The sequence below is a fragment of the Planotetraspora phitsanulokensis genome, assembly GCF_016863295.1.
GTDB lineage: Bacteria > Actinomycetota > Actinomycetes > Streptosporangiales > Streptosporangiaceae > Planotetraspora > Planotetraspora phitsanulokensis.
Genome location: NZ_BOOP01000028.1, coordinates 57,672 through 115,342 on the forward strand (window position 1 = coordinate 57,672; position 57,671 = coordinate 115,342).

47 protein-coding genes and 1 other RNA gene (1 of these 48 only partly in view) are annotated in these 57,671 nt (G+C 70.4%); 14 read left to right on the forward strand and 34 right to left on the reverse strand.

Going from position 1 to position 57,671, the window contains the following annotated elements; all coding sequences use genetic code 11:
- From pgfA to Pph01_RS28330, 6 genes are all read right to left on the reverse strand, one after another.
- A protein-coding gene (pgfA, locus tag Pph01_RS28305; RefSeq protein WP_204076210.1) for a cell envelope lipid trafficking protein PgfA crosses the window boundary here: on the reverse strand, window positions 1-412 show its start. Its footprint begins 608 nt before the window's first position; only the first 412 of its 1,020 coding nucleotides appear in the window; the start codon lies at window positions 410-412; its stop codon lies off the left edge, out of view.
- Window positions 409-2,277 carry a hypothetical protein gene (locus Pph01_RS28310; protein ID WP_204076211.1) on the reverse strand — a complete coding sequence of 623 codons (1,869 nt, stop codon included), beginning with the start codon at window positions 2,275-2,277 and terminating at the stop codon, window positions 409-411. The genes pgfA and Pph01_RS28310 overlap by 4 nt, the downstream gene beginning before the upstream one ends.
- Window positions 2,274-6,479 carry an alpha-(1->3)-arabinofuranosyltransferase gene (locus Pph01_RS28315; RefSeq protein ID WP_204076212.1) on the reverse strand — a complete coding sequence of 1,402 codons (4,206 nt, stop codon included), beginning with the start codon at window positions 6,477-6,479 and terminating at the stop codon, window positions 2,274-2,276. The genes Pph01_RS28310 and Pph01_RS28315 overlap by 4 nt, the downstream gene beginning before the upstream one ends.
- The gene (locus Pph01_RS28320; RefSeq protein WP_239117072.1) at window positions 6,476-7,735 is read right to left on the reverse strand and encodes a glycosyltransferase family 4 protein; all 1,260 of its coding nucleotides are present in this window, start codon (window positions 7,733-7,735) and stop codon (window positions 6,476-6,478) included. The genes Pph01_RS28315 and Pph01_RS28320 overlap by 4 nt, the downstream gene beginning before the upstream one ends.
- Before the next feature lie 522 nt (window positions 7,736-8,257).
- On the reverse strand, window positions 8,258-9,838 hold the full coding sequence (locus Pph01_RS28325; protein ID WP_204076214.1) for an MmpA family trehalose lipid delivery protein: 1,581 nt from the start codon (window positions 9,836-9,838) through the stop codon (window positions 8,258-8,260).
- Window positions 9,839-9,919: 81 nt separating this feature from the next.
- Window positions 9,920-12,127 carry an acyl-CoA dehydrogenase family protein gene (locus Pph01_RS28330; protein ID WP_204076215.1) on the reverse strand — a complete coding sequence of 736 codons (2,208 nt, stop codon included), beginning with the start codon at window positions 12,125-12,127 and terminating at the stop codon, window positions 9,920-9,922.
- 290 nt (window positions 12,128-12,417) lie between these two features.
- Here Pph01_RS28330 and Pph01_RS28335 point away from each other — a divergent pair, with 290 nt between their 5' ends.
- Both Pph01_RS28335 and Pph01_RS28340 read left to right on the forward strand, forming a co-directional pair.
- The gene (locus Pph01_RS28335) at window positions 12,418-13,491 is read left to right on the forward strand and encodes a S1C family serine protease (protein WP_204076216.1); all 1,074 of its coding nucleotides are present in this window, start codon (window positions 12,418-12,420) and stop codon (window positions 13,489-13,491) included.
- A gap of 85 nt (window positions 13,492-13,576) precedes the next feature.
- Window positions 13,577-14,596: an adenosine deaminase gene (locus Pph01_RS28340; protein WP_239117073.1), complete on the forward strand. Its 1,020-nt coding sequence runs from the start codon at window positions 13,577-13,579 to the stop codon at window positions 14,594-14,596.
- A gap of 4 nt (window positions 14,597-14,600) precedes the next feature.
- On the opposite strand, the gene Pph01_RS28345 is transcribed toward Pph01_RS28340, so the two are convergent.
- The 6 genes from Pph01_RS28345 to ftsE form a co-directional block, all read right to left on the reverse strand.
- Complete coding sequence (locus Pph01_RS28345; protein ID WP_239117074.1) at window positions 14,601-15,200, reverse strand: GntR family transcriptional regulator; 600 nt, start codon at window positions 15,198-15,200, stop codon at window positions 14,601-14,603.
- A 174-nt stretch (window positions 15,201-15,374) separates the two neighbouring features.
- Window positions 15,375-15,760, reverse strand: a transfer-messenger RNA (tmRNA) gene (ssrA, locus tag Pph01_RS28350).
- Window positions 15,761-16,061: 301 nt separating this feature from the next.
- Window positions 16,062-17,960 carry a penicillin-binding transpeptidase domain-containing protein gene (locus Pph01_RS28355; RefSeq protein WP_239117075.1) on the reverse strand — a complete coding sequence of 633 codons (1,899 nt, stop codon included), beginning with the start codon at window positions 17,958-17,960 and terminating at the stop codon, window positions 16,062-16,064.
- A gap of 9 nt (window positions 17,961-17,969) precedes the next feature.
- Window positions 17,970-18,452, reverse strand: coding sequence for an SsrA-binding protein SmpB (gene smpB, locus Pph01_RS28360; protein WP_204076217.1), 483 nt, complete (start codon window positions 18,450-18,452; stop codon window positions 17,970-17,972).
- A 69-nt stretch (window positions 18,453-18,521) separates the two neighbouring features.
- Window positions 18,522-19,421, reverse strand: a complete 900-nt coding sequence (ftsX, locus tag Pph01_RS28365) for a permease-like cell division protein FtsX (RefSeq protein WP_204076218.1) — start codon at window positions 19,419-19,421, stop codon at window positions 18,522-18,524.
- A 14-nt stretch (window positions 19,422-19,435) separates the two neighbouring features.
- Window positions 19,436-20,125, reverse strand: a complete 690-nt coding sequence (gene ftsE / locus Pph01_RS28370; RefSeq protein ID WP_203885078.1) for a cell division ATP-binding protein FtsE — start codon at window positions 20,123-20,125, stop codon at window positions 19,436-19,438.
- Between the two features lie 174 nt (window positions 20,126-20,299).
- Between ftsE and Pph01_RS28375 the strand changes: the two genes are divergently transcribed.
- Complete coding sequence (locus Pph01_RS28375) at window positions 20,300-20,488, forward strand: hypothetical protein (protein WP_204076219.1); 189 nt, start codon at window positions 20,300-20,302, stop codon at window positions 20,486-20,488.
- 37 nt (window positions 20,489-20,525) lie between these two features.
- Here Pph01_RS28375 and prfB read toward each other — a convergent pair whose 3' ends face one another.
- The gene (prfB, locus tag Pph01_RS28380; RefSeq protein WP_204076220.1) at window positions 20,526-21,635 is read right to left on the reverse strand and encodes a peptide chain release factor 2; all 1,110 of its coding nucleotides are present in this window, start codon (window positions 21,633-21,635) and stop codon (window positions 20,526-20,528) included.
- Between the two features lie 83 nt (window positions 21,636-21,718).
- Here prfB and Pph01_RS28385 point away from each other — a divergent pair, with 83 nt between their 5' ends.
- Window positions 21,719-22,762 carry a DUF8094 domain-containing protein gene (locus Pph01_RS28385; RefSeq protein WP_204076221.1) on the forward strand — a complete coding sequence of 348 codons (1,044 nt, stop codon included), beginning with the start codon at window positions 21,719-21,721 and terminating at the stop codon, window positions 22,760-22,762.
- 9 nt (window positions 22,763-22,771) lie between these two features.
- Here Pph01_RS28385 and Pph01_RS28390 read toward each other — a convergent pair whose 3' ends face one another.
- The 4 genes from Pph01_RS28390 to Pph01_RS28405 all read right to left on the reverse strand — a co-directional run bounded on the left by Pph01_RS28390 (window position 22,772) and on the right by Pph01_RS28405 (window position 29,424).
- Window positions 22,772-27,712, reverse strand: a complete 4,941-nt coding sequence (locus tag Pph01_RS28390) for an NAD-glutamate dehydrogenase (RefSeq protein WP_373315689.1) — start codon at window positions 27,710-27,712, stop codon at window positions 22,772-22,774.
- Window positions 27,713-27,756: 44 nt separating this feature from the next.
- The gene (locus Pph01_RS28395; protein ID WP_204076223.1) at window positions 27,757-28,578 is read right to left on the reverse strand and encodes a tryptophan 2,3-dioxygenase; all 822 of its coding nucleotides are present in this window, start codon (window positions 28,576-28,578) and stop codon (window positions 27,757-27,759) included.
- Window positions 28,579-28,693: 115 nt separating this feature from the next.
- A complete protein-coding gene (locus Pph01_RS28400; RefSeq protein ID WP_204076224.1) occupies window positions 28,694-28,891 on the reverse strand; it encodes a zf-HC2 domain-containing protein in 198 nt (65 codons plus the stop codon).
- Window positions 28,891-29,424 (reverse strand): sigma-70 family RNA polymerase sigma factor, encoded by a 534-nt coding sequence (locus Pph01_RS28405; RefSeq protein ID WP_204076225.1) that lies wholly within the window; start codon window positions 29,422-29,424, stop codon window positions 28,891-28,893. Before Pph01_RS28405 ends, Pph01_RS28400 begins: the two co-directional genes overlap by 1 nt.
- Window positions 29,425-29,580: 156 nt before the next feature.
- Between Pph01_RS28405 and Pph01_RS28410 the strand changes: the two genes are divergently transcribed.
- From Pph01_RS28410 to Pph01_RS28420, 4 genes are all read left to right on the forward strand, one after another.
- On the forward strand, window positions 29,581-30,168 hold the full coding sequence (locus tag Pph01_RS28410; RefSeq protein ID WP_204076226.1) for a DUF4142 domain-containing protein: 588 nt from the start codon (window positions 29,581-29,583) through the stop codon (window positions 30,166-30,168).
- Between the two features lie 22 nt (window positions 30,169-30,190).
- Window positions 30,191-31,438, forward strand: a complete 1,248-nt coding sequence (locus Pph01_RS28415; RefSeq protein WP_204076227.1) for a DUF1996 domain-containing protein — start codon at window positions 30,191-30,193, stop codon at window positions 31,436-31,438.
- 177 nt (window positions 31,439-31,615) lie between these two features.
- Window positions 31,616-32,485, forward strand: coding sequence for a hypothetical protein (locus Pph01_RS42930; protein WP_239117076.1), 870 nt, complete (start codon window positions 31,616-31,618; stop codon window positions 32,483-32,485).
- A gap of 11 nt (window positions 32,486-32,496) precedes the next feature.
- Window positions 32,497-33,939 (forward strand): NADH-quinone oxidoreductase subunit NuoF family protein, encoded by a 1,443-nt coding sequence (locus Pph01_RS28420; RefSeq protein ID WP_239117077.1) that lies wholly within the window; start codon window positions 32,497-32,499, stop codon window positions 33,937-33,939.
- Here the strand turns inward: Pph01_RS28420 and Pph01_RS28425 are convergent, their stop codons facing one another.
- The 3 genes from Pph01_RS28425 to Pph01_RS28435 form a co-directional block, all read right to left on the reverse strand.
- Window positions 33,940-35,859, reverse strand: a complete 1,920-nt coding sequence (locus Pph01_RS28425; RefSeq protein WP_204076229.1) for an acetoacetate--CoA ligase — start codon at window positions 35,857-35,859, stop codon at window positions 33,940-33,942.
- Between the two features lie 64 nt (window positions 35,860-35,923).
- Complete coding sequence (locus Pph01_RS28430; RefSeq protein WP_204076230.1) at window positions 35,924-36,799, reverse strand: serine hydrolase; 876 nt, start codon at window positions 36,797-36,799, stop codon at window positions 35,924-35,926.
- Window positions 36,796-37,743, reverse strand: a complete 948-nt coding sequence (locus Pph01_RS28435; RefSeq protein ID WP_204076231.1) for a LysR family transcriptional regulator — start codon at window positions 37,741-37,743, stop codon at window positions 36,796-36,798. The genes Pph01_RS28430 and Pph01_RS28435 overlap by 4 nt, the downstream gene beginning before the upstream one ends.
- Before the next feature lie 110 nt (window positions 37,744-37,853).
- Between Pph01_RS28435 and Pph01_RS28440 the strand changes: the two genes are divergently transcribed.
- On the forward strand, window positions 37,854-39,419 hold the full coding sequence (locus Pph01_RS28440; RefSeq protein WP_204076232.1) for a penicillin-binding transpeptidase domain-containing protein: 1,566 nt from the start codon (window positions 37,854-37,856) through the stop codon (window positions 39,417-39,419).
- A gap of 6 nt (window positions 39,420-39,425) precedes the next feature.
- Here Pph01_RS28440 and Pph01_RS28445 read toward each other — a convergent pair whose 3' ends face one another.
- From Pph01_RS28445 to Pph01_RS28495, 11 genes are all read right to left on the reverse strand, one after another.
- Window positions 39,426-40,184 (reverse strand): HAD family hydrolase, encoded by a 759-nt coding sequence (locus tag Pph01_RS28445; protein WP_239117078.1) that lies wholly within the window; start codon window positions 40,182-40,184, stop codon window positions 39,426-39,428.
- A gap of 132 nt (window positions 40,185-40,316) precedes the next feature.
- Window positions 40,317-40,952 carry an HAD family hydrolase gene (locus Pph01_RS28450; RefSeq protein WP_204076234.1) on the reverse strand — a complete coding sequence of 212 codons (636 nt, stop codon included), beginning with the start codon at window positions 40,950-40,952 and terminating at the stop codon, window positions 40,317-40,319.
- A 51-nt stretch (window positions 40,953-41,003) separates the two neighbouring features.
- Window positions 41,004-41,510: a DUF6912 family protein gene (locus Pph01_RS28455; RefSeq protein ID WP_204076235.1), complete on the reverse strand. Its 507-nt coding sequence runs from the start codon at window positions 41,508-41,510 to the stop codon at window positions 41,004-41,006.
- A 23-nt stretch (window positions 41,511-41,533) separates the two neighbouring features.
- Window positions 41,534-42,199 (reverse strand): HAD family hydrolase, encoded by a 666-nt coding sequence (locus Pph01_RS28460; protein WP_239117079.1) that lies wholly within the window; start codon window positions 42,197-42,199, stop codon window positions 41,534-41,536.
- 40 nt (window positions 42,200-42,239) lie between these two features.
- Complete coding sequence (gene nagZ, locus Pph01_RS28465) at window positions 42,240-43,550, reverse strand: beta-N-acetylhexosaminidase (protein WP_204076236.1); 1,311 nt, start codon at window positions 43,548-43,550, stop codon at window positions 42,240-42,242.
- An 87-nt stretch (window positions 43,551-43,637) separates the two neighbouring features.
- Complete coding sequence (gene ptsP / locus Pph01_RS28470) at window positions 43,638-45,371, reverse strand: phosphoenolpyruvate--protein phosphotransferase (RefSeq protein WP_204076237.1); 1,734 nt, start codon at window positions 45,369-45,371, stop codon at window positions 43,638-43,640.
- Between the two features lie 4 nt (window positions 45,372-45,375).
- A complete protein-coding gene (locus tag Pph01_RS28475) occupies window positions 45,376-45,633 on the reverse strand; it encodes an HPr family phosphocarrier protein (RefSeq protein ID WP_204076238.1) in 258 nt (85 codons plus the stop codon).
- A 21-nt stretch (window positions 45,634-45,654) separates the two neighbouring features.
- Entirely contained in the window at window positions 45,655-46,302 is a 648-nt protein-coding gene (locus Pph01_RS28480) for an HAD family hydrolase (protein ID WP_204076239.1), read from the reverse strand.
- Window positions 46,302-46,748: a PTS sugar transporter subunit IIA gene (locus Pph01_RS28485; RefSeq protein WP_204076240.1), complete on the reverse strand. Its 447-nt coding sequence runs from the start codon at window positions 46,746-46,748 to the stop codon at window positions 46,302-46,304. The genes Pph01_RS28480 and Pph01_RS28485 overlap by 1 nt, the downstream gene beginning before the upstream one ends.
- Before the next feature lie 119 nt (window positions 46,749-46,867).
- On the reverse strand, window positions 46,868-47,104 hold the full coding sequence (locus tag Pph01_RS28490) for a PTS sugar transporter subunit IIB (RefSeq protein WP_203956973.1): 237 nt from the start codon (window positions 47,102-47,104) through the stop codon (window positions 46,868-46,870).
- 13 nt (window positions 47,105-47,117) lie between these two features.
- The gene (locus Pph01_RS28495) at window positions 47,118-48,152 is read right to left on the reverse strand and encodes an SIS domain-containing protein (RefSeq protein ID WP_204076241.1); all 1,035 of its coding nucleotides are present in this window, start codon (window positions 48,150-48,152) and stop codon (window positions 47,118-47,120) included.
- A 125-nt stretch (window positions 48,153-48,277) separates the two neighbouring features.
- On the opposite strand from Pph01_RS28495, the gene Pph01_RS28500 reads away from it, so the two are divergent.
- The 3 genes from Pph01_RS28500 (at window position 48,278) to Pph01_RS28510 (ending at window position 51,244) form a co-directional block, all read left to right on the forward strand.
- Window positions 48,278-49,045 carry a GntR family transcriptional regulator gene (locus tag Pph01_RS28500; protein WP_204076242.1) on the forward strand — a complete coding sequence of 256 codons (768 nt, stop codon included), beginning with the start codon at window positions 48,278-48,280 and terminating at the stop codon, window positions 49,043-49,045.
- A 36-nt stretch (window positions 49,046-49,081) separates the two neighbouring features.
- Window positions 49,082-50,416: a PTS transporter subunit EIIC gene (locus Pph01_RS28505; protein WP_204076243.1), complete on the forward strand. Its 1,335-nt coding sequence runs from the start codon at window positions 49,082-49,084 to the stop codon at window positions 50,414-50,416.
- Window positions 50,417-50,731: 315 nt separating this feature from the next.
- The gene (locus Pph01_RS28510; protein ID WP_204076244.1) at window positions 50,732-51,244 is read left to right on the forward strand and encodes an Rv3235 family protein; all 513 of its coding nucleotides are present in this window, start codon (window positions 50,732-50,734) and stop codon (window positions 51,242-51,244) included.
- A gap of 83 nt (window positions 51,245-51,327) precedes the next feature.
- Here the strand turns inward: Pph01_RS28510 and secA are convergent, their stop codons facing one another.
- Window positions 51,328-54,129, reverse strand: coding sequence for a preprotein translocase subunit SecA (secA, locus tag Pph01_RS28515; RefSeq protein WP_204076245.1), 2,802 nt, complete (start codon window positions 54,127-54,129; stop codon window positions 51,328-51,330).
- Between the two features lie 215 nt (window positions 54,130-54,344).
- Between secA and Pph01_RS28520 the strand changes: the two genes are divergently transcribed.
- Complete coding sequence (locus tag Pph01_RS28520) at window positions 54,345-54,608, forward strand: HGxxPAAW family protein (protein WP_204076246.1); 264 nt, start codon at window positions 54,345-54,347, stop codon at window positions 54,606-54,608.
- 67 nt (window positions 54,609-54,675) lie between these two features.
- On the forward strand, window positions 54,676-55,917 hold the full coding sequence (locus Pph01_RS28525; protein ID WP_239117080.1) for a winged helix-turn-helix domain-containing protein: 1,242 nt from the start codon (window positions 54,676-54,678) through the stop codon (window positions 55,915-55,917).
- On the opposite strand, the gene Pph01_RS28530 is transcribed toward Pph01_RS28525, so the two are convergent.
- The gene (locus tag Pph01_RS28530) at window positions 55,910-56,611 is read right to left on the reverse strand and encodes a response regulator (RefSeq protein ID WP_203885051.1); all 702 of its coding nucleotides are present in this window, start codon (window positions 56,609-56,611) and stop codon (window positions 55,910-55,912) included. The two genes, Pph01_RS28525 and Pph01_RS28530, sit on opposite strands and share 8 nt — an antisense overlap.
- 129 nt (window positions 56,612-56,740) lie before the next feature.
- Window positions 56,741-57,400, reverse strand: coding sequence for a ribosome hibernation-promoting factor, HPF/YfiA family (gene hpf / locus Pph01_RS28535; RefSeq protein ID WP_204076247.1), 660 nt, complete (start codon window positions 57,398-57,400; stop codon window positions 56,741-56,743).
- Window positions 57,401-57,671 lie beyond the last annotated feature (271 nt).

Sequence of the window (57,671 nt, forward strand, 5' to 3'; positions counted from 1 at the left end):
CGTACTCTCCGCAGCAGTTCACGATCGCGCCGGTGCGCCGGTCGAAGGCGACCTTGCGTTCGTGGTAGTCGATGCGGTCGCCGTCCCCGGTGTCGAGGGAGCTCGACTCGAGCCAGACCGCGCGGTCGTCGTCGCCCGCCGCGGCGTCCCCGTTCAGCGCGCGCGTGAGCACGACCGGGCCGGTTCGCGACCGCATCGCGGCGGTGTCGAAGTAGGTGGCCGACGCGGTGTACAGGTGACTGGTCGACGAGTGTTCGAGCGGCATCCGGATGACCCTGTCGTGCACGAAGCCGCGCAGCAGCGGGACGAGGGTGAGCAGGAACGCGCCCGCCCCGGCCAGGGTGAGCGCCGCGGCGCGGCGCAGGGACGCGCGACCCGGAACGGAGGCCCGCCGGCCCTGGACGGCGGTCACGACGCCGGCACCGCTTCGCCGACGGAGACGTCCCCGAAACAGATCTGCGCTCCCATGGGCAGGCCGGACACGAGGACCTTCGGCAGGTTCGCCGGGGCCGTGAAGAGGATCCGGCCCAGCCCCTGTCCGATCGTCACGTCGTATCTCCTGTCGCCGAGATAGAGGACGGCGGGGGCGCTCGCGGCCGAGGAGTAGCCGATCCGGACCACGTCCCCGGCCTGCGGGACCTTCTGCAGCGGGATCTCCACCCCTGCCCCGGCCACGGGATAGCAGCCGCCGGGCGCGGCGGTCCGCTCCCCCGACCCTTCGGCCGCACGCAGACGGCCCTGGTCGTCGACGACCAGGACGTTCGTGGACGGCGCCGGATGGCGCATGCGCTCGCGTTGTGCGGGCGTCGCCAGCGGGGCCAGGACGCGGGAGGTCATGGCGTACTCGCCGTAGGCCGCGTCGATCACGTCCCCGGGGGCCCGGCGGTCCAGGATGACGGCGTCCTGCGGGGCCGTACGCAGCGCGGCGGCGGCGGTCGTGAGATAGGCGTGCGCCCTGTCGTTGCCCAGATAGCTGGACAGGACGCTGACCGAGGCGAGTGAGCCCACGAGGAAGCCGCCGAGCAGGAGCCCGCCCGCGCCGGTCACCAGGTCTCTGGGCGGACGCGCGCGATAGGGCCGGTCCTCGCCGGTGAACGGCAGGAGGGCCGCTCCCACGGCGAGCGCGAGCACGGGGGCCGCGTCGACGACGTACCGCGTCTCCATGCCGTGGAAGGCCCCGAGGATGTGGACGCGCCCGTAGTACGTCGGCACGACGTCGGCGACCACCAGGTAGCCGAGCAGCAGGCCCCAGGCCCGCAGGGCGCGCCGGCGGTAGCGGGCGGTGACCACCAGCAGGGCGAGGGCGACGACCGCCGCGAGGCCGACGAGCAGGGCGGGCGGGCTGGCGACGGCCCGGTCGGGACCGGAGAACCACTTCCAGGGGCCGCCCAGCGTCGTGCCGAGGAAGGTGTCGAGGAGCAGCTTCTTGATGAAGCCGAGCCCCTCCGGCAGCGTCGGCCATCCGCTCATGTCGGCGGTGTCCCGGCCGGCGACCAGGTAACCGGCCACGTACGCCACGACGACGGCCGCGTACGCCGCCCACAGTCCCGCGTGCCTGCGCAGCACCCCTCGCACGCCGCCGCCGTCCGAGAAGTACGCGAGCGTCAGCGCGAACAACAGCGGCGGCAGCGCCGCCGCCTTCAGGAAGGAGCACAGACCCACGACGAGCCACGCCGTCGCCGCCACCGCGTGCAGGAGGCGGCCGTCGCGCAGGTGGAGGACATGGCTGGTGATCGCCATGGGGATCGCGACCAGCAGCGGCACGAGGTTGAGCGCCGCCGACCACCAGGTGAGCGCGGGCACGGTGAACGGCGCGAACAGGTAGACCGCGAGCGGGACCAGGATCGCCCGTCTGCGCCCGAACAGCACGACCAGCATGCGGAGGACGGCGAGGCCGGAGACCGTGAACAGGACCAGCATGCTGCCCGCCGCCAGGCCCCAGCTGTACGGCGCGATCCGGGTGACGAACCAGGCCAGGGCGAATCCCACCGGCATGAACTGCCCGTAGTGGACGCGGGTCAGGTAGTCCCACGAGAGGGGGCCGTCCACCGCCCGCGCGGCGAACTCGAAGTCGTCCTCCTTGAAGTACGCCAGGCTCACGACCTCGGCCCGCCACCACAGCTGGAGCACGAGCAGGACGACCGCGGCCAGCATGACGCCGTTGCGCCGGACGAACGCGCCCCAGGCCGACAGCAGCGCCACCGTCTCCGCGGGAAGCGTGATGCGGATCCGCGGCGGCTCGGGCCGCGGAGTGACATCCGAGATCACCTTGGTCACGGCACTCCAGAAAGGTGGGTGTCCCTGCGGGCCTCAGACGCCGCCAGCGGCGCCTGCCCAACCGGATCAGGGATCCGCGGCGCCCGCGTCCCCGCCGGGTCGTCGGGCACGTTGGCGAACAGGCGGGCGAGGAGCGGCAGGCAGAGCAGTTGCGGCACGAGGTCGCTCAGCGGCTCACCCCAGGCGGTGTTCTCCGCGAGCAGCAGCGCCGTGCCCACCGCCAGGCTCAGCCCGGCCAGAGCCAGCGAGGCCAGCGCGGCGGGGGCGGACGAGAGCGCGCGCGAAACGGCCACGACGACGGTCCCCCGCCGGGCGTGCTCGCCCGCCGAGACCCGCCGGAACAACACGGTCGCGGCGAAAAGCGCGCTCAGCACCGCGAGGCCCGTCAGGCCGCCGATCCAGAACCCGTAGAGCGGCACGAACGGCCACAGCCACTTGACCCGCATCCCCCGGGGGCCGACAGGCGGATGGGCGGCACGGCGCCGAACGGGGACCGCGGCGGCGGCCACGACGAGCAGCACCAGCACCGCACCGACCGCCAGGCCCACGCGGTACACGCCGTCCGGCCGGTAGCTCATGGTCACGGTCCCGGTCGTGCCCGCGGGCAGGATCCACGCCTGCCGCCACCCGTCGAGCCGCGCCGGAGCGAGTTCGCGCCCGGCCACGGAGGCGTGCCATCCGTTGTTGTAGTTCTCGTTGACGACCAGATAGCTGGCCGCGGTCGCGTCGACCTCGACGCGGCGCTCCCAGCCCGTCCACTCCTTGACGTCCACCGGCCGGGTCACCGTCGGCGCCGCCGCCACGGCACCGGGCCGGCGGATGACGGCCGTCCGGATCCGGTACGGGTCCTGCGGCGACGCGGACAGCCGCGTCTGCCCCGGCAGGACGTTGAAGTTCTCGCAGGCCTCGTACGTGAGCGGCCTTCCGGCGAGGACGTCGGCGAGCGTCCCGCCGACGATCCTGGTGTGCACCGGAGCACCGTCGACCGACAGCGTGGGACCATAGCCGCACGGCAGCCGCAGCGGGTAGCCGCCGAGCGCCCCCAGGGGCTTCACGCCGGGGATCGTGACGTCGTTCACCTCGATCGGCCGCGAGCTGGACGCGGTGAACACGATCGAGAGCTTCCCGGTCTTCATCGGCGGGAACTCGATCCAGCCGTCGCGGCCGACCCAGCCCTCACGCGTGCCGCCGTCGCCCCGCAGGGTCAGGCGCACCGGAGGCGGCCCGATGGAGGAGTCGGGGAACACCACCTTGATCCGGGAGAGGGTGACCGGACGGGCCATGGTGACGTCGAGCGTGGGCGAGCGGTCGAGCGGGTCGGCGTACCAGACCGTCGCCGGATCGCCGTCGAAGGCGGATCGCGCGATGGTCGCCGGGTCGTCGGTGTACGTCGAGGACGAGGTGACGGTGAGCGGCTCGCCGGGGAGCGTGGTGACCCGCTCGATCTCCGAACGGGAGGTGAGCACGGCCTGCCCGGTGAGGGTCCGCTCGCCCGAGCCCTGGGACTCGTAGGCCCGGTTGAAGCCGTAGGCGTCCTCGCCCTGGATCTCGAGCCCGTTCGAGCAGGCCCAGACGTACGACCCGCGCATGCAGGCAGGCACGTCCCCGTTCCTGCTGAAGGAGACGACCGCCTCGCCGCGGGGGTCGCCGGGAGCCTGCGGGACGACGATGGTCCTGCCGGGGGTCACCCCGGGGATCGTGAGCTCGGCGATCCCGACCCGGCTGCCCAGCTTCGTCTTGGGCTCGTAGGCCAGCTTCGTGATCCGGATGCGCACCCGCGTGGTCGGCCCGGGCGGCACGGCGAGGCGTTGCGGCTCGGCGGTCGTCCTGACGGACTGGAGCAGGCTTCCCGTGTCGGTCTCGACGGCGACCTGCGAGGGCGGCGGCCCGATGTACCCCTGGTCCAGCGCGAGCGTCACCGACGGGAGATCGGTGGGCTTGGTGAGCGTCACCTCGAGCCACTCGCCCAGTGAGCCCTTCCATCCGGCGGACCGCCAGCCGGTCCGCCTGTCTCCGTCGACGGCCGCGAAGGGCTGGCGCCCGGGATCGCGGGAGCCGGGCATGGCGGTCGCGTCGGCCTCCGACGACGACGCCCGCACAGCGGCGATCTCCAGCAACTGGGCCGTCGACTGGAAGGGCTCCCAGGAGGGGTCGGTGAGGTCAGGACCCGACGCGGTCTCCCCGGGCGTGAGGGTGGCGCCGGCGACCTGTCTCAGGTCGCTCAGCTCGACGTCGGTCTTCCTCAGCGTGTCGGTGAGGACCGTGTCGTACGCGGGGATCGCCGAGGCGCCGGGATCGTCGCCGAGGACGACGGGCCGGTCGTCGGGCAGCAGGCCCTGCTCCGCCAGGTCGAGGACCGCCTCGGGGGCTCCTCCCACGCGCAGGGCGCCCGCCACCGGCACGGTGCCGATCAGTGGGGCCGCCTTCTCCACCCGGTAGATCTCCAGGGCGGTGTAGGGCTGGTCGAGCCAGCTCGAGGCGATGGTGCCGAGCCGCTCTCCGACTGCCGGGCCGAACCGTTTGACCAGCGTGATCCCGGGTGAGTCCTCGATGGCCTGATGGACGCGCGCGGGCCAGGCCGTGCCGATGGTGCGGCGCTCGAGGTCGTTGCGCACCACCAGGTAGCCGACCCCGATCCGGCGCAGCGTCTCGGTGAGCCCGGCCGAGCCCTGTCCCGAGGCGAAGCGGTCGTCGATGGCCGCCAGCAGCCTGCTGGATCCCGCCGACCCCCAGGGGACGATGGTGTGCGTCGCCCATCGGGCCGTGAGTAGCGGCTGGAGGGGCTCGTCCAGCGGGCGTCCCCACTGGTACTCGCCGCGTTTGGAGCCGGGAACGGCCAGGACCATCTGGTCGCCGGCGTTCTCGTCGAGCCACGTGGTCGCCTGCTTCCAGTAGCCCGGGATCTCCGTGAACGACCCGGACGGCGCGAGCCCCTCCGCGACGATCGGCACGCAGGTCACCGCGACCATCGCCGCGCCGGCGGCCGTCAGCGGCAGCCGGGCGCGCGGCCTGACCAGGCAGAGCAGCCCGGCTAGCCCGAGTACGACGGGCAGCCGGATCAGCGCGTCGAACTTGTGGAGGTTGCGGAACGCCGCGAGCGGCCCGTCGAGCGCCTGCACGACGGCGTCGTTCAGCGGGCCCGCGACGGCGCTCGCGTGACCGGCCGCCACGATCGCCACGCCCACGAGAAGCGTGATGAGCAGAAAGGACCGTTCCGGCAGGCTCCGCATGGCCAGACCGGCCAGCCCGAGCCCCGCGAGCAGGACGGTGACCACGATCAGCCACGGGCTGAAGGCCTGCTGGTAGGCCCCCGCCATCCACGGCTGGCCGTCCACCGACAGGAACGCCAGCCAGCTCGAGGTGCCGCGCAGGACGTTGGTCAGCGACGTCACGCCGGTCGTCGCGGTGGCGTTCTCGATGAACGGGAGGAAGGAGAAGACGTAGCGGCCCATGACGAGCAGCGGGACCGCCCACCAGAACGACACCGCCGCGATCAGGACGCACCACCACGCCATCAGCCGGCGGCGCAGCGGCCCGCGAGCCCGGGTCAGCAGATAGAGGGCGGGCGCGACGAGGACGGCGAGCTCCGCCGTGGCGTTGACGCCGCCGCAGAAGAGGAACGCGACAGCCGACAGCGCGGCGGCCCTGCGCGGTCCCGTCGTCCCCTCCGCGCCCCGGACCAGCGGAAGCATGATCCACGGCATCAGGGCGCTGGGCAGGAACTCGGAGGAGTTGATCCCGATCAGCGCCTGTGCGTGCGGCGCCAGCGCGTACGCGAGACCGGCGAGGATGCGTGTGTTGGGCGTGCCGATCCGCAGCGCCCGGGCGAGTTGTACCACTCCGAGGAAGGCGGCGCAGAGCACGAACGACATCCACAGCCGCTGAACGTTCCACGCGGGCATGTCGAGCTTGAGCCACAGCGCGTAGAAGGGCCCCATCGGGAACAGGTAGCCGTAGGCCTGGTTCTGCAGGTGACCGAAGTAGTCGTCGTCCCACAGGTGCAGCGCCCGGCTGAGGAAGCGCAGCGGATCGACCGCCATGTCGAGCTTGGTCTCGGCGATGATCTTCTCGGTGGCGGTGTTGAACGCGATCGCGCCGAGGAGCAGGCATCCGGCGAGCAGCCGCAGCCGATGCCGGAACCGTTCGGCGTACGAATCCGCCTTCTCGGGCGCCAGCTGGCCGATCCAGTTGGCAACCGTCACTGGGCCGCTCCGCGGGAGGGGGGAACAGAGCCTCGTACGTCCAGCTCTGTGGCAATTAGTGCAGTCATGCTAGCGCCGGTCTTCCCCCACGTGAACTCACGCGCCCACATCCGGCATGCGGCCCCCATGCGCGCCCGCGTACGGGGGTCCTCGAGCTCCTTCAGCGCGAGCCTGACGACGTCGGCGAGGGTCTCCCCGTCGCGGACCAGCCAGCCGGTGACGCCGTGCCGCACCGAGTCGCGAAGGCCCGCGACGTCGTAGGCCACTGTGGGCACGCCGAGCGCCGCCGCCTCGATGACGGTCAGCCCCCAGCCCTCGAACTCGGACGCGGTGACGTTGAGACGGGCGCCGCTGAGCACGGCGTTCTTGTCCGCCTCGGAGAGGAAGCCGCGCAGGTGCACCCGTCCGGCCACGTCGGGCTCGTCGGCGCGGGCCGCGAGCGGGCCGGACTCGGGACCGCGCCCGACGACGTGGACGTGCAGCCCAGGCCAGTCGCCCGCCAGGTCCGCCGCCAGCGCGACCACCCGTTCCACGCGCTTGTGGCCGACCAGCCGGCCGAGGTAGACGACGGCCGGGTCGCCCGGCACCTCGTCACGGGCGACGGGCCGGGCGACCGGGCTGCCGTTCGGGACGATCTCGATCGGCGCGAGCCAGCGCAGCCGTTCACGCAACTCGGCGGCCGACGACTCCGACACGGTGACGGTGCGGCAGCGCCGGTAGATCAGCCGGGCGATCGGCCCCTCGATGAAGCATCCGATCCGGGCGATGCGGCGGGAGAAGAACGCGTAGAACTGGCGGTCGTGCACGTGGTGGATGAGGGAGATGACCCGGGTCCGGCGCGACACCACCACGGGGGCGAAGAACGGGATGCCGTTCATGCAGTCGATCACCAGGTCGAAGCGCCTGCGCCTCGCCAGCAGCCACAGCGGGACGAGCAGGTAGACGAGGTAGCGGTTGCCCATCCTCCGCAACTCGACGCCGTCACGGCGCTCGGAGCGCGGCTGCCCGGGCTCCCGGCTCGTCGCGAAGTGCACCTGCGCGCCCTGGCCGACGAGATGGATGGAGATCTGCCAGGCGTACTCCTCCGCGCCGCCGGCGACCGACTGGCCCGGCTCGCGGAAGTTCAGCAGGGCGACGCGCACGCCGCGGAGCGAGGGCGCGGACTCGGATCGGCCGGCGGTCAGCTGAGGACGGTCGGACTGCGGCGGAGACGAGGCGCGCCCCACGGGCTTCGCGTTCGCCTCCTGTGCGACCACTACCACTCCTTCGGGTGACACCTCGCGGGGCGATCCAGTCGTGGTCGCGGGTTGCAAGGACGCTGAAAAGGACGGAAAACGGCGGCGGCGACCCGGATCCGGGCATGACGGAATGAGGACCCGGCATGACCGGGTCCATCCGCCGGTGACTCATCGGCCGTCCGCACCGCCGCAGGGACGGCGGGCGCGGCCCGTCAGGGTGGGCCGCGGCTCAGTGAGGGAGGGCCCCCGGGGAAGGAGGGCCCGCCGGCTCATCTTTCGCCGTAGTTGTAAAGAGGCTTGTTCGGCGGCGCCGGGGCAGGCGAAGCCACGTTGACAACCGCCACTGAGGCGAGGCCGGCGAGCACAGCCCCGACCACCAAAGCGGCTAGCACCTTCAACACGAATGCTTCTCCCTCCACGTGCGGAATCCGCAGTGGGCCGAGACTAGAACGTGATCCAGGTCATAATCCATAGCATTCGTCAAACCGTGATGAAAAACGTTACTCACGGGTATTGCACATAAAAACGGTGGGAACCGCCTCACAACCGCATCAAGAGCAGGTCGTCGTCCCGCCAGACGGGAATCGCTCCAGGTAGCCGAGATAGAAACGCGTTCTGGTTTTGTCCTTCCACCAGGACAAAACGCACGCCCTCTCCGGCGAACGCCGCGGTCAACGGACCCCGCCCGGCGACCAGGGCCCCGATTCTGCGGTTCAGCGGATCCTCCGAGTCCACCCGGATGCGCCCTCCACCGGGAAGGCCCACCACCAGCGCGTCGTCCCACACCACCCGCCGCGCGAACGACTTGGTCGCCGGGTCGAGCACCACCCGGCCGCCGTTCCAGCCGAACGCCCGGTAGGCCCCCCACGGCAGCGTCACCAGCGCGCCCGGCGCCGGATCGCGGTTGACGATCGCCTGTACGGCCCGCCAGCCGTCCGGGTACTCGGCCGAGCCGAGCCTCCCGAAGGCCCCCAGGGCGAAGGTCGGGAGGGCGAGCACGGGCACGACGACCGCCGCCACGGCGAACCGGCCGAGCACGGCCCGGTCCAGCCAGGCCACCGCGGCGGCGAACCCGACGGCCAGCAGCAGGGCGAACGGCGCGATGTACAGCTGGCCGTCGCGGAACGGCCCGAACCCGGACCACATCCCCATCAACCCCCGGAGGACGCCCGGGGCGAACGCTCCCGTGCACGCGATGACCAGCCCGGCTGCCGCGGCGACCGCGAGGCCGCGGGCGTACGGCTCGCCTTCCTGGGCGCGGTCGCGGCGAGCCTGCCGTACGAACCCGGCGAGGGCGACGGCGGTCAGTGCGAGCCGGACGGCGGCCGTCCCCCAGGAGTCCTGCCCCGGGACTCCGGCCTCGGCGTTCCAGATGCCGCCCAGCGAGAGCAGGCTGCCCAGCGTCCCGAACGGCCCGTCCGCCCTGGGTGCGAACGCCGCGACCCCGGCCGGGTCGGCGACCGCGTCCGAGCGCAGGGCAGGCACCAGCCACGGCAGACTGAGCACCGCCATCGTGGCCGCGCTCCCGGCGAGCCGGCGCACACGGGCCCGCCATCCGTCCGCGGTTCGGAACGCCGCCACCGGCAGCACGGCCACAGCGGTCACGAGCATGGCCTGGAAGCCCCCGACGGCGGCCGGGAGCAGCGCGGCGGCCAGGCGAAGCACCCCGCCCCGCGCCGCCGCCCGCACGGCCCAGGGAAGGCCCGCGAAGCCGAGGAGCAGCGCCCACTGCCCGAGCAGCAGGCGCTGGGCGAGGTAGGCGTTCCAGGCGTAGAACACGGCGGCCGCGAGGCGGGCGGCCGTCCTGTCCGCGGGGACGAGAGCCGCCGCCCCCGCGGCGGCCAGCACGAAGATCCCCAGCAGGACGGCCTTCTGCACGACCTGCCCGGGAAGGATCGCCGACAGGAGCGCGACGACCTGGTCGCTCGGCACCGCCCGGGGGAACCCCCCGCCGTGGGACCCCCATACCGGGTCGGGCACGAACACCATGTCGTAGCGCAGCGTGAAGCCCGGCCCCAGCGCCGGCCCCAGCGCGAGCAGGCCGAGGACGAGCCCCAGTGCGGCCGGTGCGAGACGCACGAAAGGGGAGGACGGCCGCATGCCGTACAGGCTAGGGCTCATCCCCTCAGAACAGGCCATGACGGATGTATCACGGCGGTCACGCGGCCGGAAGAGGGAAGACCCGCCGCGTGACCGCCGAGACTATTTGCCGGGCTCGGGGTCGCGCGGCAGGCCCAGCATGCGCTCGCCGATGATGTTGAGCTGCACCTCGGTCGTTCCGCCGTAGATCGTCATCGCGCGGGTGGCGAGGACGGCACGGTTCCAGTAGCCCGCGTCGCCGAGCTTCCAGTCGGCCGCGATGACCGCTCCGGAGCCGAGCAGGTCGACGGCCGTCTCCGACACGTGCTGCGCGTGGGAGGTGGACAGCAGCTTGCGCACCGACGCGTCGGCGCCGGGCTCCGCGCCCGCGAGCTGCTTGAGCGTCACACGCAGGGACAGCGCGTTGATCGAGTGCCCCTCGCACACCACGGCGGCCAGTTGCCGCCGCTCCACCGCCGTCAGCTCCCGGCCGAGCCTGCCCACCAGCCCGAGGAGGTCGGGCACCGAGGCGCCGGTCCCGCCGGAACCCGCCGACAGCGACACACGCTCGTTCGAGAGCGTGTTGCGCGCCACCTTCCAGCCTTCGTCGACGTTGCCGACCACGAGGTCGTCGGGCACGAAGACGTCGTCGAGGAAGACCTCGTTGAACAGGTTCTCCCCCGTCATCTCGGTCAGCGGCCGGACGGTGACGCCGGGCCCCTTCATGTCGACGAGGAAGTAGGTGATGCCGTCGTGCTTGGGCTTCGAGCCGTCCGACCGGGCGATGCAGATGCCCCATTCGGCCACGTGGGCGACCGACGTCCAGATCTTCTGGCCGTTGAGCTTCCAGCCGCCCTCGACCTTCTCGGCCTTCATCTGCAGCGAGGCGAGGTCGGAACCCGCGCCGGGCTCGGAGAACAGCTGGCACCAGACCGTCTCGCCGCTCAGCGTCTTGGGCAGGAACCGCTCCTGCTGCTCCGGCGTGCCGTAGGAGACGATGGAGGGGACCACCCACGCACCGATGATCATCTGCGGCAGCTTGATCTTGGCCGCGCGGATCTCCTGGTGGATGAGCACCTGCTCCAGCGGCGTCGCGTTACGGCCCCACGGCTTCGGCAGGTGCGGCATGACGAAACCGGCGGCGGCCAGCGCCCGCTTCTGCTCGACGCCCTCCAGGGCCGCGATCTCGGCCAGCTCGGCGCGGATGTCGGCCCGCAGCGCCTCGGCCTCCTCGGGCAGGTCGATCTCCATGTCGCGCGTCACCCCGTCCAGCGCGAGCGAGGCGACGGTCTCGGCCCAGTCCGCGGACGTCCCCAGCAACGCCCGGATCGTGAGCGCCCGCCGGTAGTAGAGGTGCGCCTCGTGCTCGAAGGTGTAGCCGATGCCGCCGAAGATCTGGATGGCGTCCTTGGCGCACTGCACCGCCGCGTCGGGAGCCGTCACCCCGGCGATCGCCGCCGCGTAGGCGAGCTCGTCCCCGGTCGCCCTCGTGGCGTCCCAGACGGTCGCCCTCGCCTGCTCGAGCGCGACGAGCATCCGGGAGAGCTTGTGCTTGACACCCTGGAACTGCCCGATCGGCCGGCCGAACTGGACCCGGACCTTGGCGTAGTCGGCCGCGGCCGCCACGCACCAGGCCGCGACGCCGATCGCGTCGGCGCCGAGGACGATCGCCGCGAGGTTCAGCACGTCGGGGCCTTCGAGCCCGTCGAGGATCCGCTCCTCCGGTACGGCCAGCGCCTCGACCTCCACCTTCGCGACACCGCGGGTGAGGTCGAGAGGTCGTGCCGGAGTGACCGTCGCCTGGGCGGCGTCGATCGCCACCCACTCCTCGCCGAGGTTCGTCGAGACCGGCAGGACGAGCACGTCGGCGAGAGCCGCCCCGAGGACGGGCTCGGCGGCGCCGCTGATCGTCAGCGTGCCCCCCTCGCGCACGCCCGTCAGGGAGCCTCCCAGCGCGACCGCGCCGGTCAGCGAGCCGTCCGCGAGACCGGGGAGCAGTTCGGCGTGCGCCTTGCCGCTGGACGCGAGGATCGCCGCACCCGCCAGGACGGTCGGCACCAGCGGCCCGGGGGCCACCCGCTCGGACAGCGCCTCGATCACGACGGCGGCCTCGAGCAGGCCGTAGCCGGAGCCGCCGTGCTCCTCGGGGATGTGCAGCCCGAGCAGACCCTGGTCGGCGAGGCCCGCCCAGAAGGCCGGCCGCTCCTCGGTGCCCGAGCCGTTCAGGTCGCCGACGGCGCCGCGGACCACCTCGACGGGAATGTTCCGTTCGGCCCATCCCGCCACCGACTCGCGGAGCGCCTCGTGCTCCTCGCTCAGCCCGATCGCCATGTGATTCCTCCACCACTAGACCCTTATAGAACCATATTCTAGAACTAGGTTCGCGGGCTAGATCGAGCGGACGCTCACCCCTGAGCGTTCAGGTCGCGGAGCAGGGCCTCCCCGTGAAGGCGAGCGGATCACGTCACGAAAGGCGGCGATCGCCGGCCCCCGAGTCACGCTTCGGCCACCTTCCACCGATGTTCGCCGAATGCCCTCGCGATGGAACGGGCCAGGTCACCGCCATGTCCACCCGGGCGCGTTGCGTGGATACCCGTCGCCTGCACGGATAGACAGGGACCATGGATTTCTCACGGGGGGCCGCCCGCGTCGCGGCGGCGCTGACGATGGTCGCGATCTCCTCCTGCGGAGGCGGCACGGACAGCCTGGAAACCGCTCCCGCCGCACGGTCGACGGCCACGTCGATTCCGCCGGGCGCCCCCAACGCGGTCGCGCTCGAAAACGCCATCGAGCAGGTGATCAAGAAGGTCCTCCCGTCCATCGTCCAGATCACCACGGCGCAGGGTCTCGGGTCCGGGATCGTGTACGACACGAAGGGCCACATCGTGACGAACGCCCATGTCGTGGGCACGGCCCGCGAGTTCCAGGTCACGCTCGCGAGCGGCGGCCAGCCGAGGAAGGCCACCCTCGTCAACACCTTCCGCGCCGGCGACCTGGCGATGATCAGGGTCGAGGACGCCCACGGGCTGACCCCCGCGTCCTTCGGCCGCTCGGCGCACCTCCAGGTCGGCCAGATCGTGCTCGCCATGGGCAACCCGCTGGGCTTCTCCGGCAGCGTGACCCAGGGCATCGTGTCCGCCCTCGGGCGCACGGTGTCCGGCCGGGGGCCGAACGGCACGCCCGGCGCCACGATCACCAACGCCATCCAGACGTCGGCCCCCATCAACCCGGGCAACAGCGGAGGGGCGCTCGTCGACATGGCGGGTCAGGTGATCGGCATCCCGACGTTGTCGGCGGTCGATCCCGAACAGGGGGCGGCGCCCGGCATCGGGTTCGCCATCCCCAGCGACACCGCCACCGACGTCGCCGGCCAGATCATCAAGTACGGCCGGGTCGTCAACAGCCGCCGCGCCGCTCTGGGCGTCCGCGTGGGCACGGCCGTCGACACCGGCGGGAACCCGATCGGGGCCGTGGTGGGCGCGGTGACGCCGGGCAGCGGGGCGACGAAGGCCGGGATCAAGCCGGGTGACGTCATCGTCAGCATCGACGGCACCCCCACGCCGACCTCCAACGCCCTCTCCCAGGTGCTCGCCACGCTGAAGCCGGGGAACCGGGTCAAGGTCCAACTCCTCCACCCGACCGGTCAGATCACCACCGTCACGGTCGAGCTCAGCGAGCTGCCGTCCAGCGGCTAGGCCGAACGGACAATCCTGACAAAATAGTGCGAGAAACGACGATTTCGCTTGGTGAGGGGCCAGGCGCCCTTGTTACGGTCGTGCCGTGCTCACCCCTGAAATCACCCAGTTCATCGCCGGGCTGCCCAAGGCCGAACTGCACGTCCACCACGTCGGCTCCGCCTCCCCGAGGATCGTCGCCGAGCTGGCCGCACGCCACGAGGGCTCGACACCGGTTCCCGCCGACCCCGCCCTGCTGGAGAGGTTCTTCGACTTCCGCGACTTCGCCCACTTCGTCGAGATCTATCTGGCGATCGTGGACCTCATCCGGGAGCCCGACGACCTCTGGGCTCTGATCTACGGGGTCGGCCGCGACCTGTCCGACCAGCGGGTGCGTTACGCCGAGCTCACCGTCACCCCGTACACGCACCTGCTGCGCGGTTTCGCGGACGCCGAGTTCTGCGAGATCATCGAGGACGCGCGCAGGCGGGTGGAGGCCGACTTCGGCACGGTGTTGCGCTGGTGCTTCGACATTCCCGGGGAGTCCGGCGTCCCCGGCGCCGACCGCACGCTGTCCGTCGCGCTCGACCAGCGGCCCGAAGGGCTGATTTCCTTCGGCCTCGGCGGCCCGGAGATCGGCGTGCCCCGCGGCCAGTTCGTCCCGCACTTCTCCGCCGCCAGGGCCGCCGGCCTGCACTCCGTGCCGCACGCGGGAGAGAGCACCGGCGCGCAGACGGTCTGGCACTCCATCCGCGACCTGGGCGCCGAGCGGATCGGCCACGGTGTGCACAGCGTCGAGGACCCGGCCCTGCTGGAACACCTGGTGACCAACGGCATCACGCTGGAGGTCTGCCCGACCTCCAACATCCGCACCCGGGTCGTGCCCACCCTGGCCGAGCACCCCCTGCCGGAGCTGGTCAAGGCGGGAGTCCCCATCACGATCAACTCCGACGACCCGCCGATGTTCGGCACGACCCTCAACCAGGAGTACGCGGTCGCCGCCGAACTGCTCGACCTCGACCGGGACGGGATCGCCGACCTGGCGCGGTCGGCCGTCCGCGCCTCCTTCCTCGGAGCCGAGGGGAAGTCCGCCCTCCTCGCCGAGATCGACGCGTACGCGGGTTAGGGAGTCAGAACTCGTCGGCGCCGGTCACTTGGACGATCGGGAAGACGTGGCGGGACGCGGCGCACACGGTCTCCAGGACGTGGATGGGCACGTCCTCGGCCGAATACCCCGCACGGACGATCTGCACGACCCATTCGCCGGGGTCGAGTTCCAGGACGGCGGCCTCGGCCTCCGTGGGAGGCCGCGCGGTCAGCTGCTCCTCGGCCCGGCCGAAGCGGTGCCCGAGCGCCTCGATCCCCGCCTGCAGGCTCGGCCGTACGAAGCCGGGCTCACAGAGCGGGGTGCCCCCGAAGACGTCCAGCCGGAAGTAGCTCGTCGCGACGCGTACGGGCACGTCGTCGGCCAGCATCATCTTGCGCCGGGCCAGGATCTCGGTTCCGGGCTGGACGCGCAGGGCGAGGGCGACGTGCTCGGAGGCGGGCTCCGGTCCCACGTACACCATGCGCCGGTCGGCCCGGATCCCCTGCCGCCCCGCCTCGGTCATGAACAGGGAGGCCGAGCCCCGCACCGCGGGCTCGGTGGGAAGCGCGCGTCGCACGAGGACCCGCGGCCGGCCTCCCGCCCTGTCACCTGGAACCGTCCCGCCTCGCACCCGTTCGTCCACAGCCGCCCGGTCTCCTTCCGTCCGCGGACCACCACAGCGACTCTAGCCAGGGGCCGGAACCCGGCCACGCACGAGGGCACGGGACCCCATAAAAAGATCAAGGGCGGCCGATCCGGCGGGACATCACCGAACCGACCGCCCTTCAGGCGATCCGCACGTCTCGAAAAGACGCGCACGTGGAGGTGGCGGGAATCGAACCCGCGTCCTTCAACACCAAGACAAGGCTTCTCCGGGCGCAGCCTGTTACGTTTTTCTCAGCCCCGGCAATCTCACAGGCGAGTCGCCGACGGGCTCAGTCACTGTTTGGTTTCCCGCTCGACCCCGTGACCGGGTCGGTCGGTTGAGCCTCCTAGCGATGTCAGATCCGGGCCGGAGGCGCTCCCGGGCTGACAGAGGTCACTCGCTGCTTAGGCGGCGAGAGCCAGGGAGTCCTGGCCGACCTCAGTGCGCATGTTATTGGCACTTATTGGTTTGCGGTCACAGTGTTAACGAGGTTATGTCCGCAGTCCTCGGCCCGCTTCCCTTGACTTGCAATGCCGAAGTCGAAACCGATCACCCCCTGTTGAGTTGTCAATCCCCCAGCTCCAAGAGCCGGGAAATGAACCCTACATTCTCAACACTCGCGGCGCGAACCGAATTCCAGCCGGTCCGGCATGGGACGGCGAAGCCCCCGGGACGCGGCATAGCACGCGCCCCGGGGGCCGACCGGCAGGGTCGAGCCGGTCCGGACGGAAGGGCTCCCCCCGAGATGGAGCCCTGATCTCATCACGGTGACCGGGACCGCAACCCCCCAAGCGGTGCCCAGTCACTGAGAAAGACGCCACGGACGGCCTCGATGGTTGCCTGTGGGACGGAAATTTTTCAGGTCTGCGTCTGCGCCTGCGTCTGCCTCTGCAGATAGCTGAAGAAGTCCCCCGCGATGCCCGCGGACGTCGTCGCGTCGGCGCTGTGGGAGAGCACGGCGACGGCCACGTCGCCCTGCCAGCCGACGAACCACGACAGGTTGGTGCGCTTCTTCTTCACGACCTGGGTCACCTCAGAGGCCACACCGTGCACGGGACCCCCCCGCGCCGCGGCGCTCTTGGCGGTGCCTTTCGTGACGCCCCAGCGCATCAGAGTGCGCAACGTCCCGACCATGGCGGGGTCGAGCACCTTCGGCGGCATCGGGGCGGCCGGAGGCGCCTCGGCCGAGGCGTCCGGCGTGGAGGGCGAGGTGACGAGCACGGGAGGCCGCCAGGTGCCGGAGTCGACCGCCGCCGCCACCAGCGCCATCGACAGGGGGCTCACCTGAACGCTCGTGCCGGCGATCAGCCTGGCCACGGCCGCGTCGGTCGTCGCCTCAGGAACCGACCCGGTGAAGGTCTTGAGCGGCAGGCCCCAGTCTCCGCCGATGCCGAACTCGGTGGCGCTGTCGGCGAGGGCGCGCCCGTCGACCCGCCTGGCCAGGGAGGCCAGCGCCGTCACGCACCCCTGCGCGAAGTCCCCCGAGAACGTGGGGGTCGCGGGCGACAGCAGTCCGGGCTGGACGAAGCGCGCGCCGCCGACCGTTCGGTCGGCGCTGCAGGGCACCTTCTGCGACGGGGTCAGGCCGTTCTCGAGGAGCGCGTCGGAGGCGATGATCGAGAACGTCGTGCCGGGCGGGTACTTCCCGGCGAGCGCGTCCTTCTCCTGGTTGAGCTGGTTCGTCGAAACCGCGAGGATCTCGCCCGTGGTCGCGTTCACGGCGACGAGGGCGGTCGGCCGGGAGCCGGCCACGGCGCCGTCGCCGGCCTTCTGGACGCGGCTGTCGATCGTCGTCCGGACGGAGTCGTTCTTCCGCCCGGGCCAGGCCTTGAGCTCCTTGACCTGGTCTGACGTCTTGGTGTCCAGGATGACGACGCGGGTCTCCGTCGAGCCCGTCAGCTGGTCCTGGTAGGCCTTCTGGAGGCCGTCGCGGCCCACGGTGTCGCCCGCCCGCTGCGGCCCGCCGAGTTGCTGCTCGGCCTCCGGCGTGATCGCCGCGACCCGGCCCACGATCTGGACGGGCGACTTCGGGGCGACCGGCGGGGTGTCCGGCTGGATCTCGAGGTCCTTGATCACCGCCAGCTTGGCCTGGATGCTGGCGTACTTGGTGCCGCCGAAGGTCGCGAGCGGGACGAAGTCGCGCGGCGGCGAGGAGAGGATCCGGCTCAGCAGCCGGTCCTGGGCGAAGCCGGTGATCTTCGAGAGCTGGTCGCACAGCCGGCCCGGGTCCTTGACCTTCGCGGGATAGACCCCGGCCACGTAGAGCTTGGTCTCCTCCTGCAGCGGGTTGCCCTGGTTGTCGAGGATGGGCTTGCGGCCCTCCGGCACGGTCGCCACGGCGAGCCGCTGCCCCGCGTGCAGATCAGGATGGATGATGCTCGGCGACCAGCGGACCTTCCACACGCCGTCCACCAGGTGCAGCGGCAGGGCGCCGTCGTACTCCCACAGCGGGTTGTTCTCCCCCAGGTCGACCTGGGCGTGGAACTCGGCCCGGGCGTCGTCGCCGTTGCGCTGGATGCCCTTCATCGAGAACCGGATCGAGGCGGCGTCGAGCTGCACCTCGAAGCTCTGCAGGGCGCCGCGCACGGTGGCCGGATCGCCGTCGACCCGCTGGGCGGCGTCGGCGTAGTCACCGGTCTGCCACCCGACCAGGAAGTCCCGGACGGCCTCGTGCGGTGACGGTTCCTCGAAGCAGCCGGTGAGCATCGGCGTCACCAGGCCGATCGCCAGCGCGGCGCGCAGGACTCTCGCGTGCACGGACACGGCCTAGCGGCCCCCCCGGCGGCGGACCGCGTTGGACATGGCGCGGGCCATGTCCCGGTTCGCCTGCTTCTCCATCAGGGTCTGCCGTTTGTCGTAGTCCTTCTTACCCCGGGCGACGCCGATTTCGATCTTGGCCTTCCCGTCCTTGAAGTACATGGCGAGCGGGATCAGGGTCAGGCCCCGCTCCTTGAGCGTGGCGCTGATCTTGCTGATCTCCTTGCCGTGCAGCAGCAGCTTGCGCGTGCGCCGTGCGGCGTGGTTGGTCCACGTGCCCTGGCTGTACTCCGGGATGTACACGTTGATCAGCCACGCCTCGCCGTTCTCCACCGAGGCGTAGCCGTCGGTGAGGTTGGCCTTGCCCGCGCGGAGCGACTTCACCTCGGTGCCGGTCAGCACGAGCCCGGCCTCATAGGTGTCCTCGATGAAGTACTCGTGCCGGGCACGCTTGTTCTGGGCGATCAGTTTTCGCCCGATCTCACGTGGCATACAGGGAGCCTACCGTTGACGCGGGGGGCGGAAACGACGTGCGCGTACGCTCGGGAGACCGCCCACCGGTCACACGCGCAGGTAACGACGGAGCGTGATGAACGAGGCGAGAACACAGATCACCACGCCGACGGCCATGGTGAAGGTGATCACACCCGCGACCGTGTTCCATCCGAGAGGGATGGCCATGTAGGTCTGGATGCCCTCGAACAGCAAGATCTTGGTGACGATCAGCAGGACCGCGGCGAAGACGCCGCCGATGAGGCCCGCGATCACACCCTCCATCACGAACGGCAACTGGATGTAGATGTTCGACGCGCCGACCAGCCGCATGATGCCGGTCTCCCGTCGCCGGTTGTAGGCCGACAGGCGGACCGTGTTGCCGATCAGCAGCGTCGCCGCGAACACCATCAGGATGGCCACACCCAGGGCCATGTTCCTCAGCTTGCCCAGGAATCCGAAGTAGGTGTCCAGGATCTGGCGCTGGTTGACGATGTTGGAGACGCCCTCTTGACCCGTGATGCTCTCGGTGACGGCGCCGGCGTTGTTGGGGTCCTTGAGCTTGACGCGGAAGGACTCCGGCAGGTCGTCGGGCTGCACGACCGACAGCAGCAGGCTGTTGCCCTGCTGCTCCTGAAAGTTCTTGTACGCCTGGGCCTGGTCCTCGAAGTCGACCCGCTCGACCTCGGGCATGCCCGAGATCGTCTGCTTCAGCGCCGCCTTCTGCTCGTCGTTGAGCGGGGGCTTGTTCTTACAGGACGGGAAGACGTCGTCCTTCTTGCACAGGAAGACCGACAGTTCGACCTTGTCGGTCCAGTAGCTGGTCATGGACGAGACCTGAGAGTTGATCATCAGCCCGATGCCGAGCAGTGCCATGCCGACCGCGACCGTCACGATGACGGCGATGGTCATCGTGAGGTTACGGCGAAGGCCGATCCAGACCTCGGAGAAGATGAAGTTGGCCCGCATGCTCGCAGTTACTCCTAATAAGCCTGACCGTAGACGCCACGCGACTGGTCGCGGACGATCTTTCCGTCCTCCAGCTCCACCACGCGCTTGCGCATGGAGTCGACGATGGCGGCATCGTGTGTGGCCATGAGGACGGTGGTGCCGGTCCTGTTGATGCGGTCGAGCACCTTCATGATGCCGATGCTCGTCGCGGGGTCGATGTTTCCGGTGGGCTCGTCGGCCAGCAGGATCATGGGCCGGTTGACGAAGGCCCGAGCCATCGCGACGCGCTGCTGCTCGCCGCCGGAGAGCTCGTCGGGCATACGGTGCGCCTTGCCCTCGAGGCCGACCAGCTCGATGACCTCCGGCACGACCTTGCGGATGAACCGCCGCGGCTTGCCGATGACCTCGAGCGCGAACGCCACGTTCTCGTAGACGTTCTTGTTGGGCAGCAGCCGGAAGTCCTGGAAGACGCATCCGATCCGGCGCCGCAGGTGGGGAACCTTGAAGTTGGACAGGCGGGAGAGGTCCTTGCCGGCGACATGGATCGCCCCGGAGTTGGGCCGCTCCTCCTTGAGGACCAGGCGAAGGAAGGTGGACTTCCCTGATCCGGAGGGACCGACGAGGAACACGAACTCGCCCTTGTCGACGTCCACGCTCACGTGGTCGAGGGCAGGCCGGTTTTGGTTCGCGTAGACCTTGCTGACATTATCGAAATGGATCACGGGCGCATCACGGCAAGCCAGTCTAGGGGGTTGGACATCCAACACGGAGGGAGACCGTAAGTTTCGATCGACGTTCCGGTTGGCCGTACCTCAGTGTAGGGGTAACACTGGCATGGAACGTCCATAACGGAAACAAAACGATTAGGCCTTGGATCATAGGATGGTAAGGGTGCTATGAGCTGCGAACATCTGATCTGCGCGGCCTGCGCGGGCCCTGTGGTGGAGGGCCGGTGCCCCGTCTGCCGCGAAGGACGCGCCAAGCTTCACCACCACGGGTTCATGGGTCTTTCGCCCGTGCTCATCGCACTGGCCGTACTGCTCGCCGTCGCGTTGCTGGCCCTGTCCCACATCAGCGGGTACTAGACCCGCCGACCCGCGTCAGCGGGCCGCCGGGCCCCGCTCAGTGCGCCTCCTGGCGGCGCATCCACCGGATCTCGCCCTCGATGAACTCGTCGAGGTCGCCGTCCAGGACGGCGCTCGGGTTGCCCGCCTCGACCCCGGAGCGCAGGTCCTTGACGATCTGGTACGGGTGCAGCACGTAGTTGCGGATCTGCGTGCCCCACGAGGTGGTGGTCTCGCCGCGAAGCTCGTTCATCGCGGCCGCCTCCTCCTGGCGCTTGCGCTCCAGCAGCTTCGCGGACAGCACGGCCATCGCGGAGGCCCGGTTCTGGAGCTGGGACCGCTCGTTCTGGCAGGACACCACGATGCCGGTCGGGATGTGGGTGATCCGGACGGCGGAGTCGGTCGTGTTCACTCCCTGACCGCCGGGGCCCGACGACCGGTAGACATCGACGCGGAGGTCGTCCTCGTTGATGTCGATGTGGTCGGTCTGCTCCACGACCGGGACCACGTCCACTCCGGCGAAGGAGGTCTGGCGGCGGCCCTGGTTGTCGAACGGGCTGATCCGGACCAGGCGGTGGGTCCCGTGCTCTCCCCTGAGCGTGCCGTACGCGTAGGGCGTCTTGATCACGAAGGTGGCCGACTTGATGCCGGCCTCCTCGGCGTAGGAGGTGTCGTAGACCTCGGTCGAGTACCCGTGGCGCTCCGCCCACCGCAGATACATGCGGAGCAGCATCTGCGCCCAGTCGGCCGCGTCGACGCCGCCGGCCTGGGAGTTGATCGTGACGAGCGCCTCCCGCGAGTCGTACTCGCCCGCCAGGAGGGTCCGGACCTCGAGCGCGCCGACGTCGGACTTGAGCGAGGCCAGTTCCCTCTCGGCCTCGGCCAGCGCGTCCTCGTCGCCCTCCTCGGCCGCCAGCTCGAACAGGACCGGCAGGTCCTCCAGGCGGCGGGCCAGACCCTCGACGCGGTTGATCTCACTCTGCAGGTGGGACAGCCTGCTGGTGACCTTCTGCGCCTGTTCAGGGTCGTTCCACAGGTCAGGAGCGGCAGCCTGCGCCTCCAGATCGACGACCTGCTTGCGCAGGGCGTCGAGGTCGAGCACATCCTGGATGCCCCTGAGTGTGCCGGTAAGCTCGCCGATCTCTTCGGCCGGATCGATGACTGCCACGTCTGTAAAGGGTACGCGAACCGAGGACGTCATCGGGTCTCGCACCTCGGCTAGCATGTGGATCCTTGTCCTAGGAGGCTGGCGTGAACGGGGTCGTCCGGAGTGCGCTCGCCGTGGCGCTGCTCGCCGGCACGGTTGCCGCCTGCACGAGCGCTGCGCCGCCGACGCCGTCGGCGAGCCCCGCCGCGGCCACGTCGAGCGCTCCGGCGCCGAGCCCGAGCCCCGAGCCGCAGGCCGTGACGATCAAGGATGCCGAAAAGGCGTTCGAGGGTTTCATCGCCACCGACGAGGTCCTCAGGGTGGCGGGCGCGGACAGGTGGGCGCTCTCACTCGCCCGTGACGCCCAGCGCCCCATCACGGCGGCCCAGATCCACTCCTCCGGCGCCAAGCCGCCTCGCTACACCTGGTCGCACCCCAAGGTGTTCGTGCCCCGGCAGAGCGCCAGAGCGGGCCTCCAGTGGTTCGCCGCGACGGCCCAGCGCCGCACCTCGAAGGGCGACGTCCGCATGGCCGTGTTCGCCTTCACGCGGCCGGACGCGGCCTCGCGGTGGCAGAACAGCTTCGAGTCCCTGATCTACCCGGGCGACGAGCCGCCGGCGATCGCCACGGACGCCGAGGGCTATGCGACGGCGCTCGACTCCCGTGACGGGAGCATCGCGGTCAGCCCCAACCTGATGGGTCCCCTGCACGCCACGGTCGCCGAGGAGGGGCAGGACGGCTACGCCTCGGGGCTGATCGCTCCGGGCCCGCAGACGACCGGCTTCGCGGCGGCGATCACGGCCGACCAGGACAGGGCCAGGGACAAGGACTGCATGGACTACCGGTCCATCTTCGCCATCGCCGCGAACTATCCGATCTTCGCAATGCGCACCGTCAACGGGGGCGGCCTCGTCTTCTACACGCTGTCGCGCACCTCGACGTGGACGCCCGAGATCAAGTGCAGCGAGGGCCGCCCGGTGCTGATCCCCCCGGCGGCCCGCTGGACTCTGAAGAACCCGTTCATCAGGAAAGAGCGCCGGATCGAGGAGACGCAGCAGTACGTGAGCGCGGTGCCGTCCAAGACGTCCACCGCGCCCGCTCGTGTCATCGCCTACGACAGCGTCGTCACCAGGGCCACCGCGACCTGATCACCGGCCTCACGACTCGGCGTGCGGCAGGTTGCTCGTCGCGACCAGGGTCCGGACGGCCCGCAGCGCCACCGAGAGCGTCGCGAGGTCGAAGGTGTCGCTCTCCCAGATCTCCGACAACGTCTGCCTCGCCCGTTCGACGGCGGCGTTGTTCGCCTCCGACCAGCTGGCCAGCCGTTCCTCGGGCGACAGTCCGGGCTTGCTGTGGATCAGCACGTCACGGGTCAGCGTGGCGTGGGCCGCGTACAGGTCGTCCCGCAGCGCGGACCTGGCCATCGAGTTCCACCTGCTGTCCCGCGGCAGGTGGATGACCCGCTCCCTGAGCCGCGCGAGCTGGAGCCGGTCGGCCAGGTCGAAGTAGACCTCGGCCACCTCGTCCACCGGCCGCCCCGTGAACGAGGAGATCTCCACCAGGTCGAACGTGGAGTACGCGGGCACCATCGAGGCCACCCGCTCGGCCAGGTCGTCCGGCACCCCGCGGGCCGCGAAGGAGTCCCGCCTCTCCTCGTACGCCACCAGGTCGGGGCCGGTGAGGAGCTTCGGAAGGTGCGGAAGCAGGCCGTTGGAGCCCTCGATGAACGCCTTGGCGGTGGACGCGAGGTCGAGCGGAGGCCGGCGGTTGCCGAGCAGCCAGCGGGTGCCGCGCTCGGACAGCTTCCTGGCCTCGAAGAGCATCGCGAGCTGCGTCGCCGTCTCGACCTTGTTGTCCAGCGACTCGACCTGGCGGCGGAAGGCGGCCAGGTCGAACACCTCACGGGTCACCAGGTACGCCCGGACGACGTCGGCCGTCGAGGCGCCGGTCTCCTCCCCGAAGCGGAACACGAAGCTGGTCCCGCCCGCGTTGACCACGTCGTTCACGACGCGGGTGGTGATGATCTCCCGGCGCAGCGGGTGGGAGTCCATGTACGCGCGCAGGCGCTGCCGCAGGGCCGAGGGGAAGTAGGACACGAGCCACGACGCCAGGTACGGATCGTCGGGGATGTCCGAGGCGAGCAGCTCGGCGTCCACCACGTGCTTGGTGTAGGCGAGCAGGACCGCGAACTCCGGCGCGGTCAGCCCCAGGCCGGCCTGCCGGCGCTCGGCCAGCATCTTGTCCGACGGCAGGAACTCCAGCTGGCGGTCGACCAGTCCCGCCCGCTCCAAGCGCCGCAGGTAGCGGGCGTGGATGTGCAACATCGAGGACGCCTGGGCGCGCGAGGCGGCCAGCACCACGTTCTGGGCGTAGTTGTCGTCGAGCACCAGCTCGCCCACCTCGTCGGTCATCTCGAGGAAGAGCTGGTTGCGCTGCTTGTCGGTCATCTCGCCGTCGCGGACGACCTGGTTCAGCAGAATCTTGATGTTGACCTCGTGGTCGGAGGTGTCCACCCCGGCCGAGTTGTCGATGAAGTCGGTGTTGACCAGCCCGCCGCCCAGCGCGAACTCGATCCTCGCCAGCTGGGTGAGGCCGAGGTTCCCGCCCTCTCCCACGACCTTGCAGCGCAGGTCGGCGCCGTTGATCCGGAGGGCGTCGTTGGCCTTGTCCCCCACGTCGGCGTGGGTCTCGGACGTGGCCTTGACGTAGGTGCCGATGCCGCCGTTCCAGAGCAGGTCCACCGGGGCCTTGAGGATGGCGCTGATCAGCTCGTTGGGGGCGAGCGCGGTGACGCCCGCCGGAATGCCGAGCGCGGCCCGCATCTGCGGGGACACGGGAACGGACTTGGCGGTCCGCGGCCACACGCCGCCGCCGCTCGAGATGAGCGCCCGGTCGTAGTCGGCCCAGGAGCTGCGCGGCAACGCGAAGAGCCTGCTCCGCTCGGCGAACCCGCGGGCGGCGTCGGGCGAGGGGTCGACGAACACGTGCCGGTGGTCGAACGCGGCGACCAGCCGGATGTGCTCCGACAACAACATGCCGTTGCCGAACACGTCGCCTGACATGTCGCCGACGCCGACGACGGTGAAGTCGGTCGTCTGGACGTCGACGCCGATCGTGCGGAAGTGGTAGCGCACCGACTCCCACGCGCCCTTGGCGGTGATGCCCATGGCCTTGTGGTCGTAGCCGACCGAACCGCCGGAGGCGAACGCGTCCCCGAGCCAGAAGGCGTACTCCTTGGACACCTCGTTGGCGATGTCGGAGAACGTCGCCGTGCCCTTGTCGGCGGCCACCACCAGGTAGGTGTCGTCGCCGTCGTGCCGTACGACGTCGGGCGGGGGCACGACCTCGCCGGCGACCAGGTTGTCGGTCAGGTCGAGCAGGCCGGAGATGAACTGGCGGTAGCAGGCGATGCCCTCGGCCAGCTGCTCGTCGCGTCCGCCCGCCGGGGGACGCTTGACGACGAACCCGCCCTTGGAGCCCGTGGGCACGATGACGGTGTTCTTCACGGTCTGGGCCTTGACGAGGCCGAGGACCTCCGTGCGGAAGTCCTCCATGCGATCGGACCAGCGCAGGCCGCCGCGGGCGACCTTGCCGAACCGCAGGTGCACGCCCTCGACCCTCGGCGAGTAGACGAAGATCTCGTACTTCGGCCGCGGCAGCGGCAGCACGCTGATCGCCTGCGGGTCGAACTTCAGCGCCATGTACGGCTTGCGCCGGCCGGAGACGAACCGGCTGCCGCCCGCTCCGGCGTCCCTGCCCTCGGCGCCGGCGGTCTGGAAGACGTTGGTCCGCAGGGTGGCGGTGATCATCTCAAGGTAGGCCCTGAGGATGCGGTCCTCGTCGAGCGAGACCACCTCGTCGAGCGAGGCGAGGATCTCCTCCGTGAGCGCCTCGCACACCTCGGTTCTGCCGTCGTCGGGCCGCCTCGGGTCGAGGCGCGCCTCGAAGAGCCTGACCAGCAGGCGCGCCAGCCGGACGTTGCCGAGCAGCACGCGCTCGATGTAGCTCTGGCTGAACGTGGTGCCCGCCTGGCGGAGGTACTTGGCGTAGGCCCGCAGGATCTCGGCCTGTTCCCAGGTCAGGCCGCCGGCCAGCACGAGCGCGTTGAAGCCGTCGTTCTCCACGTCTCCGCGCCACAGCGCGCCGAACGCGTCCTGGAACAACTGCTTGAACTCGTCGCGGTCCACGTCGTCGGCGGGCGCGTACCGCAGGCCGAAGTCGTAGATCCAGGCGTCCTGGGTGTCCTGGTCGTGGTCCCGGTCCACCTCGTACGGGCGCTCGTCGACCACCTCGACGCCCATCCGCTGGAGCAGCGGCAACACGCGGGACAGCGAGATGGGCGCGCCCATCCGGTACAGCTTGAAGCGCCGCTCGCCCTCTGCCGCGCCGTACGGCTCGTAGAGGTTCATGCCGATCTCGGCCGGGTCCTCGGCGAGCTGCTCCAGCCTCCTGAGGTCGGCCACCGCCGTACGCGGCGGGAAGTCGGCCTTGTACCCCTCAGGGAAGGCCGTGCTGTACCGGCGGATCAGCGCGGGCGCCTCCTCCTCCGTGCACAGCTCGTTGATGGCGGCGGCCAGGTCGTCCTCCCAGGAGCGGGTGACGGCCGCGAGACGCGTCTCCAGCTCCTCGACGTCGTCGGGGAGGTCGCCGAGCGGTTTGCCGCGCTCGCCGCGGATCACCACGTGCAGCCGGGCCAGCGCCGACTCGCCGATCATCGCGCTGTAGTCGAGCGTGGTGCCGCCGAGCGCCTTGAGCAGGAGCTGCTGCATGGCCAGGCGGACCTTGGTCGTGTAGCGGTCGCGCGGCAGGAAGATCAGGCAGGAGATGTAGCGGCCGTAGTCGTCGCGGCGCAGGAAGAGCTTGACCTGCTTGCGTTCGCGCAGCCTGAGGACGCCGAGCGCGATGCGCAGCAGCTCGTCGACGGAGGTCTGGAAGAGCTCGGCGCGGGGGTAGGTCTCCAGGATCTCGATGAGGTCCTTGCCGTCGTGGCTGTCCGGGGGAAGCCCCGCCCGGTCGAGGACCTCGCCGAGCTTGCGCCGCAGCACGGGGACCCTGGAGATCGACTCGTTGTACGCCACGTGGGTGAACAGCCCGAGGAACCGGCGCTCACCGATCACCTCGCCGTCCTGGGAGAAGAACTTGACGCCGATGTAGTCGAGGTACTGCGGGCGGTAGACGGTCGCGCGGCTGTTGGCCTTCGTGACGATCAGGACCTGCTTCTCCCTCGCCTTCGCCCGCATCGCGGGCGGCATTGCGGCGAAGCTGTCCGACCCGGCCTTGTCGGCCCGCAGGATGCCGAGCCCGGTGCCGGGGACGGCCCGCAGATTCTCTCCCCCCTCGGTCTCCACCAGGCGGTACTCCCGGGTGCCGAGGAAGGTGAAATGGCCGTCGGCCAGCCATCGGAGCAGCTCCTGGCTGTCCTCGACGCCGGCGGGGTCGAGCGGAGGCGGGGCGGCCGACAGCTCGTCGGCCGTCTGCACGGCCAGCGCCCGCATCTTGGCGAAGTCCTCGACGGCGCTGCGCACGTCGAGCAGGACCCGCTGCAGATCGACTTCCAGCTGCTTGAGCACGGCGGGGTCGGACTGGCGGTCGATCTCGATGTGCATCCACGACTCGCGGAGCGACTGGCCGGTGACCTCCGCCCGCCCGGCGACGTCCTCCTGGCCCGCTCCGGCCGCCAGCGCGCCGGTCACGTCACGGCGCACCTGCATCTGCGGATGGACGATCAGGTGGGTGCCCAGCTCGTGCCTGTCGATCTCGCTCGTCACCGAGTCGAGCAGGAAGGGCATGTCGTCGGTGACGATCTGGACCACGGAGCGGCCGGGATCCCAGCCGTTCTCCTCCAGCGTCGGCGTGTAGGCCCGGACCACCGCCCGGCCCTGCGGCCGGTGCTCGGCCAGGTGCCGATGGGAGACGGCCGGTCCGAACACGTCCACGGGATCACGGTCGGCCAGGTCCTCGACGGGGACATGGAGGTAGTACCGCCGGAGGAAGGCCAGCACCTCCTCCACGTCGCCCGGCGCACCGGGTGCGTGGGCGCACCTCTCGGCTGCGGTACGGAGAAGCTCGTCCAGCGCTTCCTGCGAATTTTGCGCCATATCGAGCGGCATGTCGCTACTCACCCCTTTGTGAGCTTTTAGGTTTACAGCCAGGCCCTTAATTCCCACAGGAGGGGAAAGAACTGCATTCGTGTGCGCCCGCGGAGGTACGGCGCCCCTGACGAGCCGCCCGTACCCGATTTGGTGCCGATCTGGCGCTCGACCATCTGAACGTGACGCATCCGCCAATGGGCGGTGGTCTCGTCGTGCGTCAGCAGATCTTCGGCCAGTTCCCACAGATCGTCGTACGATCCGCGGTCCCTGGCCACGGCCAGCAGGGAGTCCATGATCTCCGCATCGGAGACGGCCAGGCCACGCTGGGAGAGTGCGGTGAGGTAAGCATCCCACAGCGTGGGTTCGGCCAGCCGCCGCCTGAGCCTGGCGAGTTCCGCGTCGTCGGCGTCCCGGAGCCGGGCGAGGTAGGCCTCGTCCTTGACCCCGGAGAGGAACTCGAGCTCGCGGAACTGGACCGACTGGAACCCGCTGGCCGGCGCGAGCACCGAGCGGAACTCCAGGAAGTCCTGCGGGGTCATGGTCTCCAGCACCTGGACCTGCTCGACGAGGACCCGCTCGACGGCGTGAACCCGGCGGAACAGGTGCCTGGCGTGCCAGAGCTCACCGCCGGCCATCGCGTCCCTGATGCGCTCCAACTCGTGCAGGAGCAGCTTGAACCACAGTTCGTAGACCTGATGGATGGTGATGAAGAGCAATTCGTCGCTGGCGCCCGACTGGGGCGCCTGCTGGGCGAGAAGATCTCTCAGTCGGAGATAGTCGCCATAGGAGAGGCGAGCGCCCTCCTCGCCGAAACTACGCGGAGGAAGCGAGGCGTCCGCGGTCCGGGCTCGTTGATCCGGCGTCGCAGCCATGCACCACTCCTTTGGTGGCGCACCATCTCCCGGTCCCCATTGACAGGAAGAGCGGCACCACCGCACCCGATATCACCCGAAAAGGCCCCATACGTCAACTTAACGTACAGGCGACTCAGGGGCGGGTCCGCTCGGGGGACACGGAGTCAGCCTTGACCGCGTCGAGCATACCGGGAACGTCCTGGCTCTCCAGCAATTCCGACCGGCACTGCGCGCAGTCGTCGAGATGGCGCTCGAACGCCTCGACGTCGTCGTCATCGAGCACTCCAAGGGCATAGGCGGCCACATCGAAGTGTTCCGACGACGCGGACATCAGCTGGCCACCCCCCTTTCCTTCAGTGCCGAGCGCAGAGCGCGCAGGGCATAGAAGAGCCTCGATTTCACGGTACCCGGCGGAATGCCCAGAATCTCAGCCGCTTCGCTTACCGTACGGTCCCGTAAGTATGTCTCTTCGATAACTTCTCGGTGCTGAGTGGACAGTCCGCGTAATGCGTCGGCGACCACGATCGCCGACAGTGTGCGGTCGGAGCCGTCCGGCACGGCGATGGTGTCCTCTTCCGGGGCCTCCACCTCTCTGGGGCGGACGCCCCGGCGCCGGCGCCCGTCGATCACGATGCGACGGGCCACGGTCAAGAGCCAGGCCCACAGGAGGCCGGGTTCCCAGGTCAGCTTCGCGGAGTTACGCCACGCGCGAACAAGCGTCTCCTGGACCACGTCCTCGGCCCATTGCAGGTCGTTTCCGGTCGTCTTCCGCACCTGACGCAGTAGCGGACCGCCGAACTCCTGATACAGCTCCCTGATCAGATGATCGTCCCGATCAGGGTCGCCGTAGGAGTCCTGACGCACGAACCGGCTGTCGAGTTGTCGACGCACGGGCACATGTTTGCATCAGTTTTCCTCGCCTGTACTCGACTCCGCCAACTCCAGTCATTTCTGACTATTTCCTGAACCTCCCGCCACACCTCCGCGTACCTCCCACCGAAGGTCACGAAAGGAGGCACGATGCGGTTCCGGTTTGGGGAACTCCTGGTGTTCGGCGTCTTCCTCTTCGCCGCGGCCATCGCCGTGGTCGTGGTCGTCCCTCGAGGTGAGGCGGCCCAGGCGGGTTGGACTCAGACGCAGTGGGGCCCCCTCAGCCCGGCCGACCGCGACCTGCTCGTGCGGGTCCGGTGGGCAGGACTCTGGGAGATCCCCGCCGGCCGATGGGCCCAGGATCGCTCGAACAGCGACAAGGTCAAGGACGTCGGCATGCACCTGGTGACCGACCACACCAAGCTCGACGCCGAGGTGCGCGCCCTGGCCGACAAGCTCGGCGTCCTGTTGCCCAACGAGCCCAACCCCGATCAGCAGGGATGGCTCGACGAGATGTCGGGAGCCAGGGGACCCCAGTTCGACCAGATCTTCGTCGACCGGCTCAGAAACGCCCACGGCAAGGTCTTCGCGGTCGTCGCCGCCGTACGGGCGGGAACCCGAAACGATCTGGTCCGCGAATTCGCCACGACGGCGGTCAACGTCGTCATGAAGCACATGTCCCTACTGGAGAGCACAGGCCTCGTGGATTACTCCACGCTTCCCACTCCTACGGTCTAGTCAGGTTCAGGAGCTACCAAACATGCGAAAACGGCTGATGCTTGCCGGCGCCGCCCTCCTGCTGAGCAGCACGCTCGTGGGGCTCGACGTGCCCGCCGCCTCCGCCCACTGCGACCCCACGGCGCAGGGACACGAGTGCGAGGACGTCGGCCCCTTCCTGGAGGACTTCGTCGACATCCGGAAGGTCCCCCGCGGGAACACCGGCGTCGTCGCCGGTCGCGGGTCGTTCATCTCCCGCTGCGGCCGCAACGAGAACGGCCATCACAACTCCGACAACCACATCGTCGCCCCCGGCGTGTCGAACGGCGCACACCACATCCACGACTACGTCGGCAACCTGACGACCAACGGGTTCTCCACGGACGAGAGCCTCGCCGCGGGCGGCACCACCTGCCGCCTGGGCGACAAGTCCACCTACTTCTGGCCGGTGCTGAGGAGCAGGACCGGAGAGACGGCCATCAAGAGCCGCGCGGAGGCGGAGGCCGCGGCTGCCGCGGCTGAGGCCGCCGAGGCTGAGGAGGCCGCGGCCGACGCGCCTCCCGCCACCGAGGCTCCGGCGGACCCCGCGGCCGTCGAGGGCGCCGAGGCCTCGGCTGACCCCGCGGCGGCCGAGCCCGGCGCTCCGGATGACGCGACGACGTCGCCGGGCACCGAGGCGGATCCGGCCGCCCCCGCCACAGGGGACGCGGCCCCGGCCCCCACCGCGTCGGCGTCGGCCCCAGCCCCGGCGGACCCGGGGCACGGCGCGGAGGGCAACGTCGGGACGATCCTCCTGCCGAAGGTCGTGACGCTGCAGTTCCGAGGCAACCGGTTCAGCCGGGTCGTGGCCATGCCGCGGTTCCTCCGGTTGATCACCGGTGACGCCAAGTCCGCCACCAACGGACCCGCGAACGCCCGCGCCCAGTGGACCTGCTCGGGATTCACCAACCGCACCACCACCAAGTACCCCCTCTGCCCCAGAGGCAGCATGGTGATGCGGGTCCTGGACTTCCCGAGCTGCTGGGACGGCACGAACATCGACAGCGCCAACCACCGGACCCACGTCGTCTTCCCCGCCGCCAACGGCCGGTGCGCCGCGGGGACCAAGGCGATCCCGCAGCTGCGCATGACACTCGGCTACTCGGTGCCGCGCGGCGCGTCGTTCGCCGTCGACGCCTTCCCCGAACAGCTGCACAACCCGATCACCGACCACGCCGACTTCGAGAACGTGATGCCGGCGCGCCTGATGAACACGGTCGTCAACTGCATCAACCGCGGGCGCCGCTGCTGATCGCGCCACCCGGGAACCCAGGACGTGCCGTTCCCCGTCCGATCCCTCGCGGTCCACCCCGCGTGAGGACGGGGAGCGGCACCCTTCCGCGTCCTGAGCCCCGCACCCCCGCGGCGACCTCGTCCCCCACCCCGAGATCGCCGGAACACCGATCACAGTTCTCCGACGGAGGAACCCTTGCCCCACCGACGGGCTCCACGGCACACCCGGCCAGACGAGGGTCTGGATCTCAACAACCCGGGCGTGCGCATAGGCCTGGGCGCCGCGGTCACCGTGGTCATGACCGGTGCGCTCTTCGCCGCCTACAACGGGATCGGCACACCGCTGCTGGACGCGGCCCAGTCCTTCCTCACCTACTACGCGGGTGTCATCTCCCTGGTCGCCCTCACCACGACAGTCGCCCTCGGGCTCGCCGCCAGCGATCGCGTGGTGCTGCCGATCCCCCACCGCGTCCGCGCCCAGCTCGTGCACCGGGCCGCCGCCCTGATCGGCGTCGGCTTCCTGGTCACCCACATCGGCATGAAGATCGCCGCCGGGCTCGTCCCCGCGTACGGCTCGGTCCTGCCCAGCACCTCGCTGTACATCGGGATGGGCGCCCTGGCGTCCGACCTCATGATCGTCATCGTCGCGACGGGCGTGATGCGCGGCCGCTTCGCCCAGGCCGAACGCCCTTGGACGTGGCGGGTCCTGCACGACCTCGCCTACCTGGCGTGGCCGCTGTCCATCCTCCACGGCCTCATGGCCGGGCGGACCCCGGCCGCATGGGTGAGCTGGAGCTACATGATCTGTCTCGTGGCCGCCGGCTCGGCCCTGCTGATCCGGGTCATGGCCGCCTTCCGGCCCGCCCTCGAGACGGGCGTGGCCGACGCCGTCGACATGACGCAGACGCAGCCGATGCCGCGTGCCGTACCCGAGTCGTCCCCGGAGCAGACTCCCCGGACGATGCCGGAGCCGGTTCCCCTGCTCGGCCGCACCGGCACGGACGCGACGCCGATCGGACGGGCGGCGCGCCGGTCACAGGACACCAGACTCCGGAGGATCGTGTGATTCCCTACCGCGTGTCCCAGATCAGACGGCTCGGCCCCGCACGGCTCACGGCCGGGCTCGACCAGCATCGCCGGCTCGATCTCGACGCCCACCGCTCCATCCACGGCGAGCTCGGCACCGAGTCCGTCGACACGCTCATCTCGATGGCGGAGGACGTCGACCTACGGGGGCGCGGCGGCGCGGCCTTCCCGTTCGCGCGCAAGCTGCGCGCGGTCGCCGCCCGCGCCCGCGACTCCGAGACCGTCGTGCTGGTCAACGGCGCCGAGGGCGAGCCCGCCAGCGTGAAGGACAAGATGCTGCTCACCCGGACTCCCCACCTCGTCCTCGAGGGCGCCCTGCTGGCGGCGGGCGCGCTCAACGCACGGCAGGTCGTGGTCGCGGTGGCCGCGGGCGACATGGCGGTGGCCTCCATGACGTCCGCCGTCGCCGAGCGGGGCGCCGAGGACTCCGTCCGCGTCGCCGCCATCCCCGAACGGTTCATCTCGGGCGAGGGCGGCGCCCTCGTCAAGGCCGTGAACGGCCAGGCGGGCATCCCGCCCGGGCGCAAGGCCCGCTCCTCCGACAGCGGCGTGGACGGCCTGCCGACCCTGCTGTCGAACACCGAGACCTTCGCCCAGCTCGCCCTCCTCGGGGAGCTGGGCCCCGAGGTGTACGGCTCGGTGGGAACCGTACAGGAGCCGGGGACGATCCTGCTGACCGTCGGCGGCTCGGCCGTCTTCCCCGCCGTCGTCGAGGTCACGCCGGGTGTTCCCCTGGCCTCCGTACTCGACCTGTGCGAGGCGGCCGTCGGTGACGGCGTGCTGGTCGGGGGGTACCACGGCGCCTGGCTGTCGGCCGCCCAGGCGTACGGGGCCGTCGTGTCCCGCCGCGGCATCTCGCAGGCCGGCGGGTCCCTGGGCGCGGGCATCGTGGTGCCGCTCGGTGGCGAGACCTGCCCTCTCGGGGAGACCCTGCGCGTCGCGAACTACCTGGCCGCGCAGTCGTCGGGCCAGTGCGGGCCCTGCCGGCTCGGCCTGCCCGACCTCGCCCGCGCCGTGGCCGAGGTGTCGGGAGGCTCGACGCACGGCATCGAGCTCGTACGGCGGGCCGCCTCGGCCGTACGAGGGCGTGGGGCGTGTTCCCACCCCGACGGCTCGGCCCGGTTCGTCCTGTCGGCGCTCGAGGCGTTCGCCGACGACGTGGAGGAGCATCGCATCCACGGGACCTGCGGACGGCCGGTGCTCGAGATGTTGCCCCTCCCGGCCGCCGAGACGCGCGAGGCCGAGCTGATGGTCGACTGGTCGCGTTGCCAGGCCCACGGGCTCTGCGCGCACGTGGCTCCCGGGCTGGTCAAGCTCGACCAGCACGGCTTCCCCGCCATCGAGGAGGGCGGCGTCCCCCCATGGCTGCGTGCCGAGGCCCGCAGAGCCGTTGAGATGTGCCCCGCCCTTGCCCTCCGCTTCCCCCCCGCGTGATCAATCACGCCCGACGAAGTGACGCAGGACCTCCGGGTTGGCCATGGCGTCGGGGTTGGCGGCCTGCTCGACGGGCGTGCCGAGAAGGATCTTCCGTACCGGGATCTCCAGCTTCTTGCCGGACAACGTCCGGGGGATGCCGGGGACCTCGTGGATCTCGTCGGGCACGTGCCTGGGGGACAGCTCGCTCCGCAGGGCCGTCCGGAGCCTGCCGACGAGATCGTCGGAGAACGTGCTCCCCTCGGCCAGCGTGACGTACAGCAGAAGCCGGCCCTCCTGGCCGAGCCGGCCGGTGTCGATCACCAGGCTGTCGGCGACCTCGTCGAACCGCTCCACGACGCGGTAGAACTCGCTGGTGCCCATCCGGACGCCGCCCCGGTTGAGGGTCGAGTCGGACCGGCCGTAGATCACGCAGCTTCCGTCGGCGTCGAGCTTGATCCAGTCGCCGTGCCGCCAGACGCCCGGATAGTCGGCGAAGTACGACTCGCGGTACCGGTCGCCTGACGGGTCGTTCCAGAACATGACCGGCATCGAGGGCATGGGCTGCGTCACCACGAGCTCGCCCACCTCGCCGATCACGGACGCACCGGACGGGTCGAACGACTCGACCTTCGCGCCGAGGCACCGGCACGGGATCACGCCCGCCCTGACCGGCAACGACGGCACCCCGCCCACGAAGCCCGTGCAGACGTCCGTGCCGCCGGAGAACGACCCGAGCTGGACGTCGGCCTTGACGTCGGAGTAGACCCAGGCGAACCCCTCCGGGGGCAGCGGAGATCCGGTCGAGCCGATCCCCCGCAGCCGCTCCAGGCCCGTCGGCCGCAACCCCGCCTTCATCGAGGCGACGATGTACGGCGCGCCCGTGCCGAAGTAGGTGACCCCCTCCTCGTCCGCCAGCCGCCACAGGGCGTCGGGCCCGGGATGGGCCGCGCTGCCGTCGTAAAGAACGACGGTGGCGCCCACGAGGAGGCCGCCGATGAGGTAGTTCCACATCATCCAGCCGGTCGTGGTGTACCAGAAGAACACATCCTCGTCGCCCAGGTCCTGGTGGAAGGAGAGCGACTTCAGGTGCTCGAGCACGATCCCGCCGTGCCCGTGCACGATGGGCTTGGGCAGGCCGGTCGTCCCCGACGAGTACAGCACCCACAGCGGGTGCCCGAACGGAACCGGCTCGAACGTGAGCTCGCCGGCCTCGCCGTGGAGGTCGTCCCAGCTCAGGTCACCTTCGGGCGCGGGCGCCTCGGCGTCCAGGTAGGGGATCCACACGGTCGCGGCGAGGGTGGGCAGCTTGGCCGCGATCTCGCGGACGACGCCCGAGCGGTCGAAGGCCTTGCCGCCGTACCGGTACCCGTCGACCGCGATGAGCACCTTGGGCTCGATCTGGGTGAACCGGTCGATGACGCTCGGCGCGCCGAAGTCCGGCGAGCACGAGGACCAGATCGCCCCCAGCGAGGCGGTGGCCAGGAAGGCGATCAGCGCCTCGGGGATGTTGGGGACGTACGCCGCCACCCGGTCGCCGCGCCCCACGCCGAGCCTCTCCAGCCCGCCGCGCACCCTGCCGACCTCGTCGCGCAGTCGCCCGCGCGTGTACGTCCGCCGATTTCCCGCTTCATCGCGAAAAATCACGGCAAGGTGGTCGGCGTCGCCACGCAGGGCGTTTGCGGCGTAATTGACCGAGGCTCCGGCGAACCATTGGACGTCCGGCATCGTTCCACTGATGACGGGCCCGTCACCACGCTCCCCCACGACGCCGAAGTAGTCCCACACCGACGTCCAGAAGTCGGCCGGACGGTCGACCGACCACTTCCACACGTCCTCGTACGTCCCGGACCGGCCGAGCCAGTCCGCGAAGCGAGTCACCCGGGCGTCACGGACGATCTCCGGCGTGGGTTCCCAGAGCAGAGCGCCTTCCTCAACCATGTGTCCATCCTTACGACGCGGACGCCGGATGTCACCGTCACCGCCCACATAGAAACGGGCCCCCTCATGTGTGCGCCCTCAGGTGGTCGATCGCGATCCGGGCCGCGGACCCGATCGCGGCGTCGGCACGGGGCTGGTTCTGGGCCGTGCCGAGCGAGCGGGTGAAGACGGCCGCCGCGTAACGGCCGCCGTCGGGATACTCGACGACGCCGATCTCGCTGCGGATCGTGGGCAGCGTTCCGGTCTTGCCGCTGACGGCCACGTCGTCGAACGGGAACCCGGAGGCCAGCCGGTGCGGCCACACCTGCAGGCCCATCAACCGCCGTACGGCGGCGCACGACTCGGGCCGTGCCGCCTCGTCACGCCACACCATGCCGAGAAGCCGCGTCATCTCACGCGGGGTCCCGCGGTTGGTCCGCCCGGGGACGAGCGCGCCGAGACGGGCGACCACCTCGGGGTCGGCACACGCCTGGGTGAGCTCCGCCGGGGCGTCCACGCCGGCGTCCCTCATCATGCCGGCGAACAGTTCGCGGCAGTCGTGCACCACCTTCGTGCCGGGCAGCCCCAACTCGGCGAGCAGGGCGTTGACCGAGTCGAGCCCGACCCTGGCGAGCAGCACGTCGGCGGCAGTGTTGTCACTCACCGCCATCATCAGGTAGGCGATGTCGCGCAACGACATCGCCACCTCGTCGTTCATGGCGGAAAGCCCGGTGCCGCCCGCCGTCCTGCCGTCCGCGGGCACCCGGACGGGGTCCGACAGATCGACGACGCCGCGCTCGGCCTGCCGGTACAGCGCCAGCAGCAGCGGGAGCTTGAAGACGGACGCGAGGACCACGGACTCGTCGGCGCGGACCGCCACCTCGTTCCCCGAGTCGATGTCGGCCACGTGGATCCAGCCCATGACCCCCGCGGAGCGGAGGACCTGCTCGATCGCGTTCATGCCAGGAATCCCGTCGCCGGCCGCGGAGCCACGCGGAGTGCGGGGACCGAACCCTCGGCGACCAGTCCGGCGTCCTCGCGGAGCACCCGCAGAGCCACCGCCGCGAAATCCTCGACCTGCGGCGCGGGCTCCCCGCGCCACGCGGTGGAAAGACGCCAGGCCAGCGGCGCTCCCGCGAGCGGCCGCCACACGGTGCCCGGCGGCGCCGCCGGTGGCCCGAAGGCGACGGCCGTGCCCGACAGGACGAGTCCCAACGTGAACTCGGCGGTGCCCGCCGCGATGACGTCGGCGGGGACGAACCCGTTCCGTCTGCAGCCGGCCAGCGTCTCGTCGTACAGGCCGGGCTCCGCCTCGCGAGGGGACAGGACGAGCGCACGTCCGGCGAGGTCCGCGAGGTGGACCGTCGCCCAGGCGGCGAGTTCGTCGTCCTCCGCGAGCAGGACGCCCGGATGCTGGGTCAGGATCGCCCCGAACCCGAGCCCGGCCGCCGCGACCGGATGGCGAAGCAGCCCCACATCGAGCTCGCCCTCCAGGAGCGCCGCGACCTGCGCGGCCGTCCCCATCTCCGCCGGCGACAGCCGTACCTCGGGGAGGCGTGCCCGGTAGGCGGCGATCAGCGCGGCGAGCACGGTGCCGCCGAGGTCCGAGGGGAAGCCGATCCGGACGGTCGTCCCGTCCTCGTGAGCCGATCCCGTCATCAGGTTGCGGAGCCGCTCCACCCGGGCGACGAGGTCCTGCGCCTCCGGCACCAGCAGCCGCCCTGCCGGCGTCAGCGTCACCCGGCGGCTGGACCGCTCGAAGAGCTTGACTCCCAACTCGTCCTCCAGCCTCTTGATGCGCTGGCTGAGGGGCGGCTGTGCCAGCCCCAGCCGCGCGGCGGCATTGCCGAAGTGCAGTTCTTCAGCGAGGACCAGGAACTGGCTGAGATGCCGAATGAGGTCCATGACCAGCAATGATACGCAAATACCTATTAATCGGAGAACGATATCGATATTGGACATATTGGCGCGGCATCTGTTCCTCTGTTCGAGCACTCGACCACCTGGGGGAACTCATGCGCCGCACACCACCACCGCACGGAGCACGGAGAAGGCGCCGCTGGCCCATCGTGGTCGCCGTCCTGCTCGTTCCGGTCCTGACCGCCGGCGGGGTGATATGGGCACTGCGGACCAAGGGCTCACCCGAAGAGACGGCGGCCCGCTTCCTGGCGGCGTGGTCGCGGTCGGACTACTCCGCGATGCGCGCGCTCACGGTCGACCCTCCCGCCGACTTCGACAGCAGATACCGCGCGTTCCACGACGACCTGAAGCTCTCCTCGCAGCGGTTCCAGGTCACCCGCGTCTCCAAGGGAACCGTCGGATTCCACGCCACACTGACCGGCCCCGTCGGGTTCTCCTACGACGGCACCCTCCGACTGGTGGAGCGCGACCGGGCCTGGCGCGTCGCCTGGACTCCGGCCGCGATCCATCCGCTGCTCACCGACGGGCGCCGCTTCACGCTGACCACACGGCGCGCCGATCCGGCTCCCGTCACCGCCGCCGACGGGACCAGGATCGACACACCGGATTCGCCCGGTTCGGTCCAGCAGATCGTCGAGGAGCTGCGCAAGCAGTACGCCTCACGCCTCGCGGGCGGGCCGTCGTCGCAGATCGACCTGGTCGACACGGCCGCCGGCACGACAGTGTCGACGGTCGCCCGCCATGCGGAGCGCCCGGGCAAGCCGCTGACCACCACGCTCGACCTGAAGGTCCACGAAGCCGGCGCACACGCGCTCGAAGGCGTCGACAAGCCCGCGTCGCTCGTCGCGCTGCGGCCCTCGACGGGAGAGATCCTCGCCGTGGTCAACAAGCCCGGCGGCTACAACCGGGCACTGCTCGGGGCCTATCCCCCGGGTTCCACCTTCAAGGTCGTCACCGCGTCCGCCCTCGTCGCGGGTGGTGTCACCGCCGGGCAGACCGTGCGGTGCCCCGCCGAACAGACGATCGGCGGCTTCGCGTTCCACAACGCCGAGCACCACGACTACGGCACGCTGCGCTTCGTCGACGCCTTCGCCCACTCGTGCAACACGACGTTCGGCGCCATGGCGGTCGACCGGCTCGGCCCGAGCCGCCTGAGCAAGGTGGCCGCCGACTTCGGCTTCGGCGCGCGTATCAAGATCGGAGTGCCGGCCGTCGACGCCGCCTTCCCCACGCCGAACGGCGCGACCGACCTCGCGTCGGCGGCCATCGGCCAGGGCCGGGTGCTCGCGAGCCCGCTCAACATGGCCGCCGTGGCCGGGGCCATCGCCGACGGCACGTGGCGGCAGCCGCGTCTCGTCCCCGCCTCCCTCGTGCCCGCCGGCGCGTCCGCTCCGCGCAGGCTCGAACCGGGCGTGGTCACGGCGCTGCGACGGCTCATGCCCGCCGTCGTCAGCGAGGGCACCGCGAGCGGCGTCGCCTTCCCCTCGGGTACGGCCGGCAAGACCGGCACCGCGGAGTACGGCTCGGGCGCGGAGCCCCCCACACACTCGTGGTTCATCGGCTATCGGAAGGATCTGGCGTTCGCCGTCATCGTCGAGGGCGCCGGCACCGGCGCGGCCGTCGCCGCACCCGCGGCGGCGCGCTTCCTCGACGCGTTGTGACCCCGCTCAGCCGGCCTTGCGGTCGGCGGGGCTGGTGAGGCGCGCGACGGCGGCCACGACCTCCGACGCGTTCGTCAGGTCGGGGAGCACGATGTCGGCGCCGGCCTCGTGCAACTCGGCCGCCATGGAGCGGCCGGACGCGACGGCGATCACCGCGGCCCCGCCGATCCTGGCCGCCTGCACGTCGCGGGTCGAGTCGCCGATCAGGACGGTGTTCTGCGCGGTGAAGGGCTCGCCGTACTTGGCCTTGGCCCTTCCCTGTGCCACCTGGAGGAGGGTCGCCTTGGGATAGACCTCCTCGCCGTATCCGCCCACCTCGAAGTCGACCCACTTGTTCAGGCCGAACGCCGTCAGCTTGTGGACGGCGTTGCCCTTGATGGTCCCGGTCAGCACGGACTGGACGGCCCCGCCGAGCCGGGAGACGGCGGCGAGCGCGTCCTTGGCGCCGGGCATCATCCGCCCCTCCTTCGCCAGGCGCTTGTGCTTGGCGGCGAAGCTGACGGCGAGCGCGTCGAGGAACTCGGGCAGGTGCCGGTCCTCGACCACGATGCCGTTGATTGCCAGCGTCTCGAAGATGATCTCGGAGTCCGGACGGCCCATGGCCGGGGCGAGCTTGACCAGCGGCCGGCCGGTCACCATCCGGAACGCGTCCGCGTAGGCCTCGCGGGTGACGATGGTCGCGTCGACGAGCGTGAGATCGACGTTCCAGAGGACGAGACGGTTGATAGCGGCCTCCGTGGGGGATTCGGCATGGCTCGTGCCCAAGGGTACGACTATCACCCGGTCATGAGGACCTGTCATACCGAGGTTGTAGCCACCCGGCCCGATCTCACACCCTTGGTCACGCACGAGATCGCCCAGGGGTGCGAAGGAGAACGGGCGGCGGCCCGTCGCAGGTCAGACGACCCTGCCGAGAGCGTCGGCGAGCGAGTCGACGACCGGGAAGCCCAGCGCCTCCAACTCCGACCGCCTGGTCATGCCGCCGGTGTAGAGGATCGCCTGCGCGCCGACGTGCTGGGCCGCGTGCCCGTCGTCGACGCTGTCCCCGATGACCACCACGGTCTCCGGATCGAGCCCGAGAGCCCGCAGGTGGGCGACCATGTGCTCGGCCTTGGTGCCGCCCGATGCGGAGCGCAGCCCGTCGACCCGGGCGAAGTGCTCGCCGATGCCGAACTCGCCGACCTTGGGAACCAGCCGGTCGTGGGCCCACATGGACAGCAGCGACTGCGTCCGGCCGGAGCCCTCCCATTCCCGGAGGCAGGACTGCGCGTCCTTCGCCAGCTCACAGGCCAGCATGAGCCGGTGGTAGTGCTCGTGGAACGCGACGTCGAGCCGCTCCCACTCCCCCTCGTCGAGCGGGCGGCCGAGCATGCGCTCGTAGGCCACCCAGATCGGCCGGGTGTAGACCTCGCGGAAGGACTCCACGTCGAAGGGGGCGAGCCCGTAGGGGAGGAAGACCTCGTTCGTGGCCCCGACCACCGCGTCTATGTCGTGGAACAGCGTGCCGTTCCAGTCCCAAACTATGTGTCTCATATCGCTCTAGAGCTTAAGGGCGACCTGCGACAAGTCCGTGAACGCGCGAGGTCAACTCAGCAAGTCGGGGATTTCCTGCGTGGCGTACCACATCAGTTCGTGGTCCTCCGCGCCGTCCACGAGGAACTGCGCGTCGTCGTCCCCGCGGTCGGCGGCGGACAGGGCGGAGATGGCCGCCTCGACGTCGGCGCCGGCGGACACGTCGTCGACGTGGATCGACGCGAGTTCGGCCATCGGCACCGACTTCAGCAGGCGTACGCGCGCGCGTTCCTCCAGGTCGGTGCCCATGTTCACGGCGCTGTCCGGAATCTCGGCCGCGACGACGACCCGCCGCGGGGCGACCTCGACGCCGTCCGCCCGGTCGGCCGCCAGCATGCGCAGGGACGCGCGGGCGGCCTCGGTCAACGCGACGTACTCGAGTTCCTCGGTGTCGCCCGAGACGTACCACTCGACGAGTGCCGGGGTCACGGCATAGCCGGTCAGCGGGGCCGGTCCCAGCTCTCCAGCGGCGACCACACGGGCCAGCGCGGGGAGCGTGCACGGCAGGTACACGCGCATGTGTTTCTCTACTTCCTCCCGGCTCACGCCCGGAACGGCAGGCTGAAGAGCTTCTCCATCTCGCTGATCGTGGTGCCGGCCTCGCGGTGATGGATGCCGACGATGCCCAGGGCGCGGGCGGCCTCGATGTTGGCCTCGATGTCGTCGATGAACACGCACTGCCGAGGCTCGAGGGAGATCAGCCCGAGCGCGTGGTGGAAGATGCGCGGCTCAGGCTTGCGCATGCCGACCTCGCCGGAGATGACGACGGCGTCGAACAGCGCGTCCCAGTCGTCGCGGGGATAGTCGTTGGCCCACGAGTTCGACAGCAGGCAGGTGGCGAGCCCGGCGGCGCGGGCCAGCCGCACCATCTCGTTCATCTCCTCGACCGGCCGGAACCCGGCGAACATGCGGGTGAGCAGCCCGTCCGCCTCCGGGGGCACGCCGTCCACCGTCAGCAGCCGGGCGGCCAGGACCCGCTCGAACTCGGCCGCGGAGACCTCCCCGCGCTCCAGCGCGTGAATCGGGTTCTCCCCGTCGCCACCCGCGTTGTACGCGTGCATGACGAGCTCGCTCATGACGCCCCGATAGTGCGAGGAGTCGATCCGGTCGGCTTCGAGCCATTGCACGATGGAGTCGCCCAGGCTCGTGGTGAGGACACCGCCCCAGTCGATCAGCACGCCCTTAAGCACGGCACCTCCCGTTGACACGCGTTACAGGATATGCGGGTCACCGCCGGGAGCGAACCTTTCAGCGCGCGGCCGCCTTGAGCCGCTTGGCGACCCGGAGGTGTTCGCTCGACTTCAGCGCACCGGGATCGGTCTCGATCGGGCCGAACATGCCGCGGGACTTCTTCAGCCGCAGGATGCGCAGGACCGACTCGTCGAGCCGCTGCTCGGTGATGCGCCCCGTCTGGACGGCCTTGAGCAGCGCCTTGTACGCCGTGGGGAAGTCGGGCGGCATCAGCAGCACGTCGGCGCCGGCGAGGATCGAGCGCACGGCCACCTCGGCGTCGCCGTACTTCTTCCTGACGCCCGCCATGTCGAGCGCGTCGGTGGTGACCACTCCGTCGAAGCCCAGCTTGTCGCGGAGCAGGCCGGTGAGGATCTTGTGCGAGAGGGTCGCGGGATCTCCGGAGGGGTCGAGCTCCGGCATCACGACGTGGGCGGTCATGATCGCGTCGACGCCGCGCTCGATGGCCTCACGGAACGGCGGCGCGTCCAGCTTCTCCCACTGCGCCGGCGAATGCTTGATCACGGGAAGCCCGGTGTGGCTGTCGACCGAGGTGTCGCCATGGCCGGGGAAGTGCTTGGCGACGGTGGCGACGCCCGCGTCGTGGAACCCGTCCACGGCCGCCCCCACCATGGCCGCGACCTTCCGCGGGTCGGACCCGTAGGCCCGCGGCCCGATCACCGGATTGCGCGGGTTGATGTTCACGTCGGCGACCGGGGCGAAGTCGACCGAGATGCCGAGCGCCTTGAGCTCCTCGCCGGTCACCCGGGCGGCGTCACGCGCGTTGGCGGGATCGCCGGTCGAGCCGATCTCCATGGCCCCGGGCAGTTCGGTGATGAGCGGGGACAGCCGGGACACCAGGCCGTTCTCCTGGTCGACCCCGATCATCAGAGGGGTTTCCGAGGCCTCGCGAAGCCCCGTGGTGAGCGCGGCGACCTGCTTGGCGCTGGAGACGTTGTCCGCCCAGTTGAACAGGATCACGCCGCCCGGCCGGTACTTCCGCACGACCTCGACCGGGGTGCCGACGCCGTATCTGGCCTGGTTCTCCTTCCTGGCGGAGTCGGCCCGCTGGCCGTACACGACGGCCACCAGCAGTTGCCCGACCTTGTCCTCGTCCGTCATCGCGGCCACGGTCGCCTCGAGGTCCCCCGGTGACGGCGCGGGGCTCACGGCCGGGGACGGCGGAAGCGAAGGCGAGGGCGAGGGGGCGGCCGGAGATCCGGAGGGCGCGGCGGCCGGAGACGACGGCGCGGTGGCTCCCAGCCCGGCCGAGCACCCGGTCACCAGAAGAGCCGCCAGACCAACCGCACCAGACCGCAGCTTTAGCATGTGTTTACGTTATCGGCGCTCCCGCGCCGGTCGTGCGCGAACGCACATCGGGGACCCCACACGGAGGTCCCCGGCGTGGATCCCGGCTCACAACGCCAGGGAATCGAGCTCCGGAAGCCGCTCCCGGGCGGCGGTCCTGGCCTCCGCGGGCGACGTCGCCGCCCGGGCGGCCGCGGCGGCCTGCCGGCACTGCTCACGCGTGTGCCGTGCCAGGACGGCCCGCACCGGCGGCAGCGCGGGCGCCGCCATGGACAGGGACGTCACCCCCATGCCCACCAGCACGCAGGCGAGGACCGGGTCGGCCGCCGCCTCTCCGCAGACCCCGCATCCCTTGCCCGCGTCCGCGGCCGCCGACGCCGCCATGCCGATGAGGTCGAGCACGGCGGGATGCCATGGGTCCTGGAGCTCGGCCACCTCGCTGACCTGCCGGTCCGCGGCGAGCGCGTACTGCGTGAGGTCGTTGGTCCCGATCGAGAAGAAGTCGACCCTCTCGATCAGGTCGGCGGCCCTGATCGCCGCCGACGGCACCTCGATCATGATCCCCGCGTTCTCCAGCCCCGCCGTACGGCAGGCCTGGGCGAACCACGCGGCCTCCTCCGCGGTCGCCACCATCGGAGCCATGATCTCCACGGTGGCGGACGTGCCCGCGGCGGCGCGCGCGAGAGCGCCGAGTTGGTCGGTCATCACGTCCGGATACCGCCGGAACAGGCGGACGCCGCGCTCGCCGAGCGCCGGGTTGGGCTCCTCACCGTGCGGAGGCAGGAACGCCAGCGGCTTGTCGGCGCCGGCGTCGAGGGTCCTGACCACGACGCGTCCTCCGGGGAACGCGTCGAAGACGGCCCGGTACGCCTCCTCCTGCTCCTCGGGCGTGGGCGCCGCGTCGCGGTCCAGGAAGAGGAACTCGGTGCGGTAGAGGCCCACTCCCTCCGCGCCCGACGCCAGCGCGGCGTCGAGGTCGCGCGGGCCGCCGATGTTGGCGAGCAGGGGTACGGCATGGCCGTCCGCGGTGGCGCCGGGCCCGGTGACCGCCGACAGCACGGCCCGCCTGGCCTCGTCGGCGTTCCGCGCGGCCGCGACCTCGCCCTCGTCGGGCGAGAGCCGTACGCGCCCGGACGCGCCGTCGACGAGCACCGCCGTGCCCTGCGCGACGGCGGTCGCGCCGGCACAGCCGACGACCGCCGGCACGCCCATCGAGCGGGCGAGGATCGCGGTGTGACTCGTCGGGCCGCCCTGCTCGGTCACGAACGCGGCGACGACGTCCTTGGACAGCAGGGCCGTGTCCGCGGGGGCGAGGTCCTTGGCGATCAGCACGAACGGCTTGGCGGCGCTGGTGGGGACGCCGGGCAGCGGAAGACCGGTGAGCAGGGCGATCGCCCGGTCGCGGATGTCGTCGAGGTCGGCGACCCGCTCGCCGAGGTATCCGCCCGCCGCCGACAACAGTTCCCTGTACTTCCCGAAGGCCTCGAAGACGGCCCGGGGAGCGGCGACGCCCTCGGCGATCAGGCTGCCCACCTCTTCGGCGAGCCCGGGGTCGCGGGCCATCATGGCCTGCGCGCCGAGCACCTCCTCGGCCTCGCCGCCCGCCCGGGCGCCTCTGGACTCCAGGTCGGCGGCCACGTCGTCCAGCGCCTGTTCGGCCCGGCCCCGCTCGGCCTGCGCGTCGCCGTCGTGCCGCGATCCCGGCGCGGGCTCGGGGATGTCTCCGATCACGAGGTACGCGGGGCCGTACCCGGAGCCCGGGCTGACGCCCGTACCCGTGAGCAGCCGGGGAGCCTGCTCCTGGGACTCCGAGAGGGGGTGCCCCGTCTCGCGCCGGTCCATGGGGTCAGGAGGCCGCGGCGATCTCGGCGAGCCGGTCGAGCACCTCGTCGGCGCCCTCCCCCTCCGCCGAGATGACGATGGACTCGCCCTGCCTGACGTCCAGCGCCAGGACGGACAGGATGCTCTTCGCGCTCACCGGGGTGCCCCCCGCCTTCGCCACGGTCACATCGAACGGCGCCTTCGCCGCGGTCTGCACGAACGTCGCCGCGGGGCGGGCGTGCAGCCCCACCTCGGACTCCACGCTGACCTTACGCTCAGCCACGATCTCCTCCTTCAAACGAACCTAATAACGCGGTCTAGACCAGCCTATTCCTGTCAAGGGCCAATCAATACCCGACAGATCGCTGATTACCAGATCCGCGTGCGACAGTTCATCGGGACGGTGTGTGGTGGCCACCCCGACGCATGCCATGCCGGCCGCCTGCGCGGCGGCGATCCCCGCCAGCGAGTCCTCGAACGCGACGCACTCGCCGGGCTTGACGTCGAGGCGGAAGGCGGCCTCCAGGTAACCGGAGGGGTCCGGCTTGCCCACCACGACGTCCTCGGCGGACACGATGGTCTGGACCAGGTCGGCGACCCCCACCTGAGCGAGCCGCTCCCGCGCCCACGCTCGGCCCGCCGACGTGACGAGTCCGATCGCCGAGCCGTGGGCGGCCACCCGGCGCACCAGTTCCGCGGCTCCGGGGACGGGAACGACGTCCGGCAGGCCCTGATGGTCGTGATAGGAGTGCACCTCGTCCAGCAGGGCGCGGACGTCTCCGTCAGGGAAGAAGTCGGGCAGCACGTCGGCGCCCCTGCGGCCCATGAACCGCCGCAGCAGCACGTGGTCGTGTTCCACACCGTGGTTGTCCAGCAACATCGCCCACATGGCGAGGCTGCGGCGCTCGGTGTTGATCAGCGTGCCGTCCAGATCGAACAGGGCCGCCCGCATCACGACCACTGGAAGAGCTCGTCGCCGGCCTCGACTCTGCCGGAGGCCACCTCGGTGATCGACTCGGCTGCGGCGTCCAGCGCCACGACGGGGCAGACGGGTGAGCGCCCGCCCGCCTCGACCACGGCCGGGTTCCAGCTCACGACGGGCTGCCCCGCCTCGACGTGGTCGCCTTCGGCGGCGAGCAGACGGAAGCCCTCGCCCTTGAGCTGCACCGTGTCAATGCCGAGATGGACGAGGACTCCTCGGCCGTCCGCGCCGACCACCACGTAGGCGTGCGGGTGCAGCTTGACGATCGTGCCGGTGATCGGGGCCACGGCCTGGCCGGGTGCCCGCTCGGGATCGATCGCGGTCCCCGGCCCCACCATGGCCTGGGAGAACACCGGGTCGGGGACGGCGGCCAGACCGATGGCCGAGCCCGGCATCGGCGCGAGAACAGTCGTCAAGGTGAAGCGCCCTTCCTCCGGCGCGCGACGCCCGGCCCGCCATGAGCCCGATCGCCGCGACGCGGGGCCCGCGCCCGCGCGAGCCCGGCGATCAGCCCGGGCTCGCGCGTACGGCGGACTCAGCCGATGATGTCCTCGATGTCGCTGGCGATGGTGTCGGCCTCGGGGCCCACCACGACCTGAACGACGTTGCCCGCGGCCATCACGCCGTGCGCGCCGGCCGCCTTGAGGGCCGCCTGGTCGACCTTGGAGGCGTCATGCACCTCGGTGCGCAGCCGCGTGATGCACGGCTCGATCTCGATGATGTTGTCGGCGCCACCGAGTCCGGCGACGATCGCCTCGGCGTCTGCGGCCATGGGGGTTCTCCGTTCAGTCGGTCTGGGTGACCTTGTTCAGACCACGGGGTGCGTCCGGGTCGATACCGAGCCTGCGCGCAAGCGCCTCGGTCAGCAACTGTCCCGGAACGATGAGTCCCATCGGGGCCACCCATTCCGGCAGATCGGGGCCGTTCAACGCGGCCGTGGACGCGGCGGCCAGCGCGGTGCCGCCGCCGACGCCGAAGGCCGAAGCGCCCGCGCCGGTGACGCGCTCGGCGAGGGCGACCGTGCCCGCGAGCGTCGGGCCCTCGCCCGCCGCCACCAGGATCGCCGGGGTGTCCTCGTCGACGACCGCGATCGGGCCGTGCAGCAGGTCGGCGTAGGAAAGGCCCATGGCGTGCAGGTAGCACGCCTCCTTGAGCTTGAGGGCGAGCTCCAGCGCCGTCGAGAAGGCCAGGCCACGTCCGGAGACGACCACTCCGGGCTTGTCGGCGAGCCCGTCGACGAGCGCCTGCAGGTCACCGGGGTCGGAGATCAGCTTCTCGACCGCGTCGGGCACCCGCCGCAGGTCACCGGGGTCGACGTCGGCGCCGAGGCCCAGGGCCAGCACGGCCAGGGCGGCGAGCTGGGTGGTGTAGGTCTTGGTGGCGGGAACCGCCTTCTCCTCACCGGCCAGCGTGCACAGCGCGAGATCGGCGACCTGGGCCAGCGGCGAGTCCTCGCCGCCGTTGGTGACGGCGACGGTCTTCGCCCCGCACGCCTTGGCCCACTCCATGGTCTCGACGATCTCCTCGGTGCGTCCCGACTGGGACAGCCCGACGGCCAGCACGCCCTCGAGATCGAGCTTGCGGCGGTAGGTCGTGGCGATGGAGGGAGCGCCCAGGGCCGACAGCCGTCCCGCCCGGGCCTCGATCAGGTACCGGCCGTACACCGCGGCGTTGTCCGAGGTGCCGCGTGCGACGAACAGCGTCTGACGGGTGTCTCGCGCCAGCGCCCGGATCTCGTCGGTCCGGGGCAGCAGGGCGTCGATCGTCGCCCTCAACGCCGCCGGCTGCTCGGCGATCTCGCTGCGCATCTTCGTCGTCATCCGGTGCTCATCCTCGTTGGCGAATGGGGGCCGTTATCGATCCGACGCCGGCCCGTTCATTGACACATATTTCCGGCCTATGGTCTAGTCCGGACTAGACCAGTAAGAACCTTAACTTATTTCACATGATCAGAACGAGAGGGGAGGGATCAGTGGCGCAGATCGATCCGGACAGCCCGGTGCCGAAGTACTTCCAGTTGAGGGAGATCGTGCTCGACCTCATCGAAAGCAACGAGCTGCCGATCGGCGCGGCGATCCCCTCAGAGCGAGAGCTCTGCCAGCGCTTCGGCCTGTCCCGTATGACAGTACGGCAGGCCGTGGACCACCTGGTGTCGGAGGGACGCCTGCACCGGGTTCCCGGCAAGGGCACGTTCGTCGCACGCCCGAAGATCGAACTCGCACTCCAACTCACGTCCTTCAGCGATGACATGCGGGCACGCGGCATGGAGCCGGGATCCCGCGACCTGGACCGGCGTGTGGTCCGGGCCAGCGCGCATCTGGCACGGGAACTCGGCATACAACCGGGAGACCCCGTGCACTTCATCGAGCGGTTGCGCACGGCGGACGGGGAACCGCTGAGCATCGAGCGCGCCCACATCCCGGTCGTGCTCGCACCCGATCTCGATGACTATGACCTGTCCGGCCGATCCCTGTACGCCCTGCTCGAGTCCCGCTACGGGCTCGTGCTGGACGCCGGGGAGCTCACCATCGACGGCGGAATCGCCGATCCGAGTGACGCCGACCTGCTCAAACTGCCCCGCGGGGGGGCCGTGCTGCTTCTGCAGCGCCGGTCCTACGCCGGCGGGGTCTGCGCCGAACTCGGGGTCTCCACCTACCGTGCCGACCGCTACCAGCTCCGGACTCTCCTCGAGATCCCCACCCGACGCTCTTAGCGGTCTCCTCCCGCACCCCCACTCCTGGAGGACACCATGTCATCCTCGTCCGCAGACGCGGGTCTGCCCGCTGCTCCAGCGCGCCAGTCCGCCGTGATGGCCGTACTGTCCCGCATCGGCCGCTCGCTCATGCTCCCGATCGCGGCGCTTCCCGCCGCGGCCATCCTGCTCCGCATCGGACAGGACGACCTGCTCGGCCGTACGGACAACGCGACGCTCGACAAGATCGCCCAGATGGTGGGCGGCGCCGGCGGCGCGCTCTTCGACGCCCTGCCGCTGCTGTTCGCGGTCGGTGTGGCGGTCGGCTTCGCCCGGCGCTCCGACGGCTCGACGGCGCTGGCCGCCGTGGTCGGCTACCTCGTCTGGGACCGGGTCACGCACCTGATGTTCTTCGACGCCTCGGCCGACTCCGCGGTCCACACGAAGGTGGTCCAGAGCGTCGTCGGAGCGGACGGCAAGCCCACCGAGGCCCTCAACCTCGCCTCGGCCAACCCCACCGGGGTGCTGGGCGGCATCCTCATCGGCCTCACGGCGGCGATCCTGTGGCAGCGGTACTACCGCATCAAACTGCCGGCCTGGCTCGCCTTCTTCGGCGGCCGGCGATTCGTGCCGATCATCACCGCTCTCGCCGCGCTCATCCTCGCCGTCATCTTCGGCCTGGTCTGGCAGCCCATCGGTCAGGGTCTCAGCAGCTTCGGTGAGTGGCTGGCCGACAACTCCACCGTCGGCGCCGGCATCTACGGCGTGGTCAACCGGGCGCTGATCCCCTTCGGCCTGCACCACTTCGTCAACTCGATCGTCTGGTTCACCGTGCCCGAGTGCACCGTGGGCGCCACCCAGGCCGCGGGCGACCTTAACTGCTACTTCGCCGGCCAGGACGGCGCGGGCGCGTTCATGGCGGGCTTCTTCCCGGTCATGATGTTCGGCCTCCCGGCGGCGGCGCTGGCCATCTGGCGCACCGCCCTCCCCCACCGCCGCGCGGCGGTCGGCGGCATCATGATCTCGGCGGCGCTGATCTCCTTCGTCACCGGCATCACCGAGCCGATCGAGTTCGCGTTCATCTTCGTGGCCCCCATCCTGTTCGTCGCGCACGCCCTGCTCACCGGCATCTCGATGGCGGTGGTCGCGGCGCTCGACGGCCGGCTGGGCTTCGGCTTCTCCGCGGGCGCCATCGACGCCGGGCTCAACGCGACGAAGGACAACACGCACAACTTCATTCTGATCATGGTGATCGGCATCATCTACTTCTTCGTCTACTACGGGGTCTTCACCTTCCTGATCAAGAAGATGAACCTCAAGACCCCCGGCCGCGAGCCGGAGCCCGACGTGGACGCGGGTGAGACCGCCGAGACCACCCCCAGCCGCGCCTGATCCACCCTCACAGACCCCCGCGTCATCCTCCCAGACGCGTATCGGGGAAGGGGCGCCCGGTGATCCCGGGCGCCCCTTGCGCTTTTCCGGAGCCGATCCTGTGCCCGCGGCACCGTTCCGGCCGGTGGGAAACATCCCGCCCTTGGGTCCGTAACGGCCGGGACGCGCCCGCCGCAGGATCCAACCCGCGGGAATCTTCTCCAGCGAAGGCCCCCATAACGACCTCTTGATCGGCAAAGTTGGCGGCCGTTGTATCAGCCCGCCGGACCGGAACCTCTATTAGGGGTCAGGTCAGACGACGACAAGGGAGTCCCGATGCGCAAGCCGATCCCCCTGCCGAGGCTCGCCTCCGTCCCCCCGGCGGACCCTCCGTACGACGACGAGCGCGGCCCGTACGCGGGCCCCGCCACGTACGGCTCGCTGGCCCTGGCGCGAGAGCCCGCGGAGCCCCGTGACACCCGTGATCCCGGAGAGGGGACGTCCGGTCCCCGCGGCGCGCTCATCCTCTCCCCGAGGGGATCCGTCCCGGACGAACGGCGGCTGCGCGGCCTGGGACAGGCGATGGCCGAGATCCTCGCCGGTCGCCGGCCGCCTGAGTCGGTCCAGAACCGGCTGTCGGAGCGGGCCTACCGCGGGCTGGTCCGGGCCGGGAAGATGATCGACACCCAGCGGCCGCCGATGGTGGGGTTGCCCCACGTCCAGCAGCCCGTCGAGGGCGTCGTCGAGATGTGCGTGCTCGTCCATTGCGGCGACCGCAGCCGCGTGCTGGCCCTGCGTCTCGAGCGCTTCGGCGTGCAGTGGCTGGTCACCGACTTCGAGACCGCTTGAAGCCTCCCCCGGACGCCGTGAAGGGCGCCCGGAGACGGCGAACCCCCGCCGGGACCGGCCCGGCGGGGGTTCGGCGCACTACGTCACGCCTGGGCGTTGCGAGGATCGCCGTGGCACCGCTTGAACTTCTTGCCCGAGCCACACGGGCAGGGCGCGTTGCGCTCGACGTTGCCGTACGCGGCGCGCTGCTCCGGTGTGGAGCGGACGCGGCTGACCTCGACCTCGCCGCTCTCCCCCGGTGCGGAGTAGACCATCTCCGCGGGCCGGGCGGGCCCGCGCAGCGCCTGGGCGATGATGGCGCCGGCCTCGGCGACCGCCACGTCCTCCTCGGCGTTCTCCTCCACGATCGGGTTCGACTGGACCTGCACCTCGAGGTTGTACAGGAAGCCGACCGACTCCTCCTTGATGCCGTCGAGCATCGCGGAGAACATCTCGAAGCCCTCACGCTGGTACTCGATCAGCGGGTCCTTCTGGGCATAGGCGCGCATGCCGATGCCCTCCTGGAGGTAGTCCATCTCGTAGAGGTGCTCACGCCACTTGCGGTCGAGCACGTGCAGGATGATCTGCCGCTCCAGGTCGCGCAGCGGCTGGGAGCCGATCTCCTCCTCGCGCCGGTCGTAGGCCGTGAGCGCGTCCTCCTTGACCTTCTCCGCGATCAGGTCGGCGCCGACGTCCTCGCGGGCGCCGCCCGCCTCCTCGACGAGCTGGTCGACGGTCACCGAGATCGGGTAGAGCCTCCTGAAGGCCTCCCACAACTTGTCGAGGTCCCACTCCTCGGCGAAGCCCTCGCCGGTCGCGCCCTTGACGTAGTCGTCGACCACGTCGGTGACGAACGTGCGCATCTGGTCGTGGAGGTCGGCCCCCTCCAGCACGCGGAGACGCTCGCCGTAGATCACCTTGCGCTGGCGGTTCATCACCTCGTCGTACTTGAGGAGGTTCTTGCGGATCTCGAAGTTCTGCTGCTCGACCTGGTGCTGGGCGGAGGCGATGGCCTTCGACACGATGCCGGACTCGATCGGCACGTCGTCCGGGATGTTGAGCCGCGTCATGATCATCTCGACCCTGGCCGAGTTGAACAGGCGCATCAGGTCGTCCTCGAGGGACAGGTAGAACCGGGACTCGCCCGGGTCGCCCTGACGGCCGGAACGACCGCGCAGCTGGTTGTCGATGCGGCGCGACTCGTGCCGCTCGGTGCCCAGGACGTAGAGGCCGCCGGCGGAGACGACCTCCTCGTGCTCGGCCTTGACGTCGTCCTTGGCCTTCTCGAGGGCCTCGGGCCAGGCCTTCTCGTACTCCTCCGGAGTCTCCGACGGCGACAGACCGCGCTGCTGCAACTCGAGGTCGGCGCGGAACTCGGGGTTGCCGCCGAGCATGATGTCGGTGCCACGGCCGGCCATGTTGGTGGCCACCGTCACCGCGTGCTTGCGGCCCGCCTCGGCGATGATCGCGGCCTCACGCGCGTGGTTCTTCGCGTTCAGCACCTCGTGCGGCACGCCCTGGCGCTTGAGCATCCGGGAGAGCTTCTCGGACTTCTCCACGCTCGTCGTGCCGACCAGGACCGGCTGACCGTTGTCGTACCGCTCCTTGATGTCGTCGACGCAGGCCTGGAACTTGGCGTCCTCGGTCTTGTAGACCACGTCCGCCTGGTCCTTGCGGATCATCGGGCGGTTGGTCGGGATCGGGACGACGCCCAGCTTGTACGTCTGGTGGAACTCGTTGGCCTCGGTCGCCGCCGTACCGGTCATGCCGGCGAGCTTGGAGTAGAGGCGGAAGTAGTTCTGCAGCGTGATCGTGGCGAGAGTCTGGTTCTCGTCCTTGATGTGCACGCCTTCCTTGGCCTCGATGGCCTGGTGCATGCCCTCGTTGTACCGGCGGCCGTGCAGCACGCGCCCGGTGAACTCGTCGACGATCAGTACCTCGCCGTCGACGACGATGTAGTCCTTGTCCTTCTTGAACAGCTCCTTCGCCTTGATGGCGTTGTTGAGGAACTGCACGAGGTGGGTGTGCTCGGGCTTGTACAGGTTGTCGATGCCGAGGACGTCCTCGACGCGGTCGACGCCGGACTCGAGGACGCCGACCGTGCGCTTCTTCTCGTCGACGACGTAGTCGCCGGTGCCCTCCTCGCCGTCCTTGCCCTCGGCGCCGCGGCGCAGTCTCGGGACGATCTTGGCGAACTCGGTGTACCACTTGCCCGACTGCTCGCCGGGGCCCGAGATGATCAGCGGGGTCCGCGCCTCGTCGATGAGGATGGAGTCGACCTCGTCCACGACCGCGTAGTTGTGACCGCGCTGGACGCACTCCTCCTGCTGCTGGGCCATGTTGTCGCGAAGGTAGTCGAAGCCGAACTCGTTGTTCGTGCCGTAGGTGATGTCCGCGTTGTACTGCCTGCGCCGCTCGTCGGGAGCCATGTTGGCGAGGATCACGCCGACCTCGAGGCCCAGGAAGCGGTGGATGCGGCCCATGGTGTCCGCGTCGCGCTTGGCCAGGTAGTCGTTGACCGTGATGACGTGGACGCCCTTGCCGGACAGGGCGTTCAGGTAGGCCGGCAACGTACAGGTGAGGGTCTTGCCCTCACCGGTGCGCATCTCGGCGATGTTGCCGAGATGCAGGTTGGCGCCGCCCATGATCTGCACATCGAAGTGCCGCTGGCCGAGAACCCGGCGGGCGGCCTCGCGCACCGTGGCGAAGGCCTCCGGCATCAGGTCGTCGAGCGACTCCCCCTCGGCGTGACGCTGCTTGTACTCGTCGGTGAGCGCGCGCAGCTCGGCGTCCGACATACTCTTGAAGTCGTCTTCGATCGAGTTGACCTGCTCGGCGATGCGCTTGAGCTTACGCAGAGTCTTGCCTTCGCCCGCGCGAAGGATCTTGTCAAGAATTGCAGGCACTTTCGTGAGCTCCTCGCAGGTCCACCCCGGCGGGTCGGCCGGGGTCTGAGGACGAGATACTTCCCCGCTGCCATCGTAGGCGGTTCCATCACCAGACACAGCCACCGGCAACCGGACGGAGCGGCGCGTCCCCGGTCGCTTGTTCTCAACGGGAAAACGGCGTCCCAGGTTCCCCCAGTGTGCGGACCGAGACGTTCATCAGGTAGAAATCGGGTATGGCAGAGAGCGCACATCAAGGCAGCCACGGCGGAAGCGCCAAGTCCTGGCTGGCGGTCACCGTGATTTTGATCGGCTTCACGGTGGGCGGGGTCGCCCTCACCATCGGGCCCGACTGGTTCCTCTTCTGGGTCGGTGTGGGAGTCGTCGCGATCGGCGGCCTGCTCGCCCTGGCGTTCGACATCTTCTCCGACGTGATCGTCGACGCCCCGCGCGACATGCCGTCTCTGGAGCACCACTCGCCCTTCGAGCAGCGGCACTGATCATCCGTTTCCAGCGGCGGAAACCGCTGTAAGCGTTTTGTCGGTCACGCCGTCTAGCATCTGCGGTGTGACCGACCTGACCGCCGACGAGGCCCGCCGCATCATCCTGCGCGCCCAGGGGTTCCTCGGCGCCGGCTCGCGGACAGGCGGCGTGCCCGCCATGCTCCGCCGGGTGGGCGCCGTCCAGCTCGACACCATCTCCGTGCTCGCCCGTTCGCACGAGCTGATCGCCTACGCGAGGCTCGGGGCCGTCGGCCGGGCCGCCGTCGAGCGCGCCTACTGGCGCGATCCGGCGCGCGCCTTCGAGTACTGGTGCCACGCCGCCTGCATCCTCCCGCTGGAGGACTGGCCCCTGTACGGCTTCCGCCGCCGGGCCTACCGCGATCGCCGGTACCGCTGGCACGAGGTGCCGCCCATCGTGGACAAGCTCCTCGAGCAGGTCCGCGCCGACGGTCCGCTCATGACCGGCGACATCGGCGGCGCCCGGGTCGACCTCGGCGCCTCCGGCACGACAGAGCCGGCCGGATGGTGGGACTGGTCCGACTCGAAGATCGCCATTGAGTTCCTCCTCGACATCGGCGAGGTCGTCTGCACCAGGCGGATCGGCTGGCGGCGGGTCTACGACCTGGCCGAGCGGGTGATCCCCGAGCAGCTCCTGGCCGACGACCTTCCCGACGCCGAGGGCGTCACGGGTCTCACCTCGGTGGCCGGGCGCGCCCTCGGCGTGGCGACCCGGGCCGACCTGGTCGACTTCACCCGGGTGAAGGGCAAGTACGCCGCGCTGCTGGACGACGCCCTCCTGAGCGGGGCCGCCGGTCTGGTGCCGGTGCACGTCGCCGGGTGGCCGTCACCGCGGGCCAGGCGTGGCGAGAGCGCCTCCTCCGCGCCGAACGCGTGGGCCGACCCGGCCGCCCTGGAGTCGGAGCCCCGCGGCCGCCACCGCACGACGCTGCTGTCCCCCTTCGACTCGCTGATCTGGGAGCGGGCGCGCGCAGAGCGGATCTTCGGGCTGAACCACCGCCTGGAGGCCTACGTGCCGAAGGACAAGCGGATCCACGGCTACTTCGCGATGCCGGTGCTCGCCGGCGGGCGGATCATCGGCCGGGTCGACCCGGCACGGGAGGGGGCGACCCTGATCGCCCGTCAGGTCGGATTCGAACCGGGCAACGGCGGCCCGGCCAAGGTGGCCGCCGCGATGAGCGACGCCCTCTGGGAGGCGGCGAGCTGGGTGGGCTGCACGGACGTCCGAGTGGAGCGGGTGACCTCACCCGCGCTCGAAGGGCCCCTGCGCGCCGAGCTCGCTAGGTGATCTCCAGAAGACGCTCGCGCACGGCGTAGACGACCGCCTCCATGCGGGAGTGGAGCTGGAGCTTCTCGAGGATGTTGCGGACGTGGTTCTTCACCGTGTTCTCGGAGATGAACAGGTCCTTGGCGATCTCCCGGTTGTTCATGCCCTTGGCGACCAGCCTGAGGACCTCCATCTCCCGGTCGGTCAGCCGGGGCACCGGCAGCTGCGGCGGCCGCTCCGCCTCCTTGCGGCTCATGTTGGCGAACTCGCTGATCAGCTTGGCGGCCATCGCCGGGTTGATGAGCGACTGACCCTCGTGCACGCCGCGCACGGCGTCGGGCACCTCGTCGATCTGCACATCCTTGAGCAGGTAGCCGGTCGCGCCCGCCTTGATCGCCTCGAAGAGGTCCTCCTCCTCGTCGCTGACCGTGAGCATGATGATCCGAGTGCTCGGCACAGACTCCTTGATGCTCCTGGTCGCCCCGATCCCGTCCTGCCGCGGCATCCGGACGTCCATCAGGACGACGTCCGGCAGAAGGCGGTCGGCCAGGCCGACCGCCTCCTGCCCGTCGCTCGCCTCGCCGACCACCTCGATGTCCGGCTCCGCGGCCAGTGCCAGTTCCAGGCTGCGGCGGATCAGCGCATGATCATCGACGATCATCACGCGGATCGGCTCACGACCGGATGCTCGGGCCGCCTCGTCGGGTCGGGTCACGGAACCTCCTTGCGGGGGCCAAGGACGCTGGATCGCCATCATTACACGGGTTTCGCGCTCAGTGCTGATCTTCGTCATGCCGATTGCGCAGATCCGTGGATTCCGCACGGGTGGTCTACGGGGGGACGGCTAGCTCTCGATGAGCCTCAGCACACCGTAGTCGTAGCCTCGCCGCCGGTAGACGACGCTGGGCTGGCCGCCTTCCTTGTCGCGGAACAGATAGAAGTCATGACCGACGAGCTCCATCTCCAGGAGCGCCTGCTCGATCGTCATGGGATCGGCCTCGTGGAACTTCTCACGGACGACGAGCGGACCGTCACCGTCCATCTCGATGGGAACGACGGCCTCGGCGGGGCTGCGCCGTTCCTGGGCGAACTCGACCGCGGTCGCCGGCGCCGTACGCCCGGTCGCCTCGATCGTCTCCATTCCGCCCTCGCCCATGAAGGCCGTGATCTCGGCCACGGACGGCGGGCAGCTCTTGCCATGGTGGATCTTGCGCCGGTCCCCGAGCCTGCGCAGGCGCTCGACCAGCTTCCCCAGCGCGATGTCGAGTGCGGCGAATCGATCGTCCGCCGCCGCTTCCGCGCGGATGGCGGGACCACGCGAGTGGATCGTCAGCTCCACCCGTTCTCTTTGGCCGCTCACGCGGTTGCCGGCCTCCTTGGAGACCTCGACGTCCACGCGAATGAGCTTGTTGTTCAGTCGCTCGATCCTGGCCAGCTTGGTAGTCGCATGATCGCGGAATCGGTCACTCACTCCGGTGTGCCGTCCCTTGACGATGATGTCCACACAAAGCCCCCCTTCGCATATCGACTGTGGTTCTTGCGGCACCCGCCCGTCCGACCTGGTCTTCGTCCCCACATCCGCCTGCTGAGGGGTTCGCAGCTCAGTCGCCACTACTGCCCTTCTCTCCTTGCGGGGGACATCTGGACCCCCGGGAAGGCAGGACTTACCTCTAAGCCGCACCGTGATCGGTCGACCAAGAGTCGCCTTACGTGGACCGTTTTGCCTGCGGCTGGCATCGGCTAGCCAGGCCGATCCCCCGAAGGAGAGAGGCCCG

What these genes read in the sequence shown, in the direction of transcription:
- Pph01_RS28390 (WP_373315689.1), bottom strand. Translation starts at nt 27,712, where the DNA reads ATGGCGCAAAATTCGCAGGAAGCGCTGGACGAGCTTCTCCGTACCGCA.
- Pph01_RS28395 (WP_204076223.1), bottom strand. Translation starts at nt 28,578, where the DNA reads ATGGCTGCGACGCCGGATCAACGAGCCCGGACCGCGGACGCCTCGCTT.
- Pph01_RS28450 (WP_204076234.1), bottom strand. Translation starts at nt 40,952, where the DNA reads ATGAGACACATAGTTTGGGACTGGAACGGCACGCTGTTCCACGACATA.
- Pph01_RS28415 (WP_204076227.1), top strand. Translation starts at nt 30,191, where the DNA reads ATGCGAAAACGGCTGATGCTTGCCGGCGCCGCCCTCCTGCTGAGCAGC.
- Pph01_RS28490 (WP_203956973.1), bottom strand. Translation starts at nt 47,104, where the DNA reads ATGGCCGCAGACGCCGAGGCGATCGTCGCCGGACTCGGTGGCGCCGAC.
- smpB (WP_204076217.1), bottom strand. Translation starts at nt 18,452, where the DNA reads ATGCCACGTGAGATCGGGCGAAAACTGATCGCCCAGAACAAGCGTGCC.
- Pph01_RS28500 (WP_204076242.1), top strand. Translation starts at nt 48,278, where the DNA reads ATGATCAGAACGAGAGGGGAGGGATCAGTGGCGCAGATCGATCCGGAC.
- nagZ (WP_204076236.1), bottom strand. Translation starts at nt 43,550, where the DNA reads ATGCTAAAGCTGCGGTCTGGTGCGGTTGGTCTGGCGGCTCTTCTGGTG.
- Pph01_RS28330 (WP_204076215.1), bottom strand. Translation starts at nt 12,127, where the DNA reads ATGGCGATCGGGCTGAGCGAGGAGCACGAGGCGCTCCGCGAGTCGGTG.
- Pph01_RS28375 (WP_204076219.1), top strand. Translation starts at nt 20,300, where the DNA reads ATGAGCTGCGAACATCTGATCTGCGCGGCCTGCGCGGGCCCTGTGGTG.
- Pph01_RS28455 (WP_204076235.1), bottom strand. Translation starts at nt 41,510, where the DNA reads ATGCGCGTGTACCTGCCGTGCACGCTCCCCGCGCTGGCCCGTGTGGTC.
- Pph01_RS28480 (WP_204076239.1), bottom strand. Translation starts at nt 46,302, where the DNA reads ATGCGGGCGGCCCTGTTCGATCTGGACGGCACGCTGATCAACACCGAG.
- Pph01_RS28335 (WP_204076216.1), top strand. Translation starts at nt 12,418, where the DNA reads ATGGATTTCTCACGGGGGGCCGCCCGCGTCGCGGCGGCGCTGACGATG.
- Pph01_RS28440 (WP_204076232.1), top strand. Translation starts at nt 37,854, where the DNA reads ATGCGCCGCACACCACCACCGCACGGAGCACGGAGAAGGCGCCGCTGG.
- ptsP (WP_204076237.1), bottom strand. Translation starts at nt 45,371, where the DNA reads ATGGACCGGCGCGAGACGGGGCACCCCCTCTCGGAGTCCCAGGAGCAG.
- Pph01_RS28410 (WP_204076226.1), top strand. Translation starts at nt 29,581, where the DNA reads ATGCGGTTCCGGTTTGGGGAACTCCTGGTGTTCGGCGTCTTCCTCTTC.
- Pph01_RS28505 (WP_204076243.1), top strand. Translation starts at nt 49,082, where the DNA reads ATGTCATCCTCGTCCGCAGACGCGGGTCTGCCCGCTGCTCCAGCGCGC.
- Pph01_RS28435 (WP_204076231.1), bottom strand. Translation starts at nt 37,743, where the DNA reads ATGGACCTCATTCGGCATCTCAGCCAGTTCCTGGTCCTCGCTGAAGAA.
- Pph01_RS28325 (WP_204076214.1), bottom strand. Translation starts at nt 9,838, where the DNA reads ATGAGCCCTAGCCTGTACGGCATGCGGCCGTCCTCCCCTTTCGTGCGT.
- Pph01_RS28400 (WP_204076224.1), bottom strand. Translation starts at nt 28,891, where the DNA reads ATGTCCGCGTCGTCGGAACACTTCGATGTGGCCGCCTATGCCCTTGGA.
- Pph01_RS28510 (WP_204076244.1), top strand. Translation starts at nt 50,732, where the DNA reads ATGCGCAAGCCGATCCCCCTGCCGAGGCTCGCCTCCGTCCCCCCGGCG.
- Pph01_RS28520 (WP_204076246.1), top strand. Translation starts at nt 54,345, where the DNA reads ATGGCAGAGAGCGCACATCAAGGCAGCCACGGCGGAAGCGCCAAGTCC.
- Pph01_RS28425 (WP_204076229.1), bottom strand. Translation starts at nt 35,859, where the DNA reads ATGGTTGAGGAAGGCGCTCTGCTCTGGGAACCCACGCCGGAGATCGTC.
- Pph01_RS28495 (WP_204076241.1), bottom strand. Translation starts at nt 48,152, where the DNA reads ATGACGACGAAGATGCGCAGCGAGATCGCCGAGCAGCCGGCGGCGTTG.
- Pph01_RS28430 (WP_204076230.1), bottom strand. Translation starts at nt 36,799, where the DNA reads ATGAACGCGATCGAGCAGGTCCTCCGCTCCGCGGGGGTCATGGGCTGG.
- ftsX (WP_204076218.1), bottom strand. Translation starts at nt 19,421, where the DNA reads ATGCGGGCCAACTTCATCTTCTCCGAGGTCTGGATCGGCCTTCGCCGT.